The following is a 57,671-nucleotide window of genomic DNA, read 5'->3' on the forward strand; positions in this document are numbered from 1 at the left end:
TGTTCGGGACGCAGGGGCCGGAGGTTCGAATCCTCTCACTCCGACCAGATAACTGCCCCCAATGGGGCTTCTCCTGAAAAAATATAGTCGTCTTTTCAGGTCAAAAGGTCTGGAATCCCGGTTGTGCTCCAGCCCTATCAGACGTTTTGATCATCCCTATCGCTGAACAAGATATTTGCCTATGTCCTGTGAGGGAAGGCTGCGAAATATCGTTCCGGGGGAAGAAACGTTGATGCGTCGTAACCGCCTCTGTTTCGGAGCTGCTCTGGTCGTTCTGGGGTCTGGCCTCTGCCTCAGTCTCATGATGGGTCGTTACGAGGTTAGTCCAATGGCGCTTCTTCACGTAATGGAAGGTCATGGAGAGCCGGAAGTCAGGGCCGTCCTGTTTCAGGCGCGTCTGCCCCGTATAATAGCGGCACTTTGTGTCGGGGCTGCTCTTGCCATGTCCGGCACCGCGTTTCAGGCCGTGTTTCGTAATCCCCTTGTGTCACCGGATCTGCTTGGTGTGTTGAGTGGGGCCGCGTTCGGGGCGGCCTGGGCCATCATAGCTCATGGCAACACGCTCATGATCGAGATATCGACTTTCATCGGTGGGTGCGGCGCCGTTGCTTTCGGCTTTCTGGTTGCACGACTGGTGAGCGGGGAGGGGGTTCTGCCTTTGCTGCTTGGCGGCTTGATCAGCACAGCGCTTTTCACCGCACTTTTGTCCCTGCTCAAATATCTTGCCGATCCTTTCGATCAGTTGCCGGCGATCATCTACTGGCTTCTGGGTAGTCTTGCCCAGACAAGCTGGGGGCAACTTGCAGTTCTGGTGCCTCTGCTTTGCCTTGGCATGGCCGGGCTATGGTCGGGCGCGCGTATACTCGACGTTTCTGGTCTCAGCGATGATGAAGCCCGGAGTCTCGGCCTGCCCATCAGCACAATGCGTCTGGGTATTCTGCTTCTGGCAACTGCGCTGGGTGCGCTGACTGTTTCACTGGCCGGGATCATTGGTTGGGTTGGGCTGATCATTCCTCATATGGCGCGCCTGCTGATAGGCCCGGAGCATCGAAATCTGCTTCCTTTTGCGGCTCTTCTTGGTGCGTGCTGCCTGCTTTTTGCCGATATGGCGGCGCGAAGTCTCTCCCCTTCCGAAATACCCCTGGGCATGATGACCGAGCTTCTGGGGGCGCTCGGCTTTGTTCTCGTTCTGCGACAGCTTCGCCGGGAAGGGCGACTCTGATGCAGACGCTTTTTCTGGATAGACTTGGCTTCTCGCGCCAAGGTCGGAAAATCATGCATGATCTGACGCTCAGACTTCATGCTGGTCAGATGGTCAGCATTCTGGGTGCCAATGGTGCGGGAAAGACCACGTTGTTGCGCCTGATTCTGGGTCTTCTGCATCCTGATTCAGGACAAGTGCTGATTGACGGAAGCGATTTGCGGCATTTGCAGCGCAAGCGCATAGCGCAGCTTCTGGCCTATGTACCGCAGAACCGCGACATTCTTCCCCCTTATCCGGTTGCCCGGATTGTGGAGCTGGGGGGCCTGCCTCATGGCAGTCTGATGAAGGCGCCGTCGGAACAGGATAATGTACGCGCCGAGGCAGCCATGACGCAGCTTGGTCTTTTCCATTTGCGTGACCGGCCCTGTAATATGCTTTCCGGCGGCGAGTATCAGCGTGTTCTTCTGGCCCGCATGCTTGTGCAGAATGCGCCGGTTCTTGTGCTTGATGAGCCGCTTTCCGGTCTGGATTACGGGCAGCAGATCAGGTTGATGGCGCTCCTGGCGTCTTTCGCAAAAGAAGGTCGACTGGTGATCATGACGGCGCACCAGCCTGATCTTGTCTATCGCTATGCATCGCATGTCGTTTTGCTGGCGGATGGTCGCGTACTGGCCGAAGGGGAACCGCAGATCGTGCTGGATGCAACGCCTCTGAGTGCTTTCTATGATGTCGCGCTACGACATTACGATCATGACGGTCAGCGTTTCTTTATGGGAAGTGAGCAAGCGGAATGAAACGTCCTGCAAAACGTCTTCTGGCTGTACTGGTGTCCTGTCTCAGCCTCGCGGTATCTTCCGCGCATTCGGCACCCACTCGCATTGTCGATGGATGGTATGCGCATAATGCGACGCTGATCATGCTCGGTGCCTCGGACAAGATCATTGGTACAGTGATTTCGCCTGATCGCTTCCCCTGGATGATGTGCATTGCCCCCCAGCTGCGCGAGGCCCGGTTTTTCAGCAGCATGACCCTGAATGCCGAGGCAGTACTCGCCCTGCATCCCGATCTGGTGTTTGTGACAAAACAGGCTGGTAGCATCGACGGGTTGCACAAGCTCGGCCTGAACGCGGTAGCGGTCGGTTTTACGGATTTTACCGGTCTGGTGGAAACGATCAATCAGAGTGCCATTCTTCTCGACACCGATCTCGCCAGAGCCCAGGCGAACCGTTACAGAATGGCACTATCCCGTCTTCTCGCCCAACGCCGCTCCACTGTTCATGCACCACGCATCCTGCATATAGCATCATTGGCGCCTCTGACTGTCGATGGCGATCAGAGTATCATTGACGAATGGATCCGTGACGCCGGGGGTATGAACGCGGCGACCGGACTCCATGGTAACAAAAGACCCGTTTCGTTCGAGCAGATTCTGACCTGGGCACCGGATATCATCATCATGGGGGCGGATGCCGGTAATCCTGACAGGCTGGCAGATAATCCGCTCTGGTCTCATATCCCGGCGGTGACACGCCACAAGGTCTTTCGCAACCCTGCCGGCGTGTTCAACTGGGATCGGTACAGTCCAGAGCTGCTCTTGCAGATTGTCTGGGCGCGGCAGCTCGTACAGAAAGGCGCAATCGATCGTGCAGTGATGATCGGAAAGATCAAGGATTTCTACAGCGATTTCTACCGGCATCCGATCGACGAGGACGATGCATTGCGCATTCTCGATGCCCAGCCGCCCCTGAGCGGGAAATGCTCAGGCATGACCGACAAGATTGGGCAGAAGTAGCGGGTCTATATTGATTGCTGCCAGCGCCTTGCGCCATTTCGCCATATGATTGGCACCGAAGATCAGATCATCTGTGGCAGGTGCATTCAGCCAGGCATTCTGGCGGATGATTTCATCTTCAAGCTGACCTGGCTCCCAGGATGCATGTCCCAGTGCCAGGAGGGCATGACGGGGCCCTTTTCCGTCGGCAATCTCATGCAGGATGTCCAGACTGGCTGTCAGACAGTTCTCGTTATTGATGACAAGGCTGTCATCGCGCTTCCAGTCCGCTGAATGAAGAACAAAGCCTCGTGTCGGCTCAACGGGACCACCCATGCACAGATTGATACGTCGCCGTGGCGGTGACGGCGTGATTTCAAGCTGGTCGAGCAGAGTTTCAAGGGTCGGATGAGGCGCACGTTTGTTGATGATCAGACCCATGGCGCCATCGGCTGCAGAATGCGCACAGAGATAGATAACGCTCCGTGCGAACTCCATATCACCAAGTGTCGGGCTCGAAATGAGCAGGCGACCTGTCAGGTTATCGGCGGGCGTTGTGAAATCAGAAGCCATAGATGAAAATGTCGGGCATCACCCGGGCTTTTGCAAGGGCAAGGTCCGGCAGCAACCATTGCTGTTCTTACCCGTCTCAACAGGGGCAGCGTAGAGAGCTGGCAATATGACGAGGGAGAAGACGATGGCAGTAATTCTGGTGACCGGTGCGACAGCCGGTTTTGGTCGTGCCATAGCCGTGCGTCTCGTCAGGGAGGGGCATCAGGTGATCGGTACGGGGCGCCGCAAGGAACGTCTCGACGAATTACGCGATGAACTGGGCGATGCATTCCTTCCGGTGGTGCTGGATGTCACCGATGCACAGAAGGTCGCAGCTCTGCCCGGGCAGCTTCCGGCAGACTGGAACAGGGTTGATGTGCTGATCAACAATGCTGGTCTCGCTCTTGGCGTTGGCAAGGCGCAGAATGCCGATCTGCAGGACTGGAAGACCATGATTGACACGAACGTGACGGGTGTCGTTGAGGTGACTCGCGCGTTTCTTCCGCAGATGATCGAACGTAACCAGGGATATGTCATCACGCTTGGTAGTGTTGCAGGTACCTACCCTTATATGGGCGGGAATGTTTACGGCGCGACCAAGGCGTTTGTTGCCCAGTTCATGCGCAATCTGCGCACGGATCTGCTGGGGACACGTATCCGGGCGAGCACGATCGAACCTGGTCTGTGTGGTGGCAGTGAATTCAGCAATGTGCGTTTGCGCGACGATCAGAAGGCAGCGGATGTCTATAAAGGCACCAACCCGCTCATGCCTGAAGATATTGCAGCGACCGTCTCATGGCTTATGAGCCAGCCGCCCCATGTAAATGTCAACGCCATCGAGATGATGCCTGTCTGTCAGGCAGCGGGTGGCCTTGCGGTGGATAGAACAAGTGACTGAACTCACAGCGAGCCTGGCCCGTAAGCTTCCCGGGCGTTACAAGGTGACCGACGGCAAGAGCTTCGAGCTCGCCTCCGTCAAGCCTGACGATCATGCCGATCTCGACAAGGAGGCAGTCGAAGCATGGCTTGATAAACGCAGACAACGTCTGGGCGTGTTACAGGAGCGTCTGGCTGCCGAGCGGCATCACAGTGTTCTTCTTGTGCTCCAGGGAATGGATGGTGCGGGCAAGGACAGTCTGATCCGTAATGTCATGACGGGTATGAATCCCCAGGGGACGAAAGTCGTTTCGTTCAAGAAGCCTGGCGATATCGAGATGGCTCATGACTATCTGTGGCGGGTTCATATGGCCGTGCCGGGGCGCGGTCAGGTCGGAGTGTTCAATCGCAGCCATTACGAGGATGTGCTGGTGGCGCGTGTTCACGCCGACAAGCTCAATACAGATGGTATGACGGGCGACCCCGGAACACGCGAATTCTGGGATCAGCGTCTACTCGATATTGCCAATTTCGAAGCCTACCTTTCCCGTCAGGGTATCCATCTTCTCAAGGTAATGCTGCATATGTCTCCCGAATGTCAGCAGGAACGCCTTCTGCGTCGGCTTAATCGTCCCGACAAGCGCTGGAAATTTGATGAAAGTGATCTGATCGAGCGCCGGTATTGGTCCGATTACCAGACAGCGTATCAGGAGGCGATCCGTGCCACATCCTCCGAAGAGGCTCCTTGGCTGGTCGTCCCGTCGGACAGGAAGTGGTTTTCTCGCATGGTGGTGATGGAAGCCCTGATCGGTAAACTCGAGAGCCTGAGCCCGGAGCCACCGCCGCCATCGCCTGAAATCCTGAGGAATCTTGAAAGGCTGGAAGCGGCGATCAAAGCGAGTCTTCCGCAGAAAGAATGACGCAGGGTACCGGCCTGTATTTTCCGTAAGGCGGGATCTCTTTATCCCGCTTTACGGGTCATCTTCCCGGATTGTACCGATGGTCTTTGTATCAGTGTGCTGTGCGCGCCGTCTTGATCTGGGTGCGCATTTCCTCTGCCGAGATGGCACCAGGAATGATTGCGCTGGTTCCGAATACGAAAGTGGGCGTACCATCGAGACCGATCAGCCGCGCTTCCGCAAGGTTCTCGTTGATCTGGGCGGCCACTTCTGGCGCGTGCATGTCAGCCACCAGCCTGTCGGCATTAAGGCTGTTGGCTGTAGCAAGCTGACGGATACGGTCGAGGGTAGGGGGGGCTGTATCCTGCATCAGAGCACGCTTCATCTTGTCATAGCCACCTTGCAAGGCAGCAGCAAAAATGGCTTGGGTGTCGAGTACGCTTTTCTCGCTCAGAACCGGAACGAGTTTTTCGACAAGGCGCAGCTTCGGATCTGATTTGAGAAGAGCGTCGATGACGGGTACCATGCTGCGGCAATAACCGCAGCGTGGATCGAGGAATTCGACAATCGTCAGATCACCACTCGGGTTACCTCGCACGGTGTAATCAGGACCTTTCTGCAAATGCTCGCGATCGGATCTGACATGAGAGATCGCATCATCGGCAGCTTTCTGCTGTGCCCCCTGACGCAGGGCGGCAATGGCATCGCTCAGGATGGTCGGATCATCCTTCAGAGCCTGGCGCAAAATAGAGACAATCTCGGTTCGCTGTTGTGGCGTGAAGCTGGCTGCGGGCTCTGCAAAGGCAGACCCGCTCGCCGAAGCGGTCAGACCAAGGGCGAGAAAGGCACCGGCAAGCCGGGCGCGGAGCGGGCGAGTCATGAGAGCGATCCTGCTGGGCGGGATGAAGAGAAGCCTCTGCATAGGACAGAGAGGGCGATTTCGCAAAACCAGGACGCGTCTGGCAGGTTGCCCATCGTCCTGATCACGGTTAGATGCGTTAACGAACCCAATTTCCGAAGGGTTGCGTCTTCGGTCCCGAAGACAGGCCCTTTGGAACAGAAGAGAAGAGGCTTGCCGGGTCATGGAGACACCGCATGTGGCGCATCGTCGGACGAATGCCCCCTGTCACCCCGCAAAACGCGCAGTGCGCAGGGCGGGTTTGCGCTCAGCCTGTGCCCTGACTGCGGCAACGCTTCTTGCCGGTTGCAGCGATGTCGCTCACATCGGTCATAGCCTGTTCGGTAAGACTACTCCCATCGTCACCGGCTATATCGGTACGGTTGTGGCTGACGAGCCGCGTGCCGCCCTGGTCGGACGTGATGTTCTGGTCCATGGCGGAAATGCTGCAGATGCTGCAGCGGCTGTCGGCATGGCGCTTTCGGTTACCCTTCCTTCCCGTGCCTCTCTGGGCGGTGGCGGAGCCTGCCTTGTGAGCCGAGGCCGTGAGGCACCGCAGGCCTTTGTTTTCCTGCCGGCAGCCGCTCCGGCGACCCAGGCCAGCCGTCAGGCCGCCATTCCGATGACGCCGCGCGGCCTGTTTACCATGCAGCTGCGTTACGGCACGGTCGAATTTGGCGATCTGCTTGGTCCTTCCGTGCGTCTTGCGCGCAGCGGTACGACGGTCAGTCGGGTTCTGGCGCAGGATATCGCAGCCGTTCAGACACCGCTTTTTGCTGATGATGCCGCCCGTACCGTTTTCAGCCGCCCTGACGGATCGCCGCTTCAGAATGGCGACGCCATGGTGCAGCCCCAGCTTGCCAGCTTTCTGGAGCGCATGACCAATCTCGGGGTGGGTGATCTCTATAATGGTGCGCTTGGGGCGATTTTCGTCGATGGGGCCAACAAGGCAGGGGGTGGGCTTTCGACTGCTTCAATGCGCGCGGCCATGCCGATGCAGTTGGCTGCTCTTCAGGTGGAGCAGGATGGGTATACGGCCTCATTTCTGCCTCCTCCGGCTGATGGCGGCCTTGGTGCTGCGGCGGCCTTTCATTCTGGCGCTTCAGCCAGGGTGTGGTTGCGACATGGCGGAGCGAAGATCGTCAGGGCCTGAGTGGCGCTGCACTGCTGAGCGCTGCACAGACCCTGATCAATGCCGGATCCAGCCGTTCGGGCGCCCTGCCTGCACTTCCGGCTTCAACCTCTTATGTCGTGACTGACAACAAGGGTGGTGCGGTTGCCTGCGCCCTTACCGAGAACAACCTATTTGGTACGGGACGCATGGCCGATGGTACCGGCGTTCTGCTGGCGGCATCGCCAGGACGTTACCCCGCGCCACTGCTTTCTGCCGCCATTGTGCAGAGGCGTGGTGCTCTTGTGGCGGCTCTGGCCAGTTCAGGCCAGAACGACGCAGCTGACGCACTTGCCGCTGCCACTCGTGCAGCCGTGTCTGGCACTGAAGTTCCGCATGAGGGGCAGGGTCGTGTGAATGCGTCGCTTTGCAGGGGTAATACCTGTCATGGCGATACCGATCCCCGCGGGGGCGGGCTTTCGGTCGGCAGCGTGAACAACTGATCTGGACATGGCATGATACCCCCTCGGAAGAGGGGGTATTTTTCTTTGTGGCCCCTTGTGCAAAACGGGTTTGATCATGATATGTTCTCCAGAACAAATGTGAACGATCAACACGAATCGCCTCGGGCCAATTGCCGATTCTGTCGGTTTCGGCAAGACTGACGAGAGCGGAGGACAGGACATGAGCGTAGACAGGACGAAAGCACTCGAGGGTGCGCTGAGCCAGATCGAACGTGCTTTCGGTAAGGGCTCGATCATGCGTATGGGGCAGCGCCCCAAGGAACAGGCTGACGTTATCTCAACCGGCTCGCTCGGTCTTGATATCGGTCTTGGTATTGGCGGCCTACCGCGCGGCCGTATCATCGAGATCTATGGTCCTGAAAGCTCGGGCAAGACGACTCTGGCCCTTCACGCCATCGCCGAAGCCCAGAAAAAGGGTGGCACCTGCGCCTTTATTGACGCCGAGCATGCACTTGACCCGGGCTATGCCCGCAAGCTGGGCGTGGATGTCGACAACCTGCTTCTCAGCCAGCCCGATGCCGGTGAGCAGGCCCTCGAGATTGCTGACACGCTTGTGCGTTCCGGTGCTGTCGATGTGCTTGTGGTTGACTCCGTGGCGGCTTTGGTGCCGCGTGCCGAGCTTGAAGGTGATATGGGCGACAGCCATGTCGGTCTTCACGCTCGCCTGATGAGCCAGGCGTTGCGCAAGCTGACCGGCACGGTCTCACGCTCCAATACCATGGTGATCTTCCTGAACCAGATCCGCATGAAGATCGGCGTGATGTTCGGCAACCCCGAGACGACGACCGGCGGTAACGCGCTCAAGTTCTACGCCTCGGTTCGTCTCGATATCCGACGTATCGGTTCGATAAAGGATCGTGACGAAGTGGTTGGCAACCAGACACGCGTCAAGGTCGTCAAGAACAAGATGGCACCGCCTTTCCGTCAGGTTGAATTCGACATCATGTATGGCGAGGGTATCAGCAAGGTCGGCGAACTGATCGATCTGGCGTGAAAGCCAATATCGTCGAGAAATCAGGGGCATGGTTCTCCTATGACAGCACCCGTGTCGGTCAGGGTCGTGAGAATGCCAAACAGTTCCTGCGCGACCATCCCGAGATGGCGGCAGATATCGAGCGTCGTATTCGCGAGCAGTCAGGCGTTGTTGCTGAGGCGCTGATGACCTCTCCTGAAGAACAGGAAGACGATTCCGAAGACTGAGTGAGGGTCAGGCAGGGCACTGCCCTGCCCACGAAAAGGATAACAGCCCCCTGGAAAGCCGCCTATTGTGACTGGGATTGAGTGCCGGAAAACACGGGCTCAGCTGGCGGCCAGTATGCGGCTGCCAGTCCGTTCTGGCAGGCTTCTATCTGTTCCTGGATCCAGTGCATGCATTCATGCAGGCCGCGAATAATGATTTCCTCAGCTGTCTGGTCTTCCAGCATGGCGCGCAGTTCCGAAAGGCGCTCCTGCACATCCAGAGACTGGCGACGAAGATTGTAATGGGCTGATAATGCGCCCAGCACGGAATCAGCATGACGAAGGTTCAGCGCAAGGGAGCGCGGAAAGCCCTCGTTCTTGAGCAGAAAGCCGACCACATTGGCCGGGGTGGTGGTGACAGGCTTGAGGCGACGAAAGGCATGATAGGCCGCTGCCGAGCGCAGGATGGAAGCCCATTGGGTCATATCGATCTCGGATCCGACCTCGGCTGTATCGGGCAAAAGTGTATGATAGCGCGTATCAATCAGGCGGGTGATCTGATCGCAGCGTTCAAGATGACGCCCCAGTAAATAGAAGAGCCACGCCTGATCGCGGTAAAGTGTGCCTTCGGTAATACCAGCATGAGACTGGCATTCCTGCTTTATACGGCTGCATAGGGTTGAGAGACCGGTGCGACGTATATCGCTGACATCAAGATCAAGCACCCATCGCGTGAAGACATTGAGCTGCATCCACATTTCGGTAGAAATCAGGGGACGCGCCGAACGGGCATTTTCACGAATACACTGCGCCATGGCCTTGATTGAACTCGGATTGGCACAGTCGGTCATGTAGAAGCGCAGATAATCCTCTTCTTTCGCGGTCGGGTAGAGGGCTCGAAACCGTTCCTCGTCGGAATTGATCTGCACGATCGAGTCCCAGACGGGTTTTCCATCAGCGCCGCGTACAAAAGCCTCTGTTACCTCCAGCACACGGGCAAGATTTTCGATTCGCTCCATGTATCGGGCAAGCCACATCATGTTTTCGGCGTAACGCGAAAGGAGTGTGTTGAGGTCGGGAAGCATCCCGGTCATGTGAGGATTGAACCGGTTCATTTCGACATTACCCAGGTGTCTTTCGATCCTCCGCCCTGAGAGGAATTCACCACCAGAGATCCTTTGCGCAAGGCTACACGTGACAGTCCGCCTGGCAATACCCAAGTAGATTGTCCGGTTACGGCGAAGGGCCGCAGATCTACATGACGGGCCTCGACACCGGCAGGACAGAGGGTTGGTACGACGGAAAGGTCGATAACCGGCTGACTGATGTAATTGGACGGATTTTCAAGCAGTTTGGTTCGGAAAGCGGCGAGTTCGTCGGCAGAGGCATGTGGACCGATAATCAGCCCGTACCCACCGGAATCGCCGACGGGTTTGACGACGAGACTGGCCAGATTGTCCAGTGTATAGGCCAGACCATCAGGTTCAGCGCAGATATGGGTCTCGACGCTGTCCAGGACAGGCTCTTCATTCAGATAGTAGCGAATGATGCGTGGCATATAGGCGTAGACGGCCTTGTCATCGGCGACGCCGGTACCCAGGGCGTTGGCAAGAGTCACATTGCCTCGACAATAGGCATCCACAAGCCCCGGTACGCCCAGAAGACTTTCGGGGTTAAAGGCGAGCGGATCGAGAAAGGCATCGTCTATGCGTCGGTAAATGGAATGTACGGGGCGAAGCCCCCCACAGTGCGCATGAAAACATGATGGTCCTTCACCACCAGGTCGCGCCCCTCGACGAGAGGAACGCCCATTTCACGCGCGAGAAAGACGTGTTCGAAATAGGCTGAATTATAGATACCGGGCGAAAGAAGGACGACCTGCGGATCCGCGACGTTTCCGGTGCGACGTCGCAAAGCGCCTTGTGCAGGCGCACACCGTAATCCTCCACCGAACGCAGTGCTATGCCTGAGGCGAGATCGGGCATGAGGCGTAGCATCATATGGCGGTTTTCGATCACGTAGGACACGCCCGATGGTGTTCGGGCATTGTCTTCGAGCACCAGAAAACGTCCTGTCTGATCCCTTATAAGATCAGTTCCGTTGATGTGCACATAGACGCCACCCGGCACATCGACACCAATCATGGCTTTGCAGTAATTGGCGTTATTCAGCACCAGATCGGCCGGAATGATGCCGTCCTCGAGAATGCGCCGGTCGTGATAGATGTCCCACAGGAAGAGATTGATAGCTCTTACGCGCTGTTGCACGCCACGTTCGATGAGAGACCATTCCTCTGCCGTCAGGAGGCGCGGGATCATGTCAAAAGGCAGGATACGATCAATTGCCTCACGCTCGGTATAGACCGTAAAGGTTATGCCTAATCGCCAGAGCTGGTTCTCGGCATTGGACGTTCGTTCGCGCAGATCCGTCAAGGTCAGATGTGAAAGTCTCTCCTTCACTTCCTGTAACGTTTCCGGCAGGGGGGTGCCGCGATTCATCAGCTCGCAGTAAAAGGCGGGGTTGTCGTAGGTGGAAAAAATACCTGCCTCGTGGAGTGGCGAATTATTAGACGCCATTTTTACCTCTACCCTGCAATGACGTGACGCGTATTGCGGCGGAACGTTACGGTTGTTTATTAAAAAACCAGTTTCTACGCTTTGCCAAGGTATAAAAAACAGGCACAGAGATAGAAGAAATCCGGAGATTTGTGTCTCCCCAATGCGCCATAACCCTGGCGGACACCCAAAGTTGCTTTTCGCTCCTGCCCCCTCAGGGTAACATGAACGGGAACCGGGCAAGGATAATGCGAAAGAGACAGATCATCATGGTCGCAGGAGGCAGAGGACGAAGCGGATGAGACAACCGATTCTTCTCAATCATCGTACCTCCTATCGTTATGACAGAATGGTTTCTCTTGGACCGCAGACCATACGCTTACGTCCACCGTTACGTATGCGGAATGCTATAATGAGTTACGCCCTGACGATTGGTCCCAGCCAGCCGAGTCTCAGATGGGGAATGGATGATCATGCCAATCTGGTATCAACAGCCATTTTCACAGAACGAATGGCGCAGTTCATTGTCGATGTGAGCATGATCGTCGATCTGAGCCCTTATGATCCGTTGCAGATGCAGACCGGTAAACGCTCTGCCATGGGGCAGGACAATCCCGCTTATCGACGCCCGATTGCCGATAAGAGTGTATTGGAATGTTTTCTCAGGACCATAGGATTTTTTTCCGGCGGAGATACCGAACTTTCAAGCCTGACGAGGCTCGCGCAGGCCATAGCCACGCGTTTGCATTATATGCGCCGCATGGAACCGGGTGTCTGGCCCCCCGCTGAGACCCTGGCCCGTGAGGCAGGATCGTGTCGTGACAGTGCATGGCTTCTGATCGCCCTGGCCCGGAATATGGGGTACGCGGCCCGGTTCGTCTCGGGTTATCTGGTCGAGCCGTCGGCACTTCAGGCTGATCCTGATCGTCTGGTTTGTGATCTCCACGCATGGGCAGAAATCTGCATTCCCGGTTCCGTGGGTGGGGTTCGATACGACATCAGGACGCATTGCGGCGCAGAACCATATTCCGCTTGCTGCATCAGATGCACCGGAGACAGCTGCCCCTGTTTCAGGATTGCTGGATCTGTGTGTCGCAGAATTCGATGTTATCATGCAGGCACATTATCTGCACAGGGAACCAATGCGCTGAAACGGGGTTCCGGCTGAGACTGTCACCGGATGAATGATCCGTGAAACTCTTTTCCTGCGAATGCTGCAATCAGCCGCTTTTCTTTGAGAATACGCGTTGTGAATCCTGCGATCATGCCGTTGGTTATCTGCATGAGGTCACGGACCTGACGGCGCTTGAGCCGGGAATGCAGGAGGGAACATGGTTGCCGCTTGAGCATGGCTACGAGCATAGCCCGCATCGTTATTGCGCCAACCACAGCTATAATGCGTGTAACTGGCTGCTGGGTCCCGAAGAAAGCGCCGGAGGCACGCTCTGTTTTGCCTGCCAGTTCAATCGTACGATCCCCGATCTGCAGAACACCCGTAATCTCGAGCGCTGGCGCAAGATCGAGACCGCAAAACATCGCCTGTTTCATGCTCTGATCCGCTTCGGATTACCTCTCGTTTCCCGTCAGAAGGACCCTGAAAACGGTCTGGCGTTCGATTTTCTCGAAGATGCTCCTGATGGATCGGCGCTGTCATGACAGGTCATAGCAACGGGCTGATCACGCTTGCTATCCGTGAAGCCGATGATGATCAGCGTGAGCGCATGCGAGTCGAAATGGGAGAGTATTACCGCACTCTGCTAGGGCATTTCCGACATGAGATAGGGCATTATTACTGGAATCTGCTCATACGTGACGGGGGCAGGCTGGATCAATGCCGGGAAATCTTTGGTGATGACCGGCAGGATTATCAGAAGGCTCTTGAAGCACATTATGCCGGATCGCCTTCTAACGACTGGCAGAAAGATCATGTTAGTATCTATGCGGCGTCCCATCCCTGGGAGGATTTTGCCGAAACCTGGGCACATTACCTCCATATTGTCTCTACTCTGGAGACAGCCTGGCTGTATGGCATAGCGATCGCGCCGCTTACGCCGTCGGCACCGCATTTCTCAGCGCCTGCTATCAGTGCGGATCCTTATGTCATTCTGGATTTTGACGGGATCATGAATGCGTGGCTGCCGCTCAGCATGGCGGTCAACAGTCTCAATCGCTCAATGGGGTTACAGGATTTCTATCCGTTTGTGCTGACGGCCAGTATCAGGCGCAAGCTGGCCTTTGTTCATCAGGTGATTCGTGAAACGCAGGCGCGACAGTCCTCTGACTGAGGATCGATCAACCTTTCAGCAGATCACCGAGAGGACCCAGATAGGATTCAAGGGGCACACGTAACGGCATGAGATAGGCGTATTCGCCCCGAGCGCGTATTTCGCCCAGCAAAAGGCGCGCAAAGGCAATGTTGGCCTCGAGACTCGGATCAAAATCATGGGGAAACACGACATGGTTCACCCGTTCCCAGTAGGCGCGCGATTTGGGGCCGATGACAGGGGAGAGCCCCCAGAATACACGATCCTTCTCAAGCCATGACGCACTGAGCTCGAACATGCGTCGATCAAAAAGTGGCTGGGTGAAAAAGCCGGCAGCCCCGGCATCGCGTTTCTGTTTGAGATCCTCCAGCTCCTGCCAGGGAGCACGTCGATAGGGATCGAATGCGGCGTAGACTGTCAGATGCGGCGCTTCCCGGTGATAGCGTGCAATGATCTCTGCCGAACTGTTGGGCCAGGTACGGTGGGTTGCATCAGGTGGTGGGTCACCGGCAACAACCAGTATCTCGCGGATATTGTCCTGCTCCGCGCAGGGAAGGGGCGAATCAGGGGCAATATCGATCGCGCGAATATGCGGAATGGCCGTATATCCCTGATTTTGTGCGAGGATTGCCCCTTCCCAGGAGCGGAGGGGCAGGCGCAGGAGATCGGGAAGATTGATGGTTGCAACCGAGGGAGCGATCTGGCGCAGCAGGGCAAGATCTGCATTCAGGGTCTGGGTATCCCGCGGAATCAGCTCGACAGCAATGCGGCTCATGCGTCGGCGCGCTCCAGCACGTTGCGGGCTGCCTGCAGGGTATTATGGAGCAGGCAGGCAATGGTCATGGGTCCCACACCGCCCGGTACCGGCGTGATATGGCCCGCAACCGGCAACGCCTCGTCGAAAGCGACATCGCCCACGAGGCGTGTCTTGCCGTCGGGCAGGGAGATGCGGGTGATACCGACATCGATTACCGTTGCGCCTGGCTTGATCCAGTCGCCACGTACCAGGCCGTTCTTGCCGGTGGCAACAACCAGGATATCGCCTTCACGAGCGAGTGCGCGGGGATCTTTCGTATCGATATGCCCGATTGAGACCGTGCAGCCCTCCCTGAGCAGAAGCTGGGCCATGGGTTTGCCAACGAGATTTGAGGCGCCGATCACGACAGCATGCAGGCCACGCAGATCAGACAGGGTTTCCTTGAGCAACATCAGGCAGCCAAGAGGCGTACAGGGGACAAGACCGTTCATGCCGAGGCTGAGACGGCCTGCATTGACTTCGCCCAGACCATCAACATCCTTTTCCGGATTGATGGCGTTGGTCACGACAATCGGGTCGAGCTGGGGAGGAAGGGGAAGCTGCACCAGAATACCATGGATCTGCGGGTCAGCATTGAGCTTGGCGATCAGTTCAAGCAATTCGTCCTGATCCGTTGTTTCGGGCAGCATATGCATGAACGAGCGCATCCCGGCACGATGGGTCTGGATGGCCTTGTTTTTGACATAGACTTCACTGGCCGGGTCGTCACCAACCAGCACGACCGCCAACCCCGGAATCTTGCCTGTGCGTTCACGCAGGGCTTCAGCTTCGGCCTTGACACGATCAGTCAGATGGCGGGCAATGGCCTTGCCATCGATGAGCTTTCCTGACAGTGCCGGATCGTGTTTCATGCGGGTGATTCCTGAGGCAAGGGGCCAGGCAAGGTAAAAAGAAACCTGTCACGGCCTGAAGACAAGGTGAGGAACGGACGTGACCGAGGCAATACGCAAGAACTTCGCGAGTGACAACATTGCTCCTGTCTGCCCTGAAGTGATGAAAGCGCTGGAAAACGCCAATCATGGCTCTGCTGCAGCCTATGGCGAAGATCAGATCACCTCAGCTCTTTCAACACTGGCGGAGGAGGTGTTTGAACACAAAGTCTGGGTCTTTCCGGTAGCGACAGGAACCGCCGCCAACAGTCTTGCCCTGTCGGCAGCGACGGATCCGTTTGGTGCGGTTGTCTGTGATCAGAGTGCCCATATTGCCAATGATGAAGGGGGCGCGCCTGAATTTTTCATGCATGGCGCCAAGCTCGTGCCTCTTCCCTCGGCAGATGGACGCATGGCGCTTTCCGATCTCGATCGTGTGCTGACCAGCAGCAGCGGGCATGGCGTACATACGAGTCCGATCCAGACACTTTCTCTTACCCAGAGCACGGAATGGGGTACGGTTTATACGCTTGATCAGCTTGGCGCGCTGACGGCGCGGGCACGTGAATCTGACCTTGCCACCCATCTCGATGGCGCCCGGCTGGGCAATGCGATCGCTACTCTCGGTTGCCGTCCAGCTGACGTGAGCTGGAGGGCTGGCTTCGACATGCTGAGTTTTGGCGGGACGAAGAACGGTGCGATGGCAGCTGAAGCAGTCATGATCTTTCGTGAGGATCTGGCAAAAAATTTCCTGCGTCGCGTCAAGCGCAGCGGTCATCTCTGGTCCAAGCAGCGTTATCTGAGTGCGCAGATTCAGGCGCTGCTGGAAAATGATCTGTGGCTGCGTCACGCTGCCCACGCGAATGTCATGGCCCAGCGTCTGGCTCATGGTCTGCGTCGTCATCCTGCTGCAGCTCTGCCCTTCGATGTTCAGGGCAATGAGGTATTCGTCGTGCTGCCTGAGCGTGGCGTCGAGTCTCTGGAGGCTCAGGGATATGAATTCTATCGATGGACAAACCCGCCGGGTCTGGAGGGTATTCTCATTCGTCTTGTGACCTGCTGGGCGACCGAAGCGCAGGATGTGGATGCTCTCCTTGCTGCGCTCTGAAACGCGTCAAAACAGAAAGGGCATGTCCTGTGCGGGGACACGCCGTTTCTGATTCGGGTACATATACGTCAGAAGCCGATCATGGCATCGCCACCAAAGGTGAATATTCCGGTATTGCGGCCGTCGTTGAACGGTGATGTGCCGTTGAGCGAGCGGTCGAAGCGGATTTCGGGACGAAGGGCAAAGACACGGATTCCGTGGCCCAGGTCAGGTCTGTAAGTGACACCCAGTGTGAGGGCACCATAGGTGGTTGGCGGGGCGGTTTCGGCGGGAGCATAACCCCCCTTGAAAGCGTTCATGTATGCCTGATTGTTCAGGAAATTGACCACGAACAGGCCTGAGTTGTCGCGATAAAGCTCACCACGGTAGTTGAAGGTCAGGCTCGGGGTGATCTTGTATCCGGCAAATGTGACCACACTCCAGGTTTCGGCCCGCAATCCGTCATCGTGTAGGAAATTGAATTCGGCAGTCAGGTTGAGCTTCTGATTGACGGTATAAAACGCCGCGATATCGTTCCACCATCGCTGGGCTGTGTTGGCGCGTGGACCAAGCGAGGCGACTGCGTTTTCTGGCCCAACGCGTGAGAGTTCGGCAATAGTGAGCTTGCCGTGAGCCAGTCCGTTCAGATTGAATCCGAAATATCCGGCTGCTGCGTTGTTGTTGTCATTGCGTCCCCATGTTGTCTGATTGCCGGTATCAACGCCGAAGTTGAAATCGATAACTGGCGTGACATGCCAGTGAAACAGCGCCCCAAGATGTTCGAACGGAACAGAATACTGCGATGTATAGGCCAGGCTGTAAAACGGGCGTAATGTCGGATCGAGCACTTCCACGCCCATGGGGGCAGGCAGAATGCCAGCCTGCATGTCGATCCCGTTTTTCGAGAAAACAGGTGCATGGATGTCAAGATGCGCCTGAGCCGGAAGCAGCTGATAGCGATCACTGGTCATTTTGTTCGACAGACCAAGAAGATGATAATAGCGTGCATCCGAACCATAGAGAGCTTCGAGCATGAAGCCGACCTGGAATTCGGATTTGGTCGGATCGATGGCTTTCGACAAGGTGACGCTCACCTGGTTGAGCTGCGCCTGATTGGCGTGATCGCCAAGAAAATTACCGAAATTGATGCCGTTATCGGGACGGGCCGGATTGGCGGTAATGCCCCCTTCGATCAGGCCTGACAGATTGACGCCCTGTAACCAGGGATTCGACGCTGTCTTGAACAGGGGGATGTCGGCGTGTGCCTTATCCACCAGTGTTGTGGTTGAGAAAAGCGTGAGGGCAAAAACCGTAAAGGCTCGACGGAAATGGCGTGAAGCATGACAAGGCAGATCCATAACCCATCCTCAAAAGACAGCTACCAGGGGCTGGTATCATTCCGGGATCATGCTATTTCGGAAACGGAACCGTATCAATAAAGAAACATACTTTGTCATTGATCGTGACTTTTTAGGCGCACGTCGTCAAATAAAAATACAAATCTGTGTAGATATTAGATTTGTAATGTATACTAAAATTATAGTAAAAATCTTTACTATGGAATATATAAATATATGAAGTGCATTCGATAATAATTATTGGAAACATTCTCTGTTGGAGGCGTGCAAGTCCGCCCTGAGACATTCCCTCAATCTTTTCTGCGTTTGATAGGAAGGATCAGTGAGATGTGTTGAACGACTGGCCTCTTGGAATCGTTGAGAAAGGCGAAAACCGGAAAGATATTGTTGAACATCTTTCCATGCTGATATCGTGTAGCATCAGCCGATCTTAAACCTGTCAGGAATTGGTGCCATGTCGGTTAGGCAGATCCTCTGTTTCGGTGATTCTCTGACCTGGGGCTGGGTGCCCGTTGCGGAAGGGAAGGCGACAACGCGTTACGATGCAGATCAGCGTTGGACCGGAGTGTCTGCCCATATTCTGGGCAATTCATATCGTGTGATCGAAGAGGGGTTGAGTGCCCGTACCACCTCGATTGTCGATCCCAATGATCCGCGTCTCGATGGCTCAGCCTATCTTCCGACTGCGCTGGCCAGCCATTTGCCGCTTGACCTCGTTATCATCATGCTTGGTACGAATGACGCGAAAAGTGCCTATAAACGGACACCTCATGAAATTGCGCTGGGCATGTCCAAGCTGGTTGGCCAGGTGAAGGGATGCGCAGGAGGCGTTGGCACCGCCTATCCGGCGCCGCAAGTGCTGATCGTTGCTCCACCACAGCTCGGTTCTGTTTCTGGTCCCTGGCTGGCCGCGCAGTTTGCTGAAGCGGCACCGAAAATTGCCGCTCTGCCAGAACATTATGCCGCGCTTGCCAAGGCCAAGGATGTTGGTTTTCTTGATGCAGGCCTGCACCTTGTAACCGATGGAAGTGACGGCGTTCATTTTACGCCGGAGAATAATCAGGCTCTTGGAAGGGCTGTAGCAGAGAAAGTGAAAACAATGCTGAAAGCCTGATCCGAGTGTGGCGTAGCCGTTCACAGTCTAGTGATATTTGCGCCACAGTCAGATTGGTGAAAAGTAACGTTCCGATAACTTAAATTGCGAATGACTCGCACTATCGCTAATCGTCTGCCGTTTTCTCACGGCAGGACAATTTTATGCGCGCAGATTTTACCCGTATGGGTCTGGCGATGTGTGTTTCCTTCACGGCTTTGATGACCGGAAGCGCATGGTCGCAGGAAAAACAGCAGAATTCGAAAGCGCAATCCGGCGAGACGATTGCGTCAAAATCGGCAGTCCACCGCGCTTCGGCAGCGGATAAACCGAGCAGTGTCGAACATCTGACCGTGCATGCCCAGAAGGGAGCCACGATCGCTTCGTCTGCGACAAAATCGAACACGCCCCTGATCGAGACGGCGCAGTCGGTGACCGTTGTGACGCGTAACGAGATGGATATCCGTGGGGTTCTGAATCTCAACCAGGCCGTGCGTTATGCAGCAGGCATCACGCCCGATCTGCGTGGCGGTGTCGGCACACGTTATGATCTGTTCCAGCTGCGTGGTTTCACCATCCCCGAATTTCTCGACGGGCTGCGGCTGCAGGATAGCCCGACAGGCTATGCTATTGCCCAGATCGACACATCCCGCCTTGAAAGACTGGAAATTCTCAAGGGCCCGGCTTCTGCGCTCTATGGCCAGTCCAGCCCCGGCGGCCTTGTGGCTCTGCAGAGCAAGATGCCGCTCGACAAGGTGTCCTATGGCTCCGTCAACGCCACCGGCGGCATGTTCGATCTCTATCGTGTCGATGCCGATATGGGTGGTTACGCGACAAAAGACGGTTCAATCCGCTATCGTGTCTATGGCACCGTCAACGGACAGCATACGCAGCTTACCCGCACAGGTAGCCGTCGCTTTTCCATCAGCCCGACTGTCAGCTTTGGTGGCAACGGGCCGGATACGCTGACCCTGATCGGCAATTACCAGTATGATCCCGAGGCCGGCACTTATGGTGGTGTACCGCTTGAAGGGTCACTCAAGCCGGCACCATTCGGTGGCTATCTGCCGCGCAATTTCTATGATGGTGATGCGCGTTTCGAGAAGTTCAACCGCAAGCACGGCGCCTTTACCTATATCTACACCCATCGTTTCAATAATGACTGGAGCTTCTCGACCCGCGGTCGTTATGATGATCTCAAGACGCAATATCGCAGTGTCTATAATGCCGGTTACTGGAATGCCGATGGCATGTTGCCGCGTTATGGCTTTGGTACGACCGAGCATACGCACAACCTTGCTTTCGATAGCGGGTTTCACGGCAAGCTGCGCACTGGCCCCTTTACCCATATGCTCATGGCCGGGTTTGATTATCAGCAACAATGGGCCAACGAGACGGCCGGGTCGAGCAACGCGCCTGATCTGAATGTCTTTGCACCGAATTACGATATGGGGATCGACCCACTCCAGACCTATGCGCGCTACAAGGTGGATTCCCATCAGATCGGTGCTTACGGTCAGGATGAAATCCACTGGGGTGGACTGATTCTGACAGGCAGCATTCGCAATGACTGGTTCCGTTCGCGTCAGATTGAATATCTGTCGGATTCGAACTCCAAGCAGAGCCCGAGTCAGATCACATGGCGTGCATCAGGACTCTATCATTTCAAGTTCGGTCTTGCGCCCTATATCAGCTATGCGACCTCGTTCCAGCCGCAGACTGGCGTGGTGATTGAGACGAGTGGCGCGACTCATCAGGCTAGTCCGTCTATCGGCAAGCAACTTGAAGGTGGTCTGAAGTATCAGCTGCCTGGCACACCGATCCTGCTGACAGCTGCCGGGTTTCATATTGAGCAGACCAATGTCCTGCTTTCGATTCCTAATACGATCTACAACACGCAGCAGGGCCTCGTACATTCTGATGGTTTCGAATTCGAGGCCCATATGGATAGCTGGCATAATCTGACTGTTGATGCCGCTGTCAGCGTACAGCGGGTCAAGGACGATTCGACCGGAAAGCCGCTTATCCAGTCCGGCCGTGGCAATGCCTCGCTGTTCGGGTTCTACACTCTCCCCAAAGGTCGTCTGAAGTCCCTCGGCTTTGGTGCAGGCATGCGCTATTCGGCCTCGGCCTATGGCGGTGAGGCCAGCTACGGCAGCGCGAATGTGCCGCAATATGCGCTGTTTGACGCCTCACTGCGCTATGATCTGGCCAATGTTTCGAGAAACCTGAAGGGCTGGACGGTGGGTGCCAGCGTGCGAAACCTGTTTGACAAGCGTTATGTCACCAACTGCCTTGCCTATGCATCTTATGGTCAGGCCTTCTGCTATTATGGCGAGCGTCGCAATGCGCAGGCCAATATCGGTTTTGCCTGGTGAGCTGTAACAGCCGGGGGGAGACCCCCGGCGATATCCGGGTTTGACCGGACAGGAAAAGACCCCGGAGCGCGGAAGCATTCCAGGGTCTTGCGTTTCTCAGGGGCCGAGCCTTACGGCAGGCGCGAGAGACGTTCGGTCAGAACCTGATAGAAACCGTCTGAGTCGACGTCGCGCAGATAGAGCGCATTGGCAGCACGACCCGTTACGCTCCAGTAATCCACGACCGTCTGGCCTGAGGAAAGAGCGCTCTGGGTTTCGACCTCGACATTGACGAGGCGCCCCTGAAACAGGTCGGGGCGCAGGAGCCACATGATGGTGCAGGGGTCATGCAACGGTGCGCCTGCCCAGCCATATTTTTCCAGATCGAACCGTTCTGAAAAACCCAGCATACCCCCTACACAGCGACCGGCAGCATTGCCCAGAGCCCGGATACGCCCGAGACGTGACGGTGTGGTCAGAACCTGATGGGTAACATCGAGCGGAAGTATGACCAACGGTACGCCGGAGCCCAGAACAATGGCTGCGGCCTCAGGATCAACATAGGCATTGAATTCGGCATTGGGAGTGATGTTGCCCCCTTCGAAACAGGCCCCGATCATGGAGACCACGCGATGAATGCGTGGTGCGATATCAGGCGCTTTCTGCAACGCGGTGGCAAGATTGGTCATCGGACCCAAAGTCACGATGGTCAGACTTCCCTCAGGCTCATGACGCAGTGTCTCGATCAGGAATTCCACGGCATGCGGGGAGTCGGCCAGTTTGGTCGGGCGAGGCAGATCGGCACCATCGAGTCCGCTCTCACCATGTACATGCTCAGCCCGTACCGGAGGGCGTGCAAGAGGCAGGTCGCAGCCGCTGTGCAGCGGAATATCAGTGCGTCCGGCCAGTTCGAGAATGGCAGCGGCATTGCGTGTTGTATTGGCAATGCCGCTATTGCCGCCCACTGTCAGGATCGCCTCGACCGTGAGGTCTTTGGGGGAAGCCAGAGCCAGAAGAATGGCGACGGCATCGTCCTGACCGGGATCGGTGTCGATAATGATCCGTGTGGGCGTCATGGGTTTACTCCTTGCCGGCTTCTCCGGCGCTGTCGCCTTCGGGGCCCTTGATCCAGGCTTCAACCTTGCCTGATACCTTGATGGTCATGGGATTGCCCTTGCGATCGAGCGTCTTGCCAACGGCCAGGCGCACCCAGCCTTCACTGATGCAGTATTCCTGCACATTGGTGCGCTCTTCGCCATTGAAACGGATGCCGATGCCTTTTTCCAGCAGGGCTTCGTCATAGAATGGGCTGCCCGGTGTGGCGCTCAGACGGTCTGGCATGGTGTCGCTCATGGGATATCCTCCGGTTTGGCGCGTGTTCCAGTTCTTGTCATGGACATAACCCGAGTTCCAGTCGGCGCAAAGCACCGGAACGCAAAACGGGCGCGAGGTGATTAGCCTCACGCCCGTTTGGGGCCGTTTTGCGGCGTTGTGTATCGAGGGTATCCTCAGCCCAGGGTAGGCATCACAAAATCTGCACCCTGACGGATGCCGGTCGGCCAGCGTGAGGTGACCGCCTTGTATTTGGTAAAGAAGCGTACCCCTTCGGCCCCATGCATATGATGATCACCGAAGAGCGAGGCTTTCCAGCCGCCGAAGGAGTGGAAGGCCATTGGTACCGGGATCGGTACGTTCACACCCACCATGCCGGCCTGTACCCGATGGGTAAAGGCGCGTGCACTGTCGCCGTCACGGGTAAAGATCGCAGTGCCGTTGCCGAATTCATGGTCGTTGACCAGTTTGAGCGCTGTTTCGAAGTCAGGCACGCGCACCACCGCCAGAACGGGGCCGAAGATTTCTTCGCGATAGATCCGCATTTCCGGGGTGACATGATCGAAAAGCGACCCACCGATAAAGAACCCTTCCGGATTTTCGGGTGATTTGAAATCACGGCCGTCGACCAGAAGTTTCGCCCCTTCTTCAGCACCGATTGTGACATAAGACGCCACTTTCTCGCGATGGACCTTTGTGACCAGAGGTCCCATCTCGGTTGCATCCAGTGTGCCATTGCCGATCTTGAGCGCTTTTACCTTGGGGATCAGCTTCTCGATCAGTGTGTCTGCAACAGGCCCGACTGCGACCGCGACGGAAATGGCCATGCAGCGTTCGCCAGCCGAGCCATAGGCAGCGCCCATCAGCGCATCGACGGTCTTGTCGAGATCGCAATCAGGCATGACCACAGCATGGTTCTTGGCACCACCAAGAGCCTGTACGCGCTTGCCATGCGCCACACCTGTTTCATGGATATAACGGGCGATAGGGGTGGAGCCGACAAAGCTTATTGCCTGGACATCAGGGTGTTTCAGCAGCGCATCCACTACCAGCTTGTCGCCATGAACGACCTGGAAGACACCATCGGGCAGCCCTGCCTGCTTGAGCAGGTCAGCAAGGATCAGCGAGGCTGAAGGGTCGCGTTCAGAGGGTTTGAGTATGAAACAGTTACCGCAGGCCAGGGCCATGGGGGCCATCCAGAGCGGTACCATAACCGGGAAATTGAAAGGCGTAATGCCTGCTACCACACCCAGAGGCTGACGCATTGACCATGCGTCAATCCCGCGCCCGACCTGCTCCGTGAATTCGCCTTTCAGCAGTTCCGGCGCGCCGGTTGCAAATTCAACCACTTCCATGCCGCGCGTTACTTCACCCAGCGCGTCGGACAGAACCTTGCCATGTTCCGAGGTGATCACAGCGGCCAGATCACGCGCATGCTTTTCGATCAGGTCACGAAAGCGGAAAAGGACGCGTGCTCGTGCGAGAGGTGTGGTCTGGGCCCAGCCAGGGAAGGCGTTTTTTGCTGCGGCAACAGCATCATCGACGTCTTTCGTATCGCCCAGCACCAGTTGCGCTGCGACCTTGCCTGTGGCCGGGTTGAAGACATCACCCCGCTTCTGGCCGTGGCCCTCGGTGCGCGATCCATTGATAAAATGCTGAATCAGACTGCTCATGAACGTCTTCCTCTCCTGTGCGACCGCAATAGGCAAAGCGCGCTGGACCCGCGCCTGATACGACCTTTATAGCCTCTGTCATCGGGCACTGTTGTTGACAGCAGCACCCTCCAGAAACCGTCTCATACTTGGAAATTAATATTCTCTTTTTTGTATCATAAAAGAAAAATAATTCCATATTCTGGTTTTGATCTTCACGTTCCGGTGAACTTATCCGCCAACCGCTCGATCTTTCCCGGGAGCTGCTGGTGGGAAGAGGCATGAAAATGACATCCGCCGGTATTGTCGTGTCGGGGAAGGGCCCGGGCGGAGCAAATGACGATTGGTATATAAAATTTCTGGTTCCGCTCCGGAAGACAGGGCAATACCGGTCATGATTTTGCCAGACCATCAGGTCACCCTGTCGGTCTGCTTTCCCGAACCAGACGCGTGAAGCAACGTTTGCCGCTGTGCCTGATCCGGTTCCTTTCCACGAGATCGAAGAGGTCTGATGCGTTCTGTCCTTGCCATGATGGCTGTTTCCGCCCTGACCCTTACTGCCTGTGCAATGGATGCTGATGAGGACGCCGAATCGCGTTACGCTCCCGTTGCAGCCGGTCAGGCCATCAAAATGGAGCAGAAAAACGCGCCCATTCCCGGTACAGCCTATCGTATGGCGTACCGCAGTACCGACGCGCATAACCCCACCCATCTTGTTGCTGTTTCCGCTGAGGTCATGGTGCCGCGTGGCACGCCACCCGCCGGAGGATGGCCCGTCATGGCCTGGGCTCATGGCACGAGCGGAATTGGTCTGACCTGCGCGCCGTCAATTATGGGTATTGGTGGGCCGCAGGCAAGTTTCTACGGGAGCTGGCTACGTCGTGGTTATGCTGTCGTCGCAACCGATTATCCCGGTCTTGGCGAGCCAGGTGCGGCGCTCTATCTGAACGCAAAATCGGAAGGCATGGCTGTGCTGGATTCCGTGCGCGCAGCCCGACGTCGTTTTCCGTCTCTTAGCGGGCATGTCGTGCTTCTGGGCCATGATCAGGGCGCGCAGGCCGTTCTTGCTGCTGCCGCTCTGGCAAAGGCCTATGCACCAAGCCTTCAGATCAAGGGCACGATTGCGCTGGGTGCGCCCTATTTCGATGGTGATTCCGGCCATATCCTGACCCAGGCCCATGGCGGTCGTCGCTTCGCTCCCGGAGTGGTTTACGGCTTGCTGCTTGGCGCTTCGCTCGGCGCGGCTGATTCTGCCTTCGATCCGTCCAGCGCTTTCAAGCCGCGTGCACTGCCTTTGTACCGCAAGGCGAGTGAACTTTGCCGTGGCGATTTCTTCGGTGCAGTCGAACATGCCGGTCTGACGCCTGACAATACGTTCCAGCCGGACGCGGAAAACGCTCTCGCTCCCGCATTGCAATGGGCGCGCTATCCTTCGCTCAAGCTGGCCTCTCCAGTCATGCTCGGTATCGCCACCAATGATACCCAGGTGCCGCCAGCCCAGCAGGAGAAGCTCAGGCAGGCGCTGTGTTCTGCCGGAACGAGTGTGAGCGTGCATCATTACCACGTCGAGCATTCCCCGCTTCTGAACGCTGCCGAAAACGAGGCTCAGACTTTCGCTGATCGCAGTTTACAGGGCAATGCGATCTCTTCCGACTGTCAGTAACGGGGAGGGTTCCCAGGGCTTTGCCCTGAGCCTCACTCCACGAAAACACTCGCCGGGTAGCCCTGTGCAAACAGATGGGCGCGAAGGGTCGAGTGATTGACCTGCATCTCGATCATCTGGCGGACTTTCGGCTTAGCCTTATAGGCAATGCCCAGACCGGCCACGGCGAGCATCGGCAGGTCATTGGTGCCGTCTCCGGTGGTCAGGGCCGCGGAGGCTTTTACACCGCGTTCTTCAAGCAGGCGCTGCAGATGCTCTTCCTTGCTTTCAGGGCCAAGAACGGGCGCCGCGAGTTTGCCAGTAAATCTGCCATTCTCGATGTCGAACTCGTTACCGTAATGTTCGTCAAAACCACAGACCTCGGCCACGCGGCTGGTGAAGAAGGTAAAGCCACCTGAGACGAGCGCTGTGCGGGCGTTATGGGCGCTCATGGTTCTGACCAGTGTGCGGGCACCGGGATTCAGCCGCGCATTCTGCCAGACCTCTTCAAGGCAGGCAGTTGGTTTGCCGGTAAGTAATGCTACCCGTGCAAGAAGGGATTCTGCAAAATCGAGCCTGCCGTTCATGCTATCGAGCGTCAGCTTTGTGACAGCGTCTCCAACGCCGGCCAGGGCGGCGACTTCATCGAGGCTTTCGCCATCAAGAATGGTGCTGTCCATATCAGCGACCAGAACGGCCTTGCGGCGTCCCCGTGTCTTGACCAGAAGAGCATCGACCTTATGTCGCGCCAGGGTTGCGCGTATGGTGGCGATAGTTGGGGCGCCAGGGGCCGGTGCAGGACAGGGAATTTCGACGGCTTCCCCTGCAGAAAGCACGACGGGGTTCTTGCCCTTCACCATGTTCCGGGCGATGTCGATGGCATCTCTGGCAGGGTGCCCTGTTCAGGGTCGGCAACGAGAACGAGAACGTAAGGTAAGGTCATCTTGGCCCATCTGGTAGAAACGCTTGGGACAGTAAGACAGAATGGCTGATGCCCCGATTGCCCTTATTGTGGCGGGACCGACCTGTTCCGGCAAGTCGGCATTGGCCCTCACGCTCGCCGAGCGTTTGGTGGGCACGATCATCAACGCGGATTCCATGCAGGTCTATGCCGATCTGCATATCCTGACGGCGCGTCCTGATGTTGCCGATGAGGCGCGTGCACCACACAGGCTGTATGGTGTGCTTGATGCGGCCCGGCCCGGCAGTGTCGCCTGGTGGCGTGAGGCGGCGCTGGCGGAGATGCAGGCGACCCGGGAAGATGGGCGGGTTCCCATTCTGTGCGGGGGGACGGGCATGTATATGCGCGCGTTGCTGGAAGGGCTGGTGGAAGTGCCTGAGCCGGGAGATGAGGCCCGGGAGGAAGCCCGCAGGCTGGTGAATGAGCAGGGAAGTGAAGCGGTTCATGCGCTTCTGATGCGTGATGACCCCCAGACCGCACAGACATTGCGTCCGAGCGATGGCCAGCGTGTCGCCCGCGCGCTCGAAGTACTGAGGGGAACAGGACATGGGCTCGTCTACTGGCGCAGTCAGCCCGGCTTGCCGCCAGCACCATACCGTTTTGTTTCGGTCAGGCTCCATCCGCCGCGTGACAGCCTGCGTGCTGCCATTGCAGAACGGTTCTCGCATATGATGGCCCGTGGAGCACTGGATGAGGTCGAACGCCTTGTTGCACGGGGACTTTCACCCGCTTTGCCTGCCATGCGTGCCCATGGTGTGCCGGAACTGGGCGCCGTTCTTGCAGGAACCCTTCCGATGAACGAAGCTGTCCAGCGCGCTGTCATCGCGACAGGGCAATATACGCGGCGTCAAGCCACTTGGTTCAACCATCATGCATTGGGCGCAGAGCAGGATTGCATGATTTCCTTGCAGAGATATGACACAAGTACGCAATTTTCGAAAAGAGAATCAGAGAAAATAGCAAGATTCATACAAAAGACCATTGACGAAACAGCAGGCAGGGCATAAACCCGCCCGCTCAATGAAAGGGGTGCGCTCACATGGACGCGTCAACACAGCAGACCAGAAAAACTTCGACAGCGCCGCTCAACGGTGCCGAGGTGCTCCTGCGCGTGCTTGTGGAGCAGGGCGTCGAAGTGATTTTCGGCTATCCCGGTGGCGCGGTGCTGCCCATCTATGATGCACTGTTCAAGCAGAATCATATTCGTCACGTTCTGGTGCGTCATGAACAGGCTGCTGTTCATGCTGCGGAAGCTTATGCGCGCTCTACCGGCAAGGTGGGCGTGGTGCTGGTCACCAGCGGTCCCGGGGCCACCAATGCCGTGACGGGACTGGTCGATGCATTGATGGATTCCATTCCGCTCATCTGCCTGTGCGGTCAGGTGCCGACGGCACTTATCGGCAATGATGCGTTTCAGGAAGCCGATACGACCGGCATCACGCGTCCGGCGACCAAGCATAATTATCTGGTGCGTCGCGGTCAGGATCTGGCACCGATCGTGCGTGAGGCCTTCGAGGTTGCTGCTGGCGGCCGCCCCGGCCCTGTGCTGATCGACCTCCCCAAGGATATTACAGTCGGTCTTGCGCCTCTGCCTGCTCCAGGTGAGGGGCGTCTGCATCGTCCCTACCGCCCTGGGCTGGATGCCGATGGCGAAGCGATCCGCCAGACCATCGCTGCCATGAAGCGTGCCAGACGGCCGCTTCTTTATACAGGGGGCGGCGTGATCAATGCGGGCCCGAAAGCGTCGGAAGGCCTGCGCGAACTCGCCCGTCGTACCGGTTTCCCGGTGACGTCCACGCTGATGGGGCTGGGGGCTTTCCCCACAACCGATCGTCAGTTTCTGGGCATGCTGGGCATGCATGGCAGCTACGAGGCCAATCTGGCTACCCATGGTTGCGATCTGCTGATTGCGCTGGGTTCGCGTTTTGATGATCGCGTGACAGGGCGTGTTGATGCGTTCTCGCCCAACTCGTTCAAGGTGCATGCGGATATTGATCCTTCGCAGATCAACAAGATCATTCGCGTGGATGTGCCGCTCGTGGGGGATGTCGGTCGCACCATCGAGGTGCTTCTGGCAGCATGGGATGGTGAAGGTCAGGATCTGAGTCCGTGGTGGGCACAGATCGAGGGTTGGCGCGCGCTGGATTCCTTCGGCTTTCTGCAGGATCAGGCTCCAAGCGCCATCATCCGTCCGCAATACGCTATTCGTCGTCTCTACGAAGCGACGCAGGCTCTGGGGCGTGACACATTTGTCAGCACAGAAGTTGGCCAGCACCAGATGTGGGCCGCGCAGCATTTCCAGTTCGACAAGCCCAATCGCTGGCTGACCTCTGGTGGCCTCGGTACGATGGGCTACGGTCTGCCTGCGGCTGTCGGCGCCCAGGTGGCGCATCCTGACGCGCTGGTGATCGATATAGCCGGTGAGGCCTCGACGCTCATGAATATTCAGGAGCTGGGCACCATGGCGCAGTATCGCCTGCCCGTGAAGCTGTTCATCCTGAACAACCGCTATATGGGTATGGTGCGTCAGTGGCAGGAATTGCTCCACGGCTCGCGCTATTCACAATCCTACAGCGAGGCGTTGCCCGATTTCATCCGTCTGGCAGAGGCGTTCCACGGCAAGGGGCTGCGCGCCACCTGTGTGGGTGAGCTCGATGGCGTGATCGACGAGATGCTGCGCCATGACGGCCCGGTTGTTGCAGATATCTGCGTGGCGCAGGATGAAAACTGCTTCCCGATGATTCCGTCGGGCGCTCCGCATAACGAGATGCTGCTTGGCCCTGATCAGGAAGCCAATGCAGCCAAGATCACACAAGAAGGCATGATGCTGGTCTGATGGCACAGGATATCCAGAGAGCCGTCATTGCGGTTCTGATCGAAAACGAGAGCGGAGCCCTGGCCCGTGTCGTCGGTCTGTTCTCAGGGCGTGGCTATAATATTGAAAGCCTCACCGTTTCCGCCATTGACGCCACACGTAACCTGTCGCGCATCACCATTGTGACATCCGGCACGGAAATGGTCATTACCCAGATCAAGGCGCAGCTTGCGCGCCTTATTCCGGTGCATGGCGTGCGTGATCTGACCGAATGTGGCCCGCATGTGGCGCGCGAACTTGCGCTGATCAAGGTGGTCAGCAAAGGGGAGACGCGGACCGAAGGCATGCGTATTGCGCAGGCATTTCGGGCTCATGCCGTCGATACGACAGCAGGGTCTTTTGTTTTTGAACTGACGGGAAGTGCCGAGAAAATCGATGCTTTCGTCGAGCTGATGCAGCCGCTTGGTCTTGCGGAAGTATCCCGGACCGGAATCGCCGCTATTGGCCGTGGTACCGAAGTCTTTCAATCCATCGAGGAGTCTTTCTGATGCGCGTCTATTACGATCGTGACTGTGATCTGGGCCTGATCAAGAGCAAGAAGGTTGCCATCATCGGTTACGGCAGCCAGGGTCACGCCCATGCCAACAACCTGAAGGATAGCGGCGTGACCGATATGGTCATCGGCCTGCGTCCTGAGTCCTCGGCTGTGGCCAAGGCAGAAGGCGCTGGCTTCAAGGTCATGACCCCCGCTGACGCCGCTGCATGGGCTGATGTTGTGATGGTCTTGACGCCTGACGAAGGCCAGGGCGCGCTCTACAAGGACTCGCTCGAGAAGAACCTGAAACAGGGTGCGGCTCTCGTTTTCGCCCATGGTCTGTCGATCCATTTCCGCATCATCGAAGCCCGTCCTGATCTGGACGTGTTCCTTGTCGCGCCGAAGGGCCCCGGCCACACGGTGCGCTCCGAATACCAGAAGGGTGGCGGCGTGCCGTCACTCGTGGCTGTTGCCCAGAACGCAACGGGTCAGGCGCTCGAAATCGCCCTGTCCTACGCGTCGGCCAATGGTGGCGGCCGCGCCGGCATCATTGAGACCAGCTTCAAGGAAGAGGTCGAAACCGATCTGTTCGGTGAGCAGGCCGTTCTTTGTGGCGGTCTGGTCGAGCTGATCCGCGCTGGCTTCGAAACCCTGGTCGAAGGGGGCTACGCTCCCGAAATGGCCTATTTCGAGTGCCTGCATGAAATGAAGCTGATCGTGGATCTGATCTACGAAGGCGGCATTGCGAACATGAATTACTCGATCTCGAACACGGCCGAGTACGGTGAATATGTAACCGGCCCGCGCATCGTGACGGCAGAAACCAAGGCCGAAATGAAGCGGGTCCTGACCGATATTCAGGATGGCACCTTCGTGCGTAATTTCATTCTGGAAAACCAGTCGGGCGGTGTTGGCTTCAAGGCCATTCGCGCTCGCAACGATGTGCACCAGATTGAAAAGACCGGCGAAAAGCTCCGTGGCATGATGCCCTGGATTGCCAAGGGCAAGCTGGTCGATAAAGCAAAGAACTGAGCTTTTTCCATTTGGGAAAGAGGAAAAAAGGGGGCTTTCAGCCCCCTTTTTTTAGGCTCTGCTTACCCCTCCGGTTATGTGGAGCGTGAGAGATAAAAATCTGACTGGGGTCAGAAAGTTCTTTACGGCAATAAAGGCGTTGACAGTGAACTATGCGTCCTCAGCGCATCTTGGACATGGTCGAGGTCGAATTCTGCCAATATCACAGCGTTCAGATCGACCTCGTTCTATGTCGGCTATCTTCGTAGTGGTAGACCGCTAACCGATGTGACGGCATATGCCTACCCTGCGAATAAGTTCGCATATCTGGACCTGTGGTTTTTCTTTATTGGTGGTTGTTAAATAAAGAGTGTATCAGTCTGCCATGGCGAGGGTGCGAGATCTGTCGGAAATTTCAGGTTGACTATTATCGTGAAGATATAATTCAGGGCCATATGAGAGTATTTCTATGGCAATTACCGACGGTAAAAAAGTCCCACCCTGTTCAATTGGTAGCATAGCATATCCATCTGTCCAGCGCGCTTCGGGTATTTCACTGCAATGCCAGCCCAGAAGGGAAACATCATCAAGATGCCGGGTTAATGAATATGTCTTTTCCGGAGAGAAAATTGTGATATTTCCAACAAGAACACCCAATTCTCGACGATCATCAATATAAGGGCCTATTACGCAGCTTGGAGAAATATGCTCTGATTTTATGAAATACAAATCAGATAGCGAGTCCATAACGAAAATATAATTTCTACCTCTTATTCTGTCGGGTGTTTTTTCTGCGCCGTATTTATCGACCAGGGCGATCTTCTGCTCATAAACAAAATCTCTGGACTGCGTTGCATAACCAATCTGGTCGCTTCTTTTTTTGAGCGACAGATAAATCTGTTCTGTTAAAGTCGCGTCGAGGCATAGAGGTGCCGCAGCATTTGTCTGCCAATTATAGCGGCCTTCGCCAATCAAAATGTAATCCTTTAGCGTGGTCTCTATATCGTATCCGCACCCGGTATCCAGGTAGCTTTCAGACAGGAGATTATTTGCTGATACGATTGAATGTTTGTCCAATTCGAAATGGTATACCTCTACGTTTTGATCATCAATGTAGGATATGCTTCCGCCATTGACCAACATGCGCACTGGAACGAGGTGACCCTCAAGAAACAGGCAATGCTCAGGAGTAATCAAGAGATCCACATCAGGAATATTCTGGTCGATGGCATCTTTTCTGACATTGACGATGGATTTTGAACCTGTCCCGTTCCTGATAAGTCTTTTGCCGATCCATTTGACAGGAAGCGCGGTTTTACCTGTCTCAGACAGGGTTGTTATCAGATCTCCCACTTTCAGATCTTCTACTCTGATTTTTCCTATGGGCGTTTCTATAAATGTACCTTTAGCATAGCATCGAATGATGAAAGAGCCGTCATTATCGCCGGGTTCGAAATAGTATTGGGCGGTGGATCCTTCAGCCATATTATTGGGGTTTCCAGGTATCTGGATAATGAAATTCATTGTACTGGTGATTATAAAGCCACCGGTAACCTTTATGCTAACGGTAGTCATGCCATCTTTATAAGTTGTTATAACTTTCTTGTTTGGGGCGTTCAGTTCGAAAGAAATAACGAGATTTTTCGGGGGAGGGCCAGACATATTAACAACGTACTCGTAATTTCCTGAAAGACCACTGAATATTGATGAGTCAAGTTTGACATCTATATTGCCGCCGTTCGGCCCTACTGTGGCGGAAACCCAAGATGATTTCCCAAAGCCCAGCAGACCTGCGCTTGCATCAAGGGAGAGGGTGCCTCCATCAATGAGATAGTCTTTTCCTGAGTCATAAGTAGCGCTACCGTCTTCCGGTATTACTATTGTTGTCATATCAGAAACGCTCCCGTTTTTTAGGTTTTTTCTGATACGGGGGATAAGAAAAATTCGGACAAATAATTAAGTATTCAATAAATAATATTATTTCGAATATGAAACTATTTAAATAAATAAATATTGCCAATATCATTTGATATGAATATGTTATAATAACTATATTTTTTTGCTAAAAAATCATAATCTATTTTTCTATTTGAAATAGGAATAATAGATTTTAACTGAAGTAAATACTTGACGCATTATGCCGTTCTTCAAAAAAATTTATTTTTATTGATTTTCAATGGATATTAAATCGCAAATGTTATTATGCATTACTTTTCTTGAACCCTGTTGCCCAAATTCTCTTGCGATGCGTGGCAGCCAAGGTGTGTCTGCCTTCCGATGGACATCGCGTCTCTGTTTGGGGATCAACTCGGCATGGGTTATAAAGCGCCCTTCTTCACGACAGGATGATGCCGCGTGCTTGCAGAAAAAGTGACGGATGGTTTGTTTGCGGCGCTTGATCGCCCCGATCTGCAGAGCTTGTCGGATCGGATTTCTCTGGATCTTTCGCCTCGCCTGGACCTGCCTTTCACTGCATCGGCTGATGCCATTATCCTCGGTGCCCTGGCGTTCGAGCGGCCGGAGATGGCGCCCACCCTGTTACGTTACGGGCTTGAGTGGGTATTTCTGCTGCAGGATCTGCCTGCGCAGGATCGCCCGCTTGCAGCAATCGTGGCCGCCCGTGTGGCAGCACTGTTTCATCAGCTTGACAGCGAGATAGTGGCGTTGCCAGCTGGCCTCGCATGGTTGCATGAATTTGCGGCCCACAGGCCACCTTGTGCTTCACGTGTAACAGCACTCTGGCCTGAGCTGATCCGGTTCTGTCCCGGCTTATCCATTACAGGCGTCGATCCTGCCCCGCTTCTGGCGCGGCTTGAACCGCTCTGGCTGTCTTTGGGGCCCGCAGAATATCTGATGGCTGATGGGGGCGATGAGCGTCTGACCATCGATCCGAAGACCGGGCTCAACCGTTATGGCTGTTCTCATCGCCCGCGTCCCTGGGCGGTTACTTTTTCCTCTTCTACCGCATCATCCCTTTCAGAGCGCGGATATCTGGGAGCAGAACGTGCAAGACGCAGTTTTCTGCTTGATGCTCTGGGTGGAACTCCCGCGCCCCGCGCTCGTGAAGCAGCCTGCCTGAATGTCAGGCAGGGGCTGGCAGCCCTTTATGGTCTTGAATCACGCGATAACATCGTACTGGCCGCGTCGGGCACAGATTGTGAGCTTGCGGTTCTGGCAATTGGCCTGATGCGTGCGGGTGGCCGTTCTGCCGCAATCACGAATATTCTGATCGCTCCGGATGAAACAGGCAGCGGGGTGCCTCTTGCAGCGCAAGGGCGTCATTTTGCCGCAGGCACAGCGCTTGGAAATGAAGCAGACAAGGCGAGTCATCTTGAAGGGTTCCCTACAGGCACCCGTCTACTGGGTATCGCCATACGCAACCCAGATGGATCGCCTCGTGATCCGGGCGCGCTGGATGAAGAAGTACGATGTTGCGTGATGCAGGAACTGACGCAAGGGCGTCATGTGATCCTGCATCAACTCGACATGTCCAAGACCGGCCTGGTCGGCCCTCGACATGATCTGTTGCAGGAGCTGATTGCCCTTTATCCCGGCCAGATAACGCTCGTTGTCGATGCCTGCCAGGCACGACTGGCACCTGAACGGGTAGCAGCGATGGTACGGAGTGGGATGCTGGTGATGACGACGGGGTCCAAATTCCTGACTGGGCCACCTTTCTGTGGGGCTGTGCTTTTGCCGGATGAGCTGGCTTCGTCATTGGCCTCCTTCTCTCTGCCGGAGGGACTTTCGGCCTATTTCAATCGATGCGACTGGCCACAGACCTCTTCGCCAGACCCTCTGATGCAGGAAGGAAATCTTGGCCTGGCCCTGCGCTGGCAGGCTGCCCTTGCCGAAAGCAAGGCTCTTGCTGCTGTTCCCCGCGGGCGCATTACAGAGACATTGCGTCGCTTTGAAAAAGCGGCACGGGAAGTGATCGCGAATCATCCTTCCCTGACCTTGCTGTCAGTGCCTCCTCTGGAGCGGGCATCGATGGCTGGTCAGGAAATCTGGGATACGGTGCCAACCGTTTTCTCGTTTCTGGTCAATGATCCGCAGGCGCAGGAAAAGCCCTTGTCTCTAGAGCGTGCCCGTGCGTTACATCGATGGCTTAATGCCGATCTTTCACCATGGATCCGTGGTTCCGATCTGGCAGAACTGCTTTGCCAGCTTGGGCAACCTGTCCCTGTGCCTCATCCCGCTCTGGGAGGGGATAATGCCGGAGCATTGCGGCTTTGCGCCGGTGCGCGCCTTGTCTCAGGCGAGCCTTCCCATGCCGGTCTGACCAACCAGTCGCGTCTTGACCGGGAGTTTGCCGATATCCGTCGCGTCTTTGCGAAAATCTCCCTCATTCTGACGCATTGGAAGCAGCTGGAAGCCGTTGACCCGGTTCCTCGCTATGCACCACATTCCCATTTCTCGAGAAAGTCTCAGGTATCATGACGCAGTCTCCAATGCCTTCCCAGACTGAAACCAAGGCCCATGGCCATTTCCTTGATTCCATGCACCTGCCTGCAGGGGTGACGCGTATCTGGCTGATCCGTCATGCCATAGTCGAAGCAAAAGCCCGCATGCGCGTCTACGGGGCGCTTGATGTCGATCTGTGTTCTGAACATCTGGCATTGCAGGTGCCCTATTATACGGCGCTTGGTCGCAGGTTGCCGAATGACGCACAATGGGTGGTTTCGCCTCTCAAGCGTGCGCAGGATACCGCCAAGGCCATTTTTGCCGCAGGGTATGGTCCGCGCAATCTGACGATTGAACCGCGCTTTACCGAACAATCCATGGGCGAGTGGCATAATCTGCCGCATGAGGAACTGCCCCTGAAACTGCGTCAGACCGCCCATAATTTCTGGTCACTTTCGGCATCGGAACAGCCACCCGGTGGAGAAAGCATGCTTGATGTCTGTGCCCGCGTCGGACATGCGCTTGATGAATTGGCCGATCGCAGTGAGGGACAGGATAGTGTGGTGGTAAGCCATGGCGGTGCCATTCGTGCGGCAATCTCACATGCGTTGAATGTACATCCAGACACAGCTCTGCGCTTTTCGATCCAGAATCTGTCTCTCTCTATTCTGGAGCGGATCAACGGTGTCTGGCGCGTCGTAACGGTCAACGAGCTTCCGGCGAGCTTCAGCCAGTCCTGAGGTTCTGGCGTGAAGGCTTTAGCTGTGTCTTCGCGCTCCACCTGAAGACGATTTCCGTCATCTCTTTTTATGCCGCAGTAATTTTCGGTTGTGATCAGGAGGCGGTCAAATGACTCATCATCGTGGTTCTGCGGCCGTAAGGCACTGGAATGACAAAGAAAACAGCGATGGTGCGCAGAGGGGTTATCCCATTTGCCCGACTGAGTTTAATCGGCTTTTTTCCAATAGCGGTTCATGTGTCAGCGCAGCCTGTTCATCTTGTGGCGGTGACCTTCGATGATCTGCCCTACGTCATGTCGGACAAAGCGTCCCGCAGTGACAATCAGAAAGATGCACAGCCTGCCAATCGTGCCATTCTCGCTGCCTTGCGTCACGATGCGGTGCCGGTCACCGCCTTTGTCAATGAAGACAAGGTGAGAGCTCTTGGATCGCTTGGCACCAAGATCCTTACCCAATGGAATCAGGGCACTCTGACACTGGCCAATCACGCGGCGCATCATGTCGACAGCAATATGCTCACCCCGGCGCAATTCGAGAACGAGATAAAAGAGGGTGAGCGCAGTATTGGACCGCTCGCTCATAAGGCAGGGCGGAAGCTCGAGTTTTTCCGTTTTCCGTTCAATCATGTTGGCGATACCGAGCCGAAACGGAAAGCCCTGTCGGAAATTGTCAGGCGCCTTGGATACAGGCAGGCAGCCACAACGATTGATGTGGAAGACTATCTCTTTAACGATGCCTATGAATGTGCCCATGCTGCAGGAAACCCCGTAGATGAGCAGCGTATCCTGCAAGCCTATATTGATTATGCGCGTATCGAGATTCCTTGTTATCAGAAACTCGATGAAAAAATCATGGGGTACGATGTGCCCGCGGTCATGCTCTTGCACAGTAATCGTCTGAATGCCGTGGCGTTGCCACAAATTCTCGCCTTGTTCAGGGAACAGCATTATCGCTTTGTTACGTTGACTCAGGCCCAGTCAGACCCGGCGTTCAAGCGGGAGCCTGCTATAGCGACCAGATTCGGTCCCATGTGGGGGTATCGCTGGGCGAAGGAACGACATATTCCGGTCGATGGGCGCCTGGAACAGGAGCCACCTGACTGGGTCCGCAATTATTGCCACAAGCTCTAAAAATAGAAGTATAATAAACCGCTATTTTTGACTATTATTTATATAAAATGATTATTACATTGTTTGACAGGTAAGGCGAGCCAATGATTTTCGTGCCGCTTATGTATGGTTCGGCATATCCTGGCGATAAAAATGACGGAAACGTCATTTCCCTGAAATGTAGGATTCATCATAGGCCTTTTCCCACGTTAAACGTTTAACGCGGGAGAAGGCGCTTTATGGCACGCAAGACTGCCCAGATATCAATCCGTGATGTGGCTGAAGCCGCACAGGTTTCGGTTGCGACCGTTTCCAATGTGGTGCGCAGTCGCAAGAACGTGTCTGATGCTGTGCGGGCGCGTGTAAATGATGCCATCAGGACGCTGAACTATTTGCCTGACAGGGCTGCCATGCAGCTTCGCGAAGGGCGCAACCGCATTATCGGCGTTCTTGTGCCGAGCCTTGATAACCCTTTTTTTACGGCCATTATTGCCTGCCTGGAAGAATGCGCCCGCAAGGATGGATACGATATCATCGTCGGGAGTGCGGGAGAGGAGCCCGCTTATGGTTCCTCGCGTCTCAAGGCGCTGTTGTCGTGGCGTCCTGCAGGCATGATTATTCTGCCAAACGATGACTATTTTGCCGATGCGTCGATACTTGATGCGACCTCAATCCCCTATGTGGTGCTGGATCGACTGCCGCATTCATGCATGGCCGATACAGTTGCGGTTGAAAACGAGCAATCGGCAGCCGAGGCAGCCGCCTATCTGGCCAGTCTCGGACACAGACGCATCCTCGTGGTCGCTACGACTTTGTCACTGGCGAATATTCGTGAACGGTGTGCCGGTATCATCGCTTTTTGTGCTCAGGCCGGGCTGCCTGTGCCGCAGGTTCTGGAAGTTGGTCATCATGCCGAAGAAGGGCCGGCCGCACTGACGGAGATGCTCACAGGCCGCAATATTCCTACGGCCATTATTGCTTTGACCAATTCCATCACTCTGGGGGCGTTACGCTGTCTGTACCAGAGTGGATGTAACGTACCCGACGACGTATCGCTTGTCGGATACGACGATTATGCATGGATGCGTGCCACACAGCCCCCCATCACTGCCATACGTCAACCGGTGGAAGAAATGGGTGTTCAGTCCTGGTCACGTCTCATGCATCGCATAGCGGGCGAAAGCACCGCCCCCATGCAGGTTCGATTGCCCTGCACGCTCGCGGTACGCGGTTCGACTGCTCCTCCAAAAACAGGAAAAATGTCATGAACAAGCTTGGATTGCATGCTTTTGTCTGGACCGCCAACTGGACACCCGAAGACGCTGCCATGGCCATAAGGTCCACAGCCGAACTCGGTTACGATCTGATCGAGGCCTCGACGATGGATCTCAAGGCTTTCGACGTGCCGGCCACCCTGCGCGAACTGGAGCGTAACAAGCTCGGGATTACCATGTCTTTCGGCCTGACGGCTGATATGGATATTTCTTCCGGAGACAAGGAACGTACGAAGCGTGGTGAGGCGCATCTGCTCGATGCCATGTCACTGGCGCGCGATGTTGGTGCTACCCATGTCTGTGGTATTCTTTATTCAGCATTTCAGAAATATGCCACACCAGTGACCGAGGACGGTATCCGCGGTTCCGTCGACGTTGTGCGTCGTGTCGCGGAAAAGGCTCAGGCCAGTGGCATCACGCTGGGCATGGAAGTTGTCAATCGTTATGAATCCAACGTGCTCAACACGGCGCGTCAGGCGATTGCCTATGTGAAAAAAGTTGAAATGCCGAATGTGAAGCTGCATCTCGATTGCTATCACATGAATATCGAGGAGGCCGATTCAGCAGAGGCCATCCGTGAGGCGGGCGATCTGCTGGGGTATTTTCATACCGGCGACTCCCATCGTGGTTATCTGGGCTCAGGCTCGGTCGATTTCCCGAGCATTTTCCGTGCGCTTGAGAGCATCAATTATCAGGGGCCGATTACTTTCGAGTCCTTTTCTTCCGCTGTGGTGGGTCAGCCACTCGAAGGCATTCTGGGTATCTGGCGCAATCTCTGGGAAGACAGCCGTGATCTGGCCGCTCATGCCAAGGCCTTTACAGACGTGCAGATGAAATCTGCTCGCGAGGCCCTTGGCCGTCAGCGCCGCTGAGTTCTCCGTTTCCCCCTGCCTTATCTTCCGTCACGAGCGCGTCTGTATGTCGTCTCGTGACGACACCAAAAGGTTGAGATCATGAACGTCTCCCGTCGTGGCTTTCTGGGTGCCGCTGCCAGTCTGACCGCTCTTGCCCCGTTTGCGTCTTCCCGCTTTTCACCGGTGTTTGCCGAAGGGGCTCCGAAGAAAATTGCCATTGTTGCCAAGATTGGTGGCATTCCTTGGTTCAACGCCATGGAGCGCGGTATTCAGAGCGCGGGCAAGGAAACGGGATGCAATGCCTGGATGATCGGCCCGACACAGGCCGATGCTGCCCAGCAGGTCAGCGCAATTGAAGATCTGATTGCCCGCAAGGTCGATGTGATTGGCGTTGTCCCTAACGATGCCAGCTCGCTCGTACCGGTATTGCAACGTGCCCGTGCTGCCGGGATCCATGTGATCAGCCATGAAAGCCCTGGTCAACAGGGTGCAGAATGGGATCTCGAATTTACCACTCCGGCGGCCGATGGTGAACGCCATATGGAAGCTCTGGCGAAGGCTTCTGGCGGCAAGGGTGGTTATATCATCATCGTTGGTTCGCTTACCGTACCGCAGCATAAAATGCGCGCCGATGCGGCCATTGCGCTGCAGAAAGCAAAATACCCGGATATGCATCTGATCGGTGATCGCTTCGGGTGCGGCGAGAGTGTGGATGACAGCTATCGTACCGTCATGGACCAGCTGCGCGCTCATCCTGACCTCACGGGTGTTCTGGCTTTCGGGTCACAGGGACCAATCGGTGCGGCGCGTGCCGTCGATGCCCGAGGCAAGATCAAAACCGTTTCTGTGGTTGGCCCCTTCTCGCCGGGACAGGGAGCAAAATATGTGCGTTCTGGCGCTATTCGCTGCGGTTATATCTGGAATCCGCTTCTAGCAGGGCAGACCCTTGTGCGTCTGGGTCTGATGCTGGCCACTGACAAGCTCATCACCAATGGCATGGATATGACCGATATCGGTGCGTTGCAGGTTGATCCGGCCCAGCACAGCATTCTGGCGCCCAAAATGCAGATCATTGATCGCTCGACCATTGCCGAGCTGGTGGCGCTCGGGCTGTGACTGCGTCTGTCTTCCTGGAACTGCTGAATGTCACCAAGACATTCGGCAGTTTTCAGGCCCTGCGTGGCATCGACTGGGATGTGCGTGAAGGCGAAATTCATTGTCTTGTGGGCGAAAATGGCTGCGGCAAATCGACGCTCATCAAGGCCGTTTCGGGCGTTCATGCGCCGGATGCGGGTGGAGAAATTCGCATAGCGGGACAGAATGCGGTACCGCTCGATCCGATGCGGGCGAGAGCACTGGGCATACAGGTCGTATTTCAGGATCTGGCGCTTTTTCCCAATCTCAGCGTTGCTGAGAATATCGCTTTTGATGCCAATCTCGGGCGCGGGTTCAGCCCGAAAACGGCTATCCGGCGCAAGGCGCGTGAAACACTCGATCGTCTCGGGCATGATTTGCCGCTTGATCTGCCCGTGGAATGCCTGTCGATTGCCGAACGGCAGATTGTTGCCATCGCCCGGGGTCTGGCAGGGGCCGCCCGTCTTATTTTCATGGATGAGCCGACAGCGTCTCTGACGCGTGCTGAAGTGCGTCGGCTGCTTGATCTGGTGCGCAAGCTCTCAGAAGCAGGTATTGCCGTGGTGTTTGTCTCTCATCGTCTTGATGAGGTCTCGGCGATTGCCGAGCGGATCACGGTGATGCGCGACGGGCGGATGGTTGGTACCTATCCGGCTTCGGCGCTCGATCAGCGGACGTTGATCCATCTCATGACAGGGATCGAGATTGCATCACATCATGTCGTGCGCGATTGCTCGTCGCGTGACGTGGTGCTGGAAACGCGTCACCTGAGTCGTCGTGGCGAATATGATGATGTGTCTATCCGTCTTCATGAAGGCGAGGTTCTGGGGTTGACCGGTCTGCTTGGTGCCGGGCGCACGGAACTGGCACTTTCGCTTTTTGGCATGACGAAGCCTGATTCCGGCGCGCTGATCGTCCATGGGGAAGAGCGGCGCTTTCGTACCAATCAGGATGCCCTAGCGGCAGGCATAGCCTATGTTTCTGAAGATCGACTGAATCTCGGGATCAATGCCGAGCAATCCATTGTCGATAATCTGGATATTGCTGTCCTGCCCGGCCTGGCTAACCGCTTCGGCCTGATTTCGGATGAGTCACGTATTCAGCTGGCCAGGGATTGGGTAGCGCGTCTGAACATCAAGCTGACCTCGGTAGAGGATGCCATCAACACACTTTCTGGTGGTAACCAGCAGCGTGTCATCCTCGCGCGCTGGCTGGCTTCCCATCCGAAAATCCTGATTCTCGACAGCCCGACGGTTGGTGTTGATATCAAGAACAAGGAAGGAATTTACGCCCTGATCCGCGAGTTGAGCGAGCAGGGCGTGGGTATTCTCGTAATCTCGGATGAGATGATCGAGCTCTTCGCAACATGTGATCGTATTCTGCATATGCGTAATGGTCGCATTGCCGGCGAATACAGCCCGTCTCTCATTACCGAACAGGCTCTGGAGGAGCGGATCTATGCCTGATCTCGCATCCCTGCGAAACCGCCCGGAATTCTGGCTGGCGGCGGTCATCACCGTTTTCGTCATCGTGCTATCGCTGGCAACCCCAAATTTCCTGAGTCTGTCCAATTTCGTCGATCTGACCGAAAGCTACGCAGTTCAGGCGATCATGGCGACAGGGCTCTTTGTGGTGCTGATTGCCGGCGGCATTGATATCTCATTCGCGGCTACGGCATCGGTTGCTCAATATGCAGCCGCCTTGCTGGCAACACGCTTCGGTTTGTCGCCATTACTGGTTATTCCGGCAGGACTTCTGGTCGGCACAGGCCTCGGCTTTGTCAATGCGACGCTGATCCATTATGCGCGGGTCAATTCAATCATCATCACCATTGCGACCATGAATGTCTATTTCGCCCTGCTGATGTATGCGACGGGCGGACATTCGATCTATAATCTGCCTGAGTGGTGGAGCGAGCGGATCACCTTTCTGCAGTTCGAAACGGCAAGCGGAGATCTGGTGCGTATCACCCTGCCTATCGTGGTTATGGTTGCCTCGCTCGGTCTGTGCTGGATACTGCTGAACCGTTCGAAAACAGGCAGGCAGCTCTATGCCATGGGGGGTAATGCAGAGGCTGCACGACGTATTGGTCTGAATATTTCCCGGCTTCAGTTTTTTGCTTACGGTTTTGCCGGATTCATGGCGGCGCTGGCTGGGCTCGTGCAGGCCAACCGTGTTGGTGAGGCAGTACCTAATGCCCTCTATGGTACCGAACTTTCGGTTCTGTCTGCTGCCGTGCTTGGTGGCGCTTCGCTGCTGGGTGGCGTCGGCACGATAGGTGGGATCACGCTGGGTATCCTGATGCTGGCAATTATCCAGAACGGCTCAATCTTCTTGATATCTCGCCTTACTGCTTCGAGATCATCACAGGTGCGATCATTCTCGTCTCGACCAGTCTTACGGCACTATCGGTGCGTAGCCGTACCCGCTCACGCCTCGTTGAGGAGGCCCCCAATGTCTGAAAACCTGACAGGACAGAGTTTCTCCATGAACGATCTGGCAGGGCCGTTGCGGCGTTTTCTTCCGGCGCGCGTTTCGGGACAGGCTTTGGCTGCACTCGCGCTGGCTTTGGGATTCAGTCTCATTGTGCCCGGGTTCTTCAGTCTGGGCTCGATGCGTTCAATGATGTTCCAGCTTCCACAGCTGGGTTTGCTGGCCTTGGCCATGGCCATTCCGATGATGTCCGGCGGGCTGAACCTTGCCATCATTGCCATTGCCAATGCCTGCGGTATCGCCATGGTGACGGTTCTGGCCCACCTTCCTCTGGCCGGACATAGCACGGGTTTTGTGACCCTGTGCATTATCCTGGCCCTGATGGCGGGGATGGTACTGGGCACTGCGCTGGAGGATTGACGGGCTGGCTGATTGTACGAACGAAAGTCCATCCCATTCTGGTCACACTGGGTGTGATGTCGATTGTCGAAGGCACAAGCATCTGGCTGACGCGGGGCGAGGTCGTCTCGGGCCTGCCTGCACTCTATGGTCATATCGGTAATGCGTCTCTGCTCCAGATACCGCTGGCCTTTCTGGCCTTTCTGGCTGTTGCCGCCATCGTGCATGTTGTGTTGCAGCATACGGCTTTCGGTATCTCGATCCGCATGATCGGCTCGAATGCCCTGGCTACACGCTATTCAGCCGTCAATGTCGATCGGGTGACAATCAGGATCTACGCGCTTTCAGGCTTTCTGTGTTTCTGCGCCGCCTGTCTTATGCTCGCGCGTTATAATTCGGCCAGCGCAGCCTATGCCAAATCCTATCTTCTGGTGACCGTTCTGGCTGCTGTGCTGGGAGGAGTGGATCCCAATGGCGGGTTTGGTCGCGTGACCGGACTGGTTCTGGCCATGATCATGCTGCAACTCATCGCTACGGGCTTCAATCTTCTGGGCTTCAGTGATTACCTAACGCTCGCTATCTGGGGGCTCGTCCTGATCGGGGTTGCCTGTGCCCAGTCTCTGGTGAAAAAAAGGCGCTAGAAAAAGCGTTCAGAGGACAGGTCCTCTGTTAGGTGGGGCAGAGCCCCACCTCCCTTTTCGAATTATTCACTATCCGCAGAAGGCACCACATCCGCCGGAATCAGCGTTACATAAGGCTGAACGGCCAGACGGTCTGCATGGTCCTTTTTTGCCGCTTCGAGCAGGTCGGGGTTCGTGAAGAGATCGAGCCCGGTCATGGCCATGATCTTGGCTACATGGATCATACCCTTATGCGCGACCGAAGACTGGCCTTGCGCCGTCATCTGCCAGGAATGGAGCTGCGTGCCGATGGCACAGGTCGCGCCGAGCGCCTGCACGGTGGGTACCGTCCAGCTCACATCGCCTACATCGGTCGAGCCGAGGGAAGAGCGGTTGCCCCCTGCTGGCAGCACGAAATTGGCCAGAGGCTGATCGGGATCCGGCTTGGCTCCAGCGTGACGGAAGGCGGCGATGATGTCGCTTTTCGGGAAAGTCGCCTGCATTTTGCGGGCAAAATCGCGGTCGTCTTCATCGAAGGGCGGTGGGCCAAGACGTTCGATATGGTTTTGCATGGCCGCTTCGAGAGGCGGGCAGGGCAGAAGATTGGCCATGGCGCTGATTACCCGTTCCTCCACCCGGGTTTCAGTCATCAGTGCTGCACCTTGCGCAATTTTGCGGACTCGATCGGTCAGTGGCACCAGATCAGCCAGGTCGAGCGTGCGTACGACATAGCGGATGGTGGTCTTGGCCTGGACGACATTGGGGGCTGCGCCGCCGGCATCGAGATAGGCATAGTGGATGCGTGAACTGGGGAGCATATGCTCGCGCAGATAATTCACGCCTACATTCATCAGCTCAGCAGCATCAAGCGCTGAACGTCCGAGGAAGGGAGCGGCTGCGGCATGAGCTGCCTTGCCGGTAAAGGTGAAGTCGAGCCGGATATTGGCCAAAGACGAAGGCGGGAACACGCCGGTAAAAGACATCGGATGCCATGAGATCGCAGCATCGACATCGTTGAACACACCTTCACGCACCATGAAAGCCTTGCCTGCCCCGCCTTCTTCAGCAGGGCAGCCATAATATCGTACGCGCCCCGGCAGATCATGCGCAGCAAGAAAGTTCTTCAGTGCCGTTGCTGCGAGCAGCGCCGATGAACCGAGAAGATTATGTCCGCAGGCATGGCCATTGCCATTACCGGGGAGCGGTGTGTGTTCCATTACGCCCGCTGCATTGGTCAGGTCAGGCAGGGCATCATATTCACCGAGGAAGGCAATGACTGGGCCTCCTTCACCTGCTTCTCCCATGACTGCCGTCGGAATGCCCGCTACATTGCGTGTGACGCGAAACCCTTCCTCGGCCAGCTTCTCGGTATGAAGCGCGCAGGAGCGTATCTCTTCGAAATTTGTTTCCGGTACCTCCCAGACAGCATCGCTGAGCGCGATCAGACTTTGGGCACGGTCATCGACAAAGGAGAGTATGGCATCGGTATTTTTCATCAGGAAAATCCTTGTCGGGGTAACTGGGTCAGCAGGCCGGATCGGCCTGGGAGCGACAATTGTCGCGCCGGATGAAGGGGGAATCATGCGGCGACGCAGCGCAAGATAGGCCAGAAGCGAGAGTGGCATCAAAACGCCGAGCATCCAGGCTGGTACCATGCGATCATGGAAATGTGCGATCAACAGAACCGTGACGGGTTGTGTCAAACCCCCGAAGACGGAAACGGCGACAGCATAGACCAGACCGAAAATGAACGCGCGGCTATGATCGGGAATAGCGTCAAAGAGCAGGCGCCAGACTGGTGCAATCAGCAGGCCTGACGAAAGAAATACAGTCAGATTCAGGCCGATCTGTGTGCCAAGGCCCGGATAGGTGATCGAGAGTGCATAATAGAGCATGCAAAGTGGTGTGCTGATCACTGAAACCACGATGACGAAAAGTTTCGGGTCGGGGTTGCGCAGTGCAATGCGCATGCCTGCGATAACCGCAACCACGCCGCAGATCAGTCCGAGTGCCATGGCGAACATCGCTGTGCCGGGTGGCAGATGCAGGACGGCAATCGCATAGCTGACGCCGAATGTGCGCAGGTAATTCGTGATGGTCCCGCAGACAATGAGGGCAAAAACCAGCAGGATCTTGGGAGTGAAGAGCAGGCGCAACGTATCTCCGAACGGATGCGGTTCTGCATGATGTGCCTGTTGCACGGGAATCTGACGGCGCAACCAGAAACCGAAAGGCAGAATGCGATGCCAATGAAAAACGGAATGCGCCAGCCCCAGGCATAGAGCGCGTCATGCGACAGGGTCAGGGAGAGGAACAGCCCCAAAATCACGGCCACAACCATGCCCAGAAGCTGGGTGACATATTGCATGATGCTGATAATGCCGCCCTTGCCCGGCGGGGCCGCGTCATAGAGCATGGCTGTCGCGGGGCCGACTTCGCCCCCATCCGAAAAGCCCTGCAACATGCGTGCCAGAACGATGAGAAAGGCCGCAATCAGACCGATCGAGCGGGTTGAGGGCGTGGCAGCAAGAAGCAGCGACCCTATGGCCATGATCGCAAAAGTAAGCATGAGTGCGGCCTGATGGCCGTAGCGACGCGCATAGATACCTACGCAGAACGCTCCGAGCGGTCGCAGGAAGAAACCGGCGCCGAATGTGATCAGCGCATCGAATAATCCGGCCAGCCCCGAACTGTCAGGGAAGAATGCCCTGGCGATCATCGGTGCAAAAAACGCATAGGCCATGAAATTGTAGAATTCCAAAAAATTGCCCACGCAGGCGGCCATGATAAGCCGTTTCCTGTCCTGATCCGATCCAGTCATCAGACATGTCTCCTTGTCGGGTAAGGCGTCAGTAGGTGAGGCCAATGCGACCGCCGATGAAACGGGGTGGGCCTGGTATACGGAAATAGGTCGTGGTCGATTGCGAACTCGTGGTGAAATACTCCCTGTTCAGGATATTTGACGCGTAGACGGTCGCTGTCCATGGGCCTTTGAGCGGATGCACGGTGATATGGGCACCGAGCAGGAAATAGGCAGGAAGCTGATAATTGCCCGTACCGCCGGGAACCATCGATTGAGCCGAGCGGAAATTCCAGTCGACACCCGCTTCACCCTCATAGCGGCGCAGGAAAGTGAGGCGATAATCGCCAGATCCATTCAGGGTAAGCTTGGGATTCATGCCTTCTGTTCCGGCATAATCCGTATAGATTGGTGCCCAGATGCCGGTCTGCTGATATTGCGCGTTCACGGCAGCCGCATTGATGGCCTGGAATTTCTGGTATTTGCTGCGCAGAAAGCCAAAATTCTGCATCAGATAGACGTGGCGGACGGGGTTGATTTCAGTGTTGAATTCCACGCCCCAGATCTCCGATTTCGGAATGTTATCGAAGCGCCCCAGAGGGCCATAGCCGGGCACAACATAGCTGCCCAGATATTGCTGGTCGTGATAGTCGTAATAAAAGGCCGCAGCATTGAGCCGGAAGCGATTGGGAATGATATCGGCCTTGAAACCGAGCTCATAGGCCAGAACGGTCTCGGGTTTGAACGGGTCGAGCTGGCCCTGCACTACAGTGTTGTTGGCGGTCATGCTCCGGGCTTCATGCTGCGACTGACCTTGAAATAGGTCATCAGATCTCTGGTGGCCTGAAACTGTATGCCGAGTGTTCCGGCAAACTGGTTCATATTCGAGCCGGTGGACTGGAATTGCAGGCTGCGCCGCCCGAACTGCACCGTGCGCAGATCGAGCAGTTGGCGGTCATCCGCCTATCAGCGTCACACGATAGGGTAGTTTGTAGGAGAGATGCGCGAATTGTGAGAAGGTCTGCTCATTCTGTCCGAAGGAGGTCTCCTGCAGATAGCCGCGTGTCGGGACGTGATCAGTGAAATCGAAGAATGATTGCTGCGTCATGCGTACACGGTCGTAATAGGCTCCGACCACCCATTCGAGGGGCTGCTTTCTGCGTGATTCCAGGCGCAGTTCCTGAGAGAAGCTGTTGGCGACGATATTGCGATAATTATCGCCTGTCGCCCAGAGCGTGCCGTCCTGATCAGTATACTCCCCTACCCGTTCGGTTTCGAAAGCGCTGATGCTCTTGAGCGTTGCAAATCCGAAATCGTGCGTCATCTTGAGGTCCGCACCCCACATGGTGTTGTGTTCGCTGGGGGAGAGCGTTGGTGAGCGGCCGATCAGTCTGGCCAGTCGGGTATTATAATCCCATTGCGCCTGTTGATAGGAGAGTGCCGGGTAGGGACGGCTGGGCAGGAAATTGATAACGGGTTTGGCCGCTACAACCTCGGAATCATCCTGTACCCAATGACCGCTCAGCATGATCTCGGTATGCTCTTCGGGACGCCAGCGGAGTTTGGCCCGCAGGCACCGAGACTGGCATCGCCAGATGGGCGCCATTGGTCGGGTTTGTCTGCCAGCCGCCTCCCTGCATGGTCTGCCCGGCAATACGAAAACTCAGCTTGTCACTGACGATCGGGCCGGAAACGAAGAGATTGGTCCGGCTGCGGGCATAGCTTGCGATGTCCTGTGAGACACCCCCATGCCACTCATCGGTCGGATCCGAGGTGCGGAAGGCAATTTCACCCCCCGTATCGGTCTGACCATGGCTGAAACCGACTGGCCCCGGCTCCACCGATGCGCCTGCGATATCGAACATCAGCCCCGAAGCCATACGGGCCAATGGATAGGCAACATCGTCATAATAAACGAGTACGGATGACATGTTGTTCTGCGTATAATCGTTCAATCCGATGCCGCGCAGGAAGAAATTCGTCGTGCCGGTGCCGTTCACACTCTGAACCGTAAGATTGGGTGCCACGCGCGGCAGATCGAGCAGAGAAACACCCCCCTGACGGGTAAGTGTCTCTGCCGTGATATGTGTCGTGGCGTCTGCTTCGTGCTGGGCTGCAGTGAAATGCAAGCGTCGACGGGAAGTGGTCACTGTGAGCGTTTCGGCACCACCGGTGACCGTTTTGTGATGCGTTGCGCCGTGAAGAGATGCGCCCTGAGCGGTGTTTGCGGTCGTTGCAGCAGGGTGAAGATGTGGCGCGGTCTGACCAGACGTATCACGACGGGAAGCAGCATCTGCGAAACCTGAGAGAGCTGTGGAGGATAGTGAAGCCAGCAACAGGAATACTGATGCCGTTACATGCTTCTTTACAGAACGTTCCTGTCTCTCTGAGTTTACCATCATGCTTCCTGTTGATTATTACTGGAGCAAACTGCGGTAACCGGTCTGCCCGGTGAAGTGCTGATGAAAGATTATGAGATCAAAACGTTTCGATATTGAAGCAAAATAGGGTTATATCCTGTCAACTGAATGGTTGACGTGATGGAGGAATGAGATGGCCGGGTCCGGGATTACGCTGCATCGACGCCTCAAGCTGCGTCATCTGCATCTTCTTGATATGCTCAATACGACACGCAGCATGAGGCAGACGGCGTCACGACTTGGTATTTCACCAGCAGCTGTCTCGAAATCCTGCATCGAGATAGAAGCAATTCTGGGCAAGCGTCTCTTCGAACGTGTTCAAGGGCATCTTGTCCCTTTGCCAGGGCTCGAACGCGTTCTGGTAGCTGCGCGGCGCATCGATCATGAACTGCAGACGTTGAGCGAGGATTTCACGAGAGAGACGGCGTTACTTCACGGAACCTTACGCATAGGCTTTCAGGCACCCATGCTTGAACGCCCGCTCGTGACCTGGGTGGCACGTATGAAGCAGGAGCAACCTCTTCTGACAATCAGTATCGAATATGGTATGCGCAAGCGCCTTCTGGATGATCTGCACGCGGGACGGAATGACATTGTCGTCGTCAATCTTCTGGACGTGGCATCTTCAGGGCGTTTTGAGACCCGGACGCTCTGCCTGGAACATTGCGTGATTGCGATTGATGATGATCTGATGACGAGCGCGGAGGTTTTCGACAAATGGTCGCATTTTGTCGACCGTGTCTGGCTGCTTCCGCTCAAGGGTATGGCGATGCGTGATCGCTTTGACCAGATCCTGCTTTCACGCGGACTTCCCTTTCCTCCGCGGCTTATAGAGATCAGTCTGCCTACGCTGATCGAGCATCTGGTCGAATCCTGTGATGCTGCAGCCCTGATGCCCGTTTCTCTCCTTTCGGAGACGCAACTGGCTCGGCTTCCCGTACTGGAGGGGGGTATGCCTGGTGACGATTTCTACATGGAACACGGTATTGCGTGGGCACGTGGTGGTCGCATGAGTCCGGCAGCGCAATATGCTCTCGCGATCATGTCGAACCTTCCTTGAGAGGGTTGTGCAGGTATAGTGATCTGCACATAATTTGTATTAATTTTCTCTGCGAAGACAAAAAACCGTTATATTGGCATGCTGATGAAGATGTGATGACGGAAATGAAACATTTAGGCTGCAGATTACCCAATCTTTGAGCTTTCAGGCTGGTTTTTGACTGCGAAATTTCCCGATCTTTCGGGTGTTGCGTATCGCCATGGCTTCGGTTTCTGGTTTTTCTGGCTTGTAAAAGCTCAATGCCTAAAACGGCACTCGGCGGGGTTGTCTTCCGGCAGGAGACAGGGCCGCTGAAAGCCCAGCGTGAGGATTGCTCGTGAGAAGCCTTGTCCATCTATTATGTATAGTGATCGGTCTCGTGATCACACTGCTTGGTGTCGTCCTGACACTGGGCGGTGTCGATCTTGCATGGCTTGGGGGAAGCTGGGTTTATATCCTGCTGGGCGTGTTGATGGCGGCAGTCGGCGCAACACTGATGGCACGCAAGACAATTGCCCTGCCCCTGTCTGTTCTCCTTAGCGTGGTAGCGGTTGGCTGGGCCTTCAGCGAAGTGGGCGCTGTATTCTGGCTCATCGTGCCGCGTGTGATCGTGTTTGTGGTGCTGCCGATCGTGGTCGGGCTTCTTGCACCCTTTTTCGGCTCGACTGCACGATCAAACGAAACTGGCATATCGCGCACCGGAAGTGTCTCTCGTGTCTGGGGTACGGGCGTCGCTGCACTCTATGCCATTGTGTTTGCAGGTATCCTGCTGGGTATGTTCCAGCCTCATGCCGAGGTTACCGCAGATTCCGCACAGACCCCGAAGGTCGATACGGCGCTAGGGCAACAGAACGGTAATGACTGGCCAGCCTGGGGGCGTAATCTGTCGGGTGATCGTTTTGCGCCTTACGTCCAGATCAATGCGGAGAATGTTTCCGGCCTGAAACTGGCCTGGACCTTTCACACGGGCGATCTCGCCATAGATGGCTCAGAATATCAGGTAACGCCGCTGAAAGTGGCCAACACTCTTTACCTTTGCACGCCACTCAACAAGGTGATCGCGCTCGATCCTGTTACGGGGCATGAGCGGTGGCGCTTTGACCCGCATATGCAGGTGACGCGTGGCAACAAGGGGTGGAAGCGTTGCCGTGGTGTCAGCTATGCCGATCTGACAACGATGTCATTGCTTGCTCCCGATGCGAAGGCTTTTGGTCCGGAAGAAGCAGCTGCCCCGGTCGGGGGGGAGGCAACCGATCCGGCAGCGCCTCCAGTGTCGACCAGCGGGCTTCCTGCGGCACCCGAGCCCATTACGGCTGAAACACCTTGTGCGCGTCGCATCGTCAGTACGACCAATGATGCCCGCCTGTTTGAGCTTGATGCATCGACCGGGGCCTTATGCCAGGATTTCGGTGATCATGGCATGGTCAATCTGCTTGAAGGCCTCGGCCCCACCGCACCTGGTTCCTATTATCTCACCTCGGCACCGTTGGTGGCCGACGGCGTGATCATGGTTGGCGGCAAGATTAACGACAACATGACAGTGGGCGAGCCTTCAGGCGTGATCCGCGGTTATGATGTACGCACCGGTCGTCTCGTCTGGGCCTGGGATGCTTCGCGCGGCAACAAGGATAGTCGCCCGCTTCCTCCCGGACAGATCTACGCGACTGAAACCCCGAATTTCTGGGGTACGGCGTCTTATGATCCCAAGCTGGGCATTGCTATATTCCTATGGGCAATCAGACGCCTGACTTCTGGACCGGCAACCGCCATTCCTATTCTGACGAATACACTGATGCAATTCTTGCTCTCGATCTGCGTACGGGTCAGGAACGCTGGCATTTTCGCACAGCCAATCAGGACATGTTCGATTACGACGTGACCTCGCAGCCAATCCTGTATGATCTGCCTGGGGCAGGTGGCGAGACGACCCCGGTCGTTGTTGCGCTGACCAAGCGCAGCCAGATCTTCGTTCTGGATCGTCGTACAGGCAAGCCAGTTGTGAAGGTCACGGACCGTCCCGTTGCAACGGACGGTATGCCTGGCCAGCGTATCAGCCCGGTTCAGCCTTATTCCGATCTGTCGATTGGTGTCGAGCGACTGAAGGAAAGCGATATGTGGGGGGCGACGATTTTCGATCAGCTCTATTGCCGCATCGCCTTCAAGAAAATGCGCTGGGAAGGCGAATGGACGCCGCTGACAGACAAGCAGAAGACCCTGATCTGGCCTGGCTATTATGGCGGTTCAAACTGGGGTGGTGGCGCGATCGATCCGCAGACTGGTGTTCTTGTGGTGAACGATATCCGCATGGCCATGTGGGGACAGTTCATCAAGAGAGAGGAAGCAGCGAAAGCCGGGCTCGTTCCGTCAACCGAGGGTGAATACTCCGAACAGCTCGGTACGCCGTGGGGTGTGGAACGTTCGATGTTCGTCTCTCCCATGGGAGCTCCCTGTTTCAAGCCACCTTTCGGCTCGTTGACAGCCATCGATCTGAAAACACAGAAGACATTGTGGCAGGTGCCTGTAGGAAGCATTCAGGATGCGCGTATCCATGGCATTTTCGGAGATAAGGGCATTATTCCTCATCTCTATATCCCTGTTGGTATGCCCACGATGGGTGGTCCGCTTCTGACCGGCGGTAATCTCGCTTTCTTCCATGGTTCGCTTGATAACTATCTGCGTGCCTTCGATCTCAGGAGCGGCAAGGAAGTCTGGCGTGAGCGTCTGCCGGTTGGTGGTCAGGGAACGCCAATGAGCTATGTCGAAAATGGCAAGCAATATGTGCTTGTCGTGGCCGGTGGTGCGACCCGTACAGGGACTAATGTCGGTAAGGGCGATTACGTTCTGGCCTACGCTCTGCCCTCGGCGAACTAGAGCAGGCTGTTTCTTGCCTGGCGCGATCAGGCGTGAGGAAGGAAACCGGGAACGGCACTATTCTTTGTCCTGATAATTCATGAAAACCCCCCTCAGCCTGAAAAGCTGAGGGGGGTTTTCTTATGCCCGGAGTATGGGACAGAAAAGCGTTCAGGAGGGACGGTTCAGAATGCGCCGGTAAAGCGCGGCAAGCTCCTGCGCCTGATCGTCATAGCTCGGCAGATTGCCCTTGTTGGGGTTCACGTAGGTGTCGAACCTGTCCTTCTGATCAAGGAGTGCTTCTATCGCGGTTTGTAGCGGAGTTGGATCGTCGATAATTGGAATAAGAGAGCCATTCACGCCGTCGACGATTTCTTCAGCCTGTCCGCCCGGTGCCGTCGAGATCACCCAGATATCCCGGGACAGGGCTTCTCGTACGGTCAGGCCATAGCTCTCACGCCACTGGGACGGGAAAAGAAGCACATCAACCTGATCATAGAAATCATCTAGCCCGGCTTGTGTATAGGCAGGGACGGTGCGGATAGATCCTTTTACCAGCCATTCCGAGGTATCTATCGACGGGAAGCCCAGATTAAGCGTGTTATCAACCAGAACCAGTTCCCAATCGTCACGCTCCGTGCGCTCCAGTGCCTTGCGGATCAGATCATAGCCCTTGACGAAGCCAATACCGCCAACGAAGCCGAAGCGCAGTCTTGAGCCTTTCAGTCTTTTTGCTCTGGGTCGTGACGGCCAGGTAAAACCGTTGCGATTGATCAGAATACGATCTGCAGGCACGCCATTGCGTACATAAAGACTTTTATGTTCTTCGGACGGGCTGAGAATGGCTGCCGCGCCAGCCAATGCGTGGCGCATGAGTTTGCGTCGCTCACCAAGATAGTGGGCACGCGTCGAATTGCCAGGAGCAAGCGGCACATCATCACGTTCAAGATGATACTGCCCGTCATCGCGTGTGATGAAGAGACTATCTGACAGCCACCAGCAATCATGCAGGCTGATAACATACGGAATGCCGCGCTTCTGGCAAATCCGGGCCATTCCCACACCCATTTCCTGAATGGCATGGAAATGAACCAGTTCGGCGTCCCAGGCATCGATCCAGCGTTCGATCTGATGGGCAATAGAGAGATTATCGGTAGAACCGTTACGTCCGGCAACCACCGAAAAAACATCCGTATCAAGAATGCGATAGCGCACGGCGCCATCGGGCAGTTCTTCGAGTACGGGCCTCGTGGTCATAACGCTGTTTTCAAACCCCGCTTTCTCCAGAGGCTTGAGCATGGCTTCGACGACAATGGTGGCGCCCCCGAAGGAACGTGGCGCGAGGAAGATATTGACCTGCAGGACGCGAGGTGCCCTGTGGGCAAAGCCGGAAGGCTTGCCGAAAATGGGGGCTGCCTGGTGCTCCAGGATCTGTTCGGGAGCATAGAGCGACAAGGCTGTTTCTTTGGCCTTGTGCGCAAGACTCTGTCTGAGGGCGGGATCGCGTGCCAGGGAAAGCAGCGCATCCTTCCAGGACGTTGATGAATCAGCCAGAAGACCATTTTCACCTGACTGGATGACGCGACGATAAGTATCTGTCGGGGAACAGATAGACGGCAACTCAAGAATGGCAGCTTCGAGAAACTTGATATTGCTTTTGCAGTCATTGAACAATGTGTTCTCAAGAGGCGCAATGGCAATATCAGTCTTGGCCAGCTCTGCAAGGTAGCCTTCATAGGAAAGCTCGCTGCGCCGCTGCACACGCGAGCCGAACCGGGCGAAAAGTTTTGAGATTTTGAGCGGCCCGATGATCAGCAGATTGATCCGTTGATCTTCCTGCATTGCAGCAACAAGCCCGGCTTCAGCAACCTTGAAGTCTTGGTCATGCGCGCGACTGCCTGAGCCATAGCAGACCCAAATCGTGTCGGGATCACGAGGCGCAGGAGAGGCAAGAAGCGACCGCGCGATGCTGAGAGTCTGGGTATCAAGGGCATTTTCAAGTATCAGCACATCATGAATGCCGATCTTGCGCATTTCTTCAGCGAGTGCCTGGGTTGATGCCATACCCCGACCACATGCACGCAAGGCGCGCAGATAAAGATCGGCAAGATGATAAAGACCTTGACGTTCATGATAGGTAAGCGTCGCGAGATTGCCATTGCGGCGATAAAGAATCTTGCTGAAAAGCAGATCATCTATCTCCCAGCGCGGCTTCAGACCGACGCGTTTGGCTTCCTTGATAAGGGAAAGTACGGAAGTAACACCGGGAACGCGATAGAAAAGAACCTGTGTCGCGACCTGAAGAGCAGAGAGAGCCTCGCTGCTATCCTGCCAGTCGACAATCTGAACTCTCCAGCCGAGACTGCGGATGAATTCAGCCTTCTGGGTGACACGATATTTCGTGCATTGCTGCAAGCCCATATCAGCGATCAGAAGATAATGGGGGCGCAGCATGACAGTCGCTTCTGGCGCCGGTCTTCTGAGAAAGGCAGCCTGGGCCTTTGTCGGCACAAAAAGAGGATCGCCTGCCTGGTCTCGGTGGCGCGACAGGCGTCTCCTGGCGGTACCGCCGGCGAAAAAGCGGCTTATCGCCTTGATGAAACCTTCCGCACGTCGCGAGTCCTGCCATTGTTCCCATGCTTCGTCGATTGTAATGCCACGAGGTAACCGACCAAGCGTAAGAGCTCTGACCCAGCGCAAGGGCTCCATGATCCGCCATGATACTGAATGTCGGATCAATTTGAGCTGCTGGTTTGCAATGCGTAGTTCAGCCTGGAGGGAATCTGCACGTAGAGTGGCCAGATAGGCCGCAGCCTGAGTCACCTCATCATGTGTGTCTGGAAGATTCAAAGCAGTATGTGACTGTTTGTCAGATAGATCAGGCAAGAAAGAAGTGCTCACTCAGTGATGCGGTCGAAACGGGATGTCTATAACCCGCAAGGTCTATATGCCCAAACGCAGCAACAGAAAAAATAAAGGCCCAGTCTTTTGGACTGGGCCTCTAAAAAAAACGTGATCTGGATGTATCGTATGTCAGCTGATGACGATGTTCGATGCCTTGAGATCAGTCACACCCAGGAAGTGCACTTTCATGTTGTTGTCCAGCTGCAGCGTTGTGTTGCCGCCAGAAACGGTTGCGGTAGCCAGAAGATCGCGGACTGCCTTGTCTGCGTCGGCAGGCTTGTAGTTATACATGAAGAACATGTTACCTGCAGCACTACCGAAATCGGTAATGGTGATATCGCCGCCATTATGGCCTGCAAGAACCCCAAACGTATTGGCTGCGCCGCTGCCACCCGTGACGGTTGCAAAGCTGTCGCCATTGGAATCGGCGAATTGTGTACCAAAAACGAAGTGGTCGGAGCCTGAGGTACCAAGGATCGTATTGTTGCCTGCACCCGTCCAGGCTTCGAGAGTGCCCTTCGACGATGAGGCATCAATGTACTGGCTGCCTGTTGTCTTGGGCTGGTTTGCCGTGAACAGGGCGAGGCCGTTTGTGTTGACCGTAGCATGCAGGTCATTGGCGCCCCAGATTGTGCCCATACCGGCATTGATCGAGGTGTTACCCGTGCCAGAGATGAACTGCAGGGCTCCAGAGGCGCTGACCGATTGATCCGTGCCATGATAGACCTGCAGATCGCCTGCTGCCGAAATTGTATCGCCTACAGAACCCACAATGGTGCCTGTCGCGCCAGTGAAATTCACTGTCGAGCCTGTACCACCGAAGATTGTGCTGTTAACACCAACCGAGATCTGGCTGCCCGCAAGAGCGGCATCGACCACAGCAGAGTTGGACTGCAGCGTGACGATCGAGTTGCCGCCCAGGATCGTGACTGTATCGGATGAGTTCTCGACACCAGTGATAGTGTCCTGACCTTCCGAAGCAACAAAATTGGCGCCCTTGTCCAAGGTGATGCTGTTCTGGCCGTCGCCAGCACGAATATTGTTCGTTCCAGCAGCTGCGAAAATGGTGTCGTTGCCATCGCCTGTTGCGATCGTCCAGTTACCGGTACGACCACGTGCGTCAAACACGTTGTTACCCACGGTTGAGACAAAGCGGCCATTGTAATTGCCAGCATAGAAGGTGACGCCCTGCGTATCACTGGCGAGAACAGACAGTGAGCTGGCGGTGATACCTGTGCCGTTGACGGTAACGGCGTTGGGCCAGGTAGTGGCTGGCGACGGGTTGGATTCCGGAGCAGCCGGATTGTAAGCACCACCCTGTGCGCCAAT

44 protein-coding genes and 4 pseudogenes (1 of these 48 running past the window's edge) are annotated in these 57,671 nt (G+C 55.8%); 29 read left to right on the forward strand and 19 right to left on the reverse strand.

Annotated features, from left to right (window positions below; genetic code table 11):
• The first annotated feature begins 232 nt into the window (after positions 1 to 232).
• The 3 genes from JCM25354_RS13555 to JCM25354_RS13565 are packed head-to-tail and all read left to right on the forward strand — an operon-like array spanning position 233 to position 2,996.
• The gene (locus JCM25354_RS13555; RefSeq protein ID WP_025886401.1) at positions 233 to 1,222 is read left to right on the forward strand and encodes a FecCD family ABC transporter permease; all 990 of its coding nucleotides are present in this window, start codon (positions 233 to 235) and stop codon (positions 1,220 to 1,222) included.
• Positions 1,222 to 1,998, forward strand: coding sequence for an ABC transporter ATP-binding protein (locus JCM25354_RS13560; protein ID WP_025886402.1), 777 nt, complete (start codon positions 1,222 to 1,224; stop codon positions 1,996 to 1,998). The genes JCM25354_RS13555 and JCM25354_RS13560 overlap by 1 nt, the downstream gene beginning before the upstream one ends.
• Positions 1,995 to 2,996, forward strand: coding sequence for an ABC transporter substrate-binding protein (locus JCM25354_RS13565; protein WP_025886403.1), 1,002 nt, complete (start codon positions 1,995 to 1,997; stop codon positions 2,994 to 2,996). The genes JCM25354_RS13560 and JCM25354_RS13565 overlap by 4 nt, the downstream gene beginning before the upstream one ends.
• On the opposite strand, the gene JCM25354_RS13570 is transcribed toward JCM25354_RS13565, so the two are convergent.
• A complete protein-coding gene (locus JCM25354_RS13570; RefSeq protein WP_025886404.1) occupies positions 2,964 to 3,548 on the reverse strand; it encodes a YqgE/AlgH family protein in 585 nt (194 codons plus the stop codon). The genes JCM25354_RS13565 and JCM25354_RS13570 overlap by 33 nt on opposite strands.
• Before the next feature lie 124 nt (positions 3,549 to 3,672).
• Between JCM25354_RS13570 and JCM25354_RS13575 the strand changes: the two genes are divergently transcribed.
• Together JCM25354_RS13575 and JCM25354_RS13580 are read left to right on the forward strand one after the other, a co-directional pair.
• Entirely contained in the window at positions 3,673 to 4,425 is a 753-nt protein-coding gene (locus JCM25354_RS13575) for an SDR family NAD(P)-dependent oxidoreductase (RefSeq protein ID WP_025886405.1), read from the forward strand.
• Positions 4,418 to 5,323: a PPK2 family polyphosphate kinase gene (locus JCM25354_RS13580; protein ID WP_025886406.1), complete on the forward strand. Its 906-nt coding sequence runs from the start codon at positions 4,418 to 4,420 to the stop codon at positions 5,321 to 5,323. Before JCM25354_RS13575 ends, JCM25354_RS13580 begins: the two co-directional genes overlap by 8 nt.
• 91 nt (positions 5,324 to 5,414) lie before the next feature.
• On the opposite strand, the gene JCM25354_RS13585 is transcribed toward JCM25354_RS13580, so the two are convergent.
• On the reverse strand, positions 5,415 to 6,182 hold the full coding sequence (locus JCM25354_RS13585) for a DsbA family protein (RefSeq protein WP_025886407.1): 768 nt from the start codon (positions 6,180 to 6,182) through the stop codon (positions 5,415 to 5,417).
• Between the two features lie 202 nt (positions 6,183 to 6,384).
• Between JCM25354_RS13585 and JCM25354_RS19125 the strand changes: the two genes are divergently transcribed.
• The 3 genes and pseudogenes from JCM25354_RS19125 to recA all read left to right on the forward strand — a co-directional run bounded on the left by JCM25354_RS19125 (position 6,385) and on the right by recA (position 9,035).
• Positions 6,385 to 7,353 carry a gamma-glutamyltransferase gene (locus JCM25354_RS19125; RefSeq protein ID WP_243444080.1) on the forward strand — a complete coding sequence of 323 codons (969 nt, stop codon included), beginning with the start codon at positions 6,385 to 6,387 and terminating at the stop codon, positions 7,351 to 7,353.
• A complete protein-coding gene (locus JCM25354_RS22745; RefSeq protein WP_243444081.1) occupies positions 7,314 to 7,814 on the forward strand; it encodes a hypothetical protein in 501 nt (166 codons plus the stop codon). Before JCM25354_RS19125 ends, JCM25354_RS22745 begins: the two co-directional genes overlap by 40 nt.
• A 181-nt stretch (positions 7,815 to 7,995) precedes the next feature.
• Positions 7,996 to 9,035 (forward strand): annotated as a pseudogene (gene recA, locus JCM25354_RS19130) (recombinase RecA).
• A gap of 62 nt (positions 9,036 to 9,097) precedes the next feature.
• Here recA and JCM25354_RS13600 read toward each other — a convergent pair.
• The gene (locus JCM25354_RS13600) at positions 9,098 to 10,099 is read right to left on the reverse strand and encodes an alpha-E domain-containing protein (protein ID WP_025886408.1); all 1,002 of its coding nucleotides are present in this window, start codon (positions 10,097 to 10,099) and stop codon (positions 9,098 to 9,100) included.
• A 26-nt stretch (positions 10,100 to 10,125) separates the two neighbouring features.
• Positions 10,126 to 11,590 (reverse strand): annotated as a pseudogene (locus tag JCM25354_RS19135) (circularly permuted type 2 ATP-grasp protein).
• Positions 11,591 to 11,918: 328 nt separating this feature from the next.
• Here JCM25354_RS19135 and JCM25354_RS19140 point away from each other — a divergent pair.
• Together JCM25354_RS19140 and JCM25354_RS19145 are read left to right on the forward strand one after the other, a co-directional pair.
• Positions 11,919 to 12,737 carry a transglutaminase-like domain-containing protein gene (locus JCM25354_RS19140; RefSeq protein WP_243444087.1) on the forward strand — a complete coding sequence of 273 codons (819 nt, stop codon included), beginning with the start codon at positions 11,919 to 11,921 and terminating at the stop codon, positions 12,735 to 12,737.
• A 23-nt stretch (positions 12,738 to 12,760) separates the two neighbouring features.
• Positions 12,761 to 13,854: pseudogene (locus tag JCM25354_RS19145) on the forward strand (zinc-binding metallopeptidase family protein).
• A 7-nt stretch (positions 13,855 to 13,861) separates the two neighbouring features.
• Here the strand turns inward: JCM25354_RS19145 and JCM25354_RS13620 are convergent.
• Complete coding sequence (locus tag JCM25354_RS13620; protein WP_025886409.1) at positions 13,862 to 14,608, reverse strand: methylenetetrahydrofolate reductase; 747 nt, start codon at positions 14,606 to 14,608, stop codon at positions 13,862 to 13,864.
• A complete protein-coding gene (gene folD, locus JCM25354_RS13625; protein ID WP_025886410.1) occupies positions 14,605 to 15,501 on the reverse strand; it encodes a bifunctional methylenetetrahydrofolate dehydrogenase/methenyltetrahydrofolate cyclohydrolase FolD in 897 nt (298 codons plus the stop codon). The genes JCM25354_RS13620 and folD overlap by 4 nt, the downstream gene beginning before the upstream one ends.
• Positions 15,502 to 15,580: 79 nt before the next feature.
• Between folD and JCM25354_RS13630 the strand changes: the two genes are divergently transcribed.
• Positions 15,581 to 16,627, forward strand: a complete 1,047-nt coding sequence (locus JCM25354_RS13630) for a threonine aldolase family protein (RefSeq protein ID WP_025886411.1) — start codon at positions 15,581 to 15,583, stop codon at positions 16,625 to 16,627.
• A gap of 68 nt (positions 16,628 to 16,695) precedes the next feature.
• Here the strand turns inward: JCM25354_RS13630 and JCM25354_RS13635 are convergent, their stop codons facing one another.
• Entirely contained in the window at positions 16,696 to 17,964 is a 1,269-nt protein-coding gene (locus JCM25354_RS13635; protein ID WP_025886412.1) for an outer membrane beta-barrel protein, read from the reverse strand.
• Positions 17,965 to 18,418: 454 nt separating this feature from the next.
• Here JCM25354_RS13635 and JCM25354_RS13640 point away from each other — a divergent pair, with 454 nt between their 5' ends.
• The gene (locus JCM25354_RS13640) at positions 18,419 to 19,078 is read left to right on the forward strand and encodes an SGNH/GDSL hydrolase family protein (RefSeq protein WP_025886413.1); all 660 of its coding nucleotides are present in this window, start codon (positions 18,419 to 18,421) and stop codon (positions 19,076 to 19,078) included.
• A gap of 143 nt (positions 19,079 to 19,221) precedes the next feature.
• Entirely contained in the window at positions 19,222 to 21,435 is a 2,214-nt protein-coding gene (locus JCM25354_RS13645) for a TonB-dependent siderophore receptor (RefSeq protein ID WP_025886414.1), read from the forward strand.
• A 110-nt stretch (positions 21,436 to 21,545) separates the two neighbouring features.
• Here the strand turns inward: JCM25354_RS13645 and JCM25354_RS13650 are convergent, their stop codons facing one another.
• The 3 genes from JCM25354_RS13650 to JCM25354_RS13660 form a co-directional block, all read right to left on the reverse strand.
• Positions 21,546 to 22,490 carry a nucleoside hydrolase gene (locus tag JCM25354_RS13650; protein ID WP_025886415.1) on the reverse strand — a complete coding sequence of 315 codons (945 nt, stop codon included), beginning with the start codon at positions 22,488 to 22,490 and terminating at the stop codon, positions 21,546 to 21,548.
• A gap of 4 nt (positions 22,491 to 22,494) precedes the next feature.
• Positions 22,495 to 22,767, reverse strand: a complete 273-nt coding sequence (locus JCM25354_RS13655; RefSeq protein WP_025886416.1) for a DUF3297 family protein — start codon at positions 22,765 to 22,767, stop codon at positions 22,495 to 22,497.
• Positions 22,768 to 22,922: 155 nt separating this feature from the next.
• Positions 22,923 to 24,419, reverse strand: coding sequence for a CoA-acylating methylmalonate-semialdehyde dehydrogenase (locus JCM25354_RS13660; protein WP_025886417.1), 1,497 nt, complete (start codon positions 24,417 to 24,419; stop codon positions 22,923 to 22,925).
• 490 nt (positions 24,420 to 24,909) lie between these two features.
• Between JCM25354_RS13660 and JCM25354_RS13665 the strand changes: the two genes are divergently transcribed.
• Positions 24,910 to 26,061: an alpha/beta fold hydrolase gene (locus JCM25354_RS13665; protein WP_025886418.1), complete on the forward strand. Its 1,152-nt coding sequence runs from the start codon at positions 24,910 to 24,912 to the stop codon at positions 26,059 to 26,061.
• Positions 26,062 to 26,093: 32 nt separating this feature from the next.
• Here the strand turns inward: JCM25354_RS13665 and serB are convergent, their stop codons facing one another.
• The gene (gene serB / locus JCM25354_RS19150) at positions 26,094 to 26,900 is read right to left on the reverse strand and encodes a phosphoserine phosphatase SerB (protein WP_369345795.1); all 807 of its coding nucleotides are present in this window, start codon (positions 26,898 to 26,900) and stop codon (positions 26,094 to 26,096) included.
• Positions 26,901 to 27,024: 124 nt separating this feature from the next.
• Here serB and miaA point away from each other — a divergent pair, with 124 nt between their 5' ends.
• Genes miaA through ilvC form a run of 4 tightly spaced genes read left to right on the forward strand, consistent with a single transcriptional unit; the run spans position 27,025 to position 31,383 of the window.
• The gene (gene miaA / locus JCM25354_RS19155; RefSeq protein ID WP_035447903.1) at positions 27,025 to 28,008 is read left to right on the forward strand and encodes a tRNA (adenosine(37)-N6)-dimethylallyltransferase MiaA; all 984 of its coding nucleotides are present in this window, start codon (positions 27,025 to 27,027) and stop codon (positions 28,006 to 28,008) included.
• A 32-nt stretch (positions 28,009 to 28,040) separates the two neighbouring features.
• The gene (gene ilvB, locus JCM25354_RS13680) at positions 28,041 to 29,837 is read left to right on the forward strand and encodes a biosynthetic-type acetolactate synthase large subunit (protein ID WP_025886419.1); all 1,797 of its coding nucleotides are present in this window, start codon (positions 28,041 to 28,043) and stop codon (positions 29,835 to 29,837) included.
• The gene (gene ilvN, locus JCM25354_RS13685; RefSeq protein ID WP_025886420.1) at positions 29,837 to 30,364 is read left to right on the forward strand and encodes an acetolactate synthase small subunit; all 528 of its coding nucleotides are present in this window, start codon (positions 29,837 to 29,839) and stop codon (positions 30,362 to 30,364) included. The genes ilvB and ilvN overlap by 1 nt, the downstream gene beginning before the upstream one ends.
• Positions 30,364 to 31,383 (forward strand): ketol-acid reductoisomerase, encoded by a 1,020-nt coding sequence (gene ilvC / locus JCM25354_RS13690; RefSeq protein WP_025886421.1) that lies wholly within the window; start codon positions 30,364 to 30,366, stop codon positions 31,381 to 31,383. Before ilvN ends, ilvC begins: the two co-directional genes overlap by 1 nt.
• A 354-nt stretch (positions 31,384 to 31,737) precedes the next feature.
• On the opposite strand, the gene JCM25354_RS13695 is transcribed toward ilvC, so the two are convergent.
• Positions 31,738 to 33,252, reverse strand: coding sequence for a Hint domain-containing protein (locus JCM25354_RS13695; RefSeq protein WP_025886422.1), 1,515 nt, complete (start codon positions 33,250 to 33,252; stop codon positions 31,738 to 31,740).
• A gap of 465 nt (positions 33,253 to 33,717) precedes the next feature.
• Here JCM25354_RS13695 and JCM25354_RS13700 point away from each other — a divergent pair, with 465 nt between their 5' ends.
• From JCM25354_RS13700 to JCM25354_RS19165, 9 genes are all read left to right on the forward strand, one after another.
• Positions 33,718 to 35,802, forward strand: a complete 2,085-nt coding sequence (locus JCM25354_RS13700; RefSeq protein WP_025886423.1) for a hypothetical protein — start codon at positions 33,718 to 33,720, stop codon at positions 35,800 to 35,802.
• Positions 35,799 to 36,506, forward strand: coding sequence for a histidine phosphatase family protein (locus JCM25354_RS13705; RefSeq protein ID WP_243444082.1), 708 nt, complete (start codon positions 35,799 to 35,801; stop codon positions 36,504 to 36,506). Before JCM25354_RS13700 ends, JCM25354_RS13705 begins: the two co-directional genes overlap by 4 nt.
• 149 nt (positions 36,507 to 36,655) lie before the next feature.
• Positions 36,656 to 37,636, forward strand: coding sequence for a polysaccharide deacetylase family protein (locus JCM25354_RS13710; protein ID WP_025886425.1), 981 nt, complete (start codon positions 36,656 to 36,658; stop codon positions 37,634 to 37,636).
• A gap of 218 nt (positions 37,637 to 37,854) precedes the next feature.
• Positions 37,855 to 38,883 carry a LacI family DNA-binding transcriptional regulator gene (locus JCM25354_RS13715; RefSeq protein ID WP_025886426.1) on the forward strand — a complete coding sequence of 343 codons (1,029 nt, stop codon included), beginning with the start codon at positions 37,855 to 37,857 and terminating at the stop codon, positions 38,881 to 38,883.
• Positions 38,880 to 39,761, forward strand: coding sequence for a sugar phosphate isomerase/epimerase family protein (locus JCM25354_RS13720; RefSeq protein WP_025886427.1), 882 nt, complete (start codon positions 38,880 to 38,882; stop codon positions 39,759 to 39,761). Before JCM25354_RS13715 ends, JCM25354_RS13720 begins: the two co-directional genes overlap by 4 nt.
• Positions 39,762 to 39,842: 81 nt before the next feature.
• Complete coding sequence (locus JCM25354_RS13725) at positions 39,843 to 40,859, forward strand: substrate-binding domain-containing protein (protein ID WP_025886428.1); 1,017 nt, start codon at positions 39,843 to 39,845, stop codon at positions 40,857 to 40,859.
• A complete protein-coding gene (locus JCM25354_RS13730) occupies positions 40,856 to 42,343 on the forward strand; it encodes a sugar ABC transporter ATP-binding protein (protein WP_025886429.1) in 1,488 nt (495 codons plus the stop codon). Before JCM25354_RS13725 ends, JCM25354_RS13730 begins: the two co-directional genes overlap by 4 nt.
• The gene (locus tag JCM25354_RS19160) at positions 42,336 to 43,730 is read left to right on the forward strand and encodes an ABC transporter permease subunit (protein WP_199899959.1); all 1,395 of its coding nucleotides are present in this window, start codon (positions 42,336 to 42,338) and stop codon (positions 43,728 to 43,730) included. The genes JCM25354_RS13730 and JCM25354_RS19160 overlap by 8 nt, the downstream gene beginning before the upstream one ends.
• Positions 43,727 to 44,350 (forward strand): ABC transporter permease, encoded by a 624-nt coding sequence (locus JCM25354_RS19165; RefSeq protein ID WP_159103504.1) that lies wholly within the window; start codon positions 43,727 to 43,729, stop codon positions 44,348 to 44,350. Before JCM25354_RS19160 ends, JCM25354_RS19165 begins: the two co-directional genes overlap by 4 nt.
• Positions 44,351 to 44,412: 62 nt before the next feature.
• On the opposite strand, the gene JCM25354_RS13745 is transcribed toward JCM25354_RS19165, so the two are convergent.
• From JCM25354_RS13745 to JCM25354_RS22760, 5 genes are all read right to left on the reverse strand, one after another.
• Positions 44,413 to 46,353: an amidohydrolase gene (locus tag JCM25354_RS13745; protein WP_369345796.1), complete on the reverse strand. Its 1,941-nt coding sequence runs from the start codon at positions 46,351 to 46,353 to the stop codon at positions 44,413 to 44,415.
• On the reverse strand, positions 46,329 to 47,150 hold the full coding sequence (locus JCM25354_RS19170) for an MFS transporter (protein WP_084294785.1): 822 nt from the start codon (positions 47,148 to 47,150) through the stop codon (positions 46,329 to 46,331). Before JCM25354_RS19170 ends, JCM25354_RS13745 begins: the two co-directional genes overlap by 25 nt.
• 28 nt (positions 47,151 to 47,178) lie before the next feature.
• Positions 47,179 to 47,916 carry a TonB-dependent receptor domain-containing protein gene (locus tag JCM25354_RS22750; protein ID WP_025886432.1) on the reverse strand — a complete coding sequence of 246 codons (738 nt, stop codon included), beginning with the start codon at positions 47,914 to 47,916 and terminating at the stop codon, positions 47,179 to 47,181.
• Positions 47,917 to 48,084: 168 nt separating this feature from the next.
• Positions 48,085 to 48,657, reverse strand: coding sequence for a TonB-dependent receptor (locus JCM25354_RS22755; protein WP_025886433.1), 573 nt, complete (start codon positions 48,655 to 48,657; stop codon positions 48,085 to 48,087).
• Positions 48,629 to 49,531, reverse strand: coding sequence for a TonB-dependent receptor plug domain-containing protein (locus JCM25354_RS22760; RefSeq protein WP_243444083.1), 903 nt, complete (start codon positions 49,529 to 49,531; stop codon positions 48,629 to 48,631). Before JCM25354_RS22760 ends, JCM25354_RS22755 begins: the two co-directional genes overlap by 29 nt.
• 151 nt (positions 49,532 to 49,682) lie before the next feature.
• On the opposite strand from JCM25354_RS22760, the gene JCM25354_RS13775 reads away from it, so the two are divergent.
• Both JCM25354_RS13775 and JCM25354_RS23850 read left to right on the forward strand, forming a co-directional pair.
• On the forward strand, positions 49,683 to 50,609 hold the full coding sequence (locus JCM25354_RS13775; RefSeq protein ID WP_025886435.1) for a LysR family transcriptional regulator: 927 nt from the start codon (positions 49,683 to 49,685) through the stop codon (positions 50,607 to 50,609).
• A gap of 754 nt (positions 50,610 to 51,363) precedes the next feature.
• A pseudogene (locus JCM25354_RS23850) lies at positions 51,364 to 53,459 on the forward strand (membrane-bound PQQ-dependent dehydrogenase, glucose/quinate/shikimate family).
• 150 nt (positions 53,460 to 53,609) lie between these two features.
• Here the strand turns inward: JCM25354_RS23850 and JCM25354_RS13785 are convergent.
• Both JCM25354_RS13785 and JCM25354_RS13790 read right to left on the reverse strand, forming a co-directional pair.
• Entirely contained in the window at positions 53,610 to 56,261 is a 2,652-nt protein-coding gene (locus JCM25354_RS13785) for a glycosyltransferase (protein WP_243444086.1), read from the reverse strand.
• A gap of 210 nt (positions 56,262 to 56,471) precedes the next feature.
• On the reverse strand, positions 56,472 to 57,671 hold the 3' portion of the coding sequence (locus JCM25354_RS13790; RefSeq protein WP_025886437.1) for a hypothetical protein. Its footprint extends 249 nt past the window's final position; only the last 1,200 of its 1,449 coding nucleotides appear in the window; the start codon falls outside the window, past its right edge; it ends in the stop codon at positions 56,472 to 56,474.

Source organism: Asaia prunellae JCM 25354 (assembly GCF_000613885.1).
Lineage (GTDB): Bacteria > Pseudomonadota > Alphaproteobacteria > Acetobacterales > Acetobacteraceae > Asaia > Asaia prunellae.

Coding starts and splice junctions, on each gene's coding strand:
- JCM25354_RS22750 (WP_025886432.1), bottom strand. CDS start 47,916: ATGACCGCCAACAACACTGTAGTGCAGGGCCAGCTCGACCCGTTCAAA.
- ilvB (WP_025886419.1), top strand. CDS start 28,041: ATGGACGCGTCAACACAGCAGACCAGAAAAACTTCGACAGCGCCGCTC.
- JCM25354_RS13560 (WP_025886402.1), top strand. CDS start 1,222: ATGCAGACGCTTTTTCTGGATAGACTTGGCTTCTCGCGCCAAGGTCGG.
- folD (WP_025886410.1), bottom strand. CDS start 15,501: ATGAAACACGATCCGGCACTGTCAGGAAAGCTCATCGATGGCAAGGCC.
- JCM25354_RS13725 (WP_025886428.1), top strand. CDS start 39,843: ATGAACGTCTCCCGTCGTGGCTTTCTGGGTGCCGCTGCCAGTCTGACC.
- JCM25354_RS19140 (WP_243444087.1), top strand. CDS start 11,919: ATGGTTTCTCTTGGACCGCAGACCATACGCTTACGTCCACCGTTACGT.
- JCM25354_RS13640 (WP_025886413.1), top strand. CDS start 18,419: ATGTCGGTTAGGCAGATCCTCTGTTTCGGTGATTCTCTGACCTGGGGC.
- JCM25354_RS13650 (WP_025886415.1), bottom strand. CDS start 22,490: ATGACGCCCACACGGATCATTATCGACACCGATCCCGGTCAGGACGAT.
- JCM25354_RS13720 (WP_025886427.1), top strand. CDS start 38,880: ATGAACAAGCTTGGATTGCATGCTTTTGTCTGGACCGCCAACTGGACA.
- JCM25354_RS19160 (WP_199899959.1), top strand. CDS start 42,336: ATGCCTGATCTCGCATCCCTGCGAAACCGCCCGGAATTCTGGCTGGCG.
- JCM25354_RS13600 (WP_025886408.1), bottom strand. CDS start 10,099: ATGCTTCCCGACCTCAACACACTCCTTTCGCGTTACGCCGAAAACATG.
- JCM25354_RS13570 (WP_025886404.1), bottom strand. CDS start 3,548: ATGGCTTCTGATTTCACAACGCCCGCCGATAACCTGACAGGTCGCCTG.
- JCM25354_RS13660 (WP_025886417.1), bottom strand. CDS start 24,419: ATGAGCAGTCTGATTCAGCATTTTATCAATGGATCGCGCACCGAGGGC.
- JCM25354_RS22760 (WP_243444083.1), bottom strand. CDS start 49,531: ATGATGGTAAACTCAGAGAGACAGGAACGTTCTGTAAAGAAGCATGTA.
- JCM25354_RS22755 (WP_025886433.1), bottom strand. CDS start 48,657: ATGCTGAGCGGTCATTGGGTACAGGATGATTCCGAGGTTGTAGCGGCC.
- JCM25354_RS13575 (WP_025886405.1), top strand. CDS start 3,673: ATGGCAGTAATTCTGGTGACCGGTGCGACAGCCGGTTTTGGTCGTGCC.
- miaA (WP_035447903.1), top strand. CDS start 27,025: ATGGCTGATGCCCCGATTGCCCTTATTGTGGCGGGACCGACCTGTTCC.
- JCM25354_RS13775 (WP_025886435.1), top strand. CDS start 49,683: ATGGCCGGGTCCGGGATTACGCTGCATCGACGCCTCAAGCTGCGTCAT.
- JCM25354_RS13655 (WP_025886416.1), bottom strand. CDS start 22,767: ATGAGCGACACCATGCCAGACCGTCTGAGCGCCACACCGGGCAGCCCA.
- JCM25354_RS13705 (WP_243444082.1), top strand. CDS start 35,799: ATGACGCAGTCTCCAATGCCTTCCCAGACTGAAACCAAGGCCCATGGC.
- JCM25354_RS19170 (WP_084294785.1), bottom strand. CDS start 47,150: ATGACTGGATCGGATCAGGACAGGAAACGGCTTATCATGGCCGCCTGC.
- JCM25354_RS13745 (WP_369345796.1), bottom strand. CDS start 46,353: ATGTTCGCCATGGCACTCGGACTGATCTGCGGCGTGGTTGCGGTTATC.
- serB (WP_369345795.1), bottom strand. CDS start 26,900: ATGGTGAAGGGCAAGAACCCCGTCGTGCTTTCTGCAGGGGAAGCCGTC.
- ilvN (WP_025886420.1), top strand. CDS start 29,837: ATGGCACAGGATATCCAGAGAGCCGTCATTGCGGTTCTGATCGAAAAC.
- JCM25354_RS13585 (WP_025886407.1), bottom strand. CDS start 6,182: ATGACTCGCCCGCTCCGCGCCCGGCTTGCCGGTGCCTTTCTCGCCCTT.
- JCM25354_RS13665 (WP_025886418.1), top strand. CDS start 24,910: ATGCGTTCTGTCCTTGCCATGATGGCTGTTTCCGCCCTGACCCTTACT.
- JCM25354_RS13710 (WP_025886425.1), top strand. CDS start 36,656: ATGACAAAGAAAACAGCGATGGTGCGCAGAGGGGTTATCCCATTTGCC.
- JCM25354_RS13565 (WP_025886403.1), top strand. CDS start 1,995: ATGAAACGTCCTGCAAAACGTCTTCTGGCTGTACTGGTGTCCTGTCTC.
- JCM25354_RS19125 (WP_243444080.1), top strand. CDS start 6,385: ATGGAGACACCGCATGTGGCGCATCGTCGGACGAATGCCCCCTGTCAC.
- JCM25354_RS13620 (WP_025886409.1), bottom strand. CDS start 14,608: ATGAGCCGCATTGCTGTCGAGCTGATTCCGCGGGATACCCAGACCCTG.
- JCM25354_RS13635 (WP_025886412.1), bottom strand. CDS start 17,964: ATGGATCTGCCTTGTCATGCTTCACGCCATTTCCGTCGAGCCTTTACG.
- JCM25354_RS13555 (WP_025886401.1), top strand. CDS start 233: ATGCGTCGTAACCGCCTCTGTTTCGGAGCTGCTCTGGTCGTTCTGGGG.
- JCM25354_RS13645 (WP_025886414.1), top strand. CDS start 19,222: ATGCGCGCAGATTTTACCCGTATGGGTCTGGCGATGTGTGTTTCCTTC.
- ilvC (WP_025886421.1), top strand. CDS start 30,364: ATGCGCGTCTATTACGATCGTGACTGTGATCTGGGCCTGATCAAGAGC.
- JCM25354_RS13695 (WP_025886422.1), bottom strand. CDS start 33,252: ATGACAACAATAGTAATACCGGAAGACGGTAGCGCTACTTATGACTCA.
- JCM25354_RS13715 (WP_025886426.1), top strand. CDS start 37,855: ATGGCACGCAAGACTGCCCAGATATCAATCCGTGATGTGGCTGAAGCC.